50 protein-coding genes and 2 pseudogenes (1 of these 52 only partly in view) are annotated in these 57,069 nt (G+C 61.1%); 26 read left to right on the forward strand and 26 right to left on the reverse strand.

Annotated features, from left to right (window positions below; translation table 11 throughout):
• From RA20_RS09025 to RA20_RS26115, 5 genes are all read left to right on the forward strand, one after another.
• Positions 1-727, forward strand: a 727-nt coding sequence (locus tag RA20_RS09025; protein ID WP_039127119.1) for an ABC transporter substrate-binding protein, incomplete at its 5' end; no start/stop codon positions are given.
• Positions 724-2,688, forward strand: coding sequence for a Fe(3+)-hydroxamate ABC transporter permease FhuB (fhuB, locus tag RA20_RS09030; RefSeq protein ID WP_039127122.1), 1,965 nt, complete (start codon positions 724-726; stop codon positions 2,686-2,688). The genes RA20_RS09025 and fhuB, both read left to right, overlap by 4 nt.
• Positions 2,689-2,772: 84 nt before the next feature.
• Positions 2,773-3,417, forward strand: coding sequence for a TetR/AcrR family transcriptional regulator (locus RA20_RS24595; RefSeq protein ID WP_052248905.1), 645 nt, complete (start codon positions 2,773-2,775; stop codon positions 3,415-3,417).
• A gap of 425 nt (positions 3,418-3,842) precedes the next feature.
• Positions 3,843-4,091, forward strand: a complete 249-nt coding sequence (locus RA20_RS09045) for a formate dehydrogenase accessory sulfurtransferase FdhD (RefSeq protein ID WP_342586147.1) — start codon at positions 3,843-3,845, stop codon at positions 4,089-4,091.
• Complete coding sequence (locus tag RA20_RS26115) at positions 4,075-4,305, forward strand: hypothetical protein (protein ID WP_039127129.1); 231 nt, start codon at positions 4,075-4,077, stop codon at positions 4,303-4,305. The genes RA20_RS09045 and RA20_RS26115 overlap by 17 nt, the downstream gene beginning before the upstream one ends.
• A 91-nt stretch (positions 4,306-4,396) precedes the next feature.
• On the opposite strand, the pseudogene RA20_RS26120 reads toward RA20_RS26115, so the two are convergent.
• A pseudogene (locus RA20_RS26120) lies at positions 4,397-4,525 on the reverse strand (ATP-binding cassette domain-containing protein); the annotation flags it as partial.
• A gap of 252 nt (positions 4,526-4,777) precedes the next feature.
• Positions 4,778-7,570, reverse strand: a complete 2,793-nt coding sequence (locus RA20_RS09055; RefSeq protein ID WP_039127132.1) for a bifunctional aconitate hydratase 2/2-methylisocitrate dehydratase — start codon at positions 7,568-7,570, stop codon at positions 4,778-4,780.
• A gap of 287 nt (positions 7,571-7,857) precedes the next feature.
• On the opposite strand from RA20_RS09055, the gene RA20_RS09060 reads away from it, so the two are divergent.
• Both RA20_RS09060 and RA20_RS09065 read left to right on the forward strand, forming a co-directional pair.
• Positions 7,858-8,052, forward strand: a complete 195-nt coding sequence (locus RA20_RS09060) for a hypothetical protein (RefSeq protein ID WP_039127135.1) — start codon at positions 7,858-7,860, stop codon at positions 8,050-8,052.
• Entirely contained in the window at positions 8,010-8,306 is a 297-nt protein-coding gene (locus RA20_RS09065; RefSeq protein ID WP_152618466.1) for a TonB-dependent receptor, read from the forward strand. Before RA20_RS09060 ends, RA20_RS09065 begins: the two co-directional genes overlap by 43 nt.
• 135 nt (positions 8,307-8,441) lie before the next feature.
• Here the strand turns inward: RA20_RS09065 and RA20_RS09070 are convergent, their stop codons facing one another.
• Together RA20_RS09070 and RA20_RS09075 are read right to left on the reverse strand one after the other, a co-directional pair.
• Positions 8,442-8,702, reverse strand: coding sequence for a hypothetical protein (locus RA20_RS09070; RefSeq protein ID WP_152618467.1), 261 nt, complete (start codon positions 8,700-8,702; stop codon positions 8,442-8,444).
• Positions 8,703-8,772: 70 nt separating this feature from the next.
• Positions 8,773-10,500: a vWA domain-containing protein gene (locus RA20_RS09075; protein WP_082017958.1), complete on the reverse strand. Its 1,728-nt coding sequence runs from the start codon at positions 10,498-10,500 to the stop codon at positions 8,773-8,775.
• A 555-nt stretch (positions 10,501-11,055) separates the two neighbouring features.
• On the opposite strand from RA20_RS09075, the gene RA20_RS09080 reads away from it, so the two are divergent.
• Positions 11,056-12,282, forward strand: a complete 1,227-nt coding sequence (locus RA20_RS09080; protein WP_082017959.1) for a RidA family protein — start codon at positions 11,056-11,058, stop codon at positions 12,280-12,282.
• Between the two features lie 548 nt (positions 12,283-12,830).
• On the opposite strand, the gene RA20_RS09085 is transcribed toward RA20_RS09080, so the two are convergent.
• Genes RA20_RS09085 through RA20_RS09100 form a run of 4 tightly spaced genes read right to left on the reverse strand, consistent with a single transcriptional unit; the run spans position 12,831 to position 19,127 of the window.
• Positions 12,831-14,069, reverse strand: a complete 1,239-nt coding sequence (locus RA20_RS09085) for an NAD(P)/FAD-dependent oxidoreductase (RefSeq protein ID WP_039127149.1) — start codon at positions 14,067-14,069, stop codon at positions 12,831-12,833.
• The gene (locus RA20_RS09090) at positions 14,066-15,088 is read right to left on the reverse strand and encodes an Ldh family oxidoreductase (RefSeq protein WP_039127150.1); all 1,023 of its coding nucleotides are present in this window, start codon (positions 15,086-15,088) and stop codon (positions 14,066-14,068) included. The genes RA20_RS09085 and RA20_RS09090 overlap by 4 nt, the downstream gene beginning before the upstream one ends.
• 56 nt (positions 15,089-15,144) lie before the next feature.
• Positions 15,145-16,671, reverse strand: coding sequence for a trimethylamine methyltransferase family protein (locus RA20_RS09095; RefSeq protein WP_039127153.1), 1,527 nt, complete (start codon positions 16,669-16,671; stop codon positions 15,145-15,147).
• A gap of 26 nt (positions 16,672-16,697) precedes the next feature.
• The gene (locus tag RA20_RS09100) at positions 16,698-19,127 is read right to left on the reverse strand and encodes a GcvT family protein (protein ID WP_039127157.1); all 2,430 of its coding nucleotides are present in this window, start codon (positions 19,125-19,127) and stop codon (positions 16,698-16,700) included.
• Positions 19,128-19,356: 229 nt separating this feature from the next.
• Here RA20_RS09100 and RA20_RS09105 point away from each other — a divergent pair, with 229 nt between their 5' ends.
• Entirely contained in the window at positions 19,357-20,250 is an 894-nt protein-coding gene (locus tag RA20_RS09105) for a LysR substrate-binding domain-containing protein (RefSeq protein ID WP_039127159.1), read from the forward strand.
• A gap of 379 nt (positions 20,251-20,629) precedes the next feature.
• Here RA20_RS09105 and RA20_RS26340 read toward each other — a convergent pair whose 3' ends face one another.
• The 6 genes from RA20_RS26340 to RA20_RS09130 form a co-directional block, all read right to left on the reverse strand.
• Positions 20,630-20,851, reverse strand: a complete 222-nt coding sequence (locus RA20_RS26340) for a hypothetical protein (RefSeq protein WP_052248907.1) — start codon at positions 20,849-20,851, stop codon at positions 20,630-20,632.
• A 60-nt stretch (positions 20,852-20,911) separates the two neighbouring features.
• On the reverse strand, positions 20,912-21,229 hold the full coding sequence (locus tag RA20_RS09110; RefSeq protein ID WP_052248908.1) for a putative sulfate exporter family transporter: 318 nt from the start codon (positions 21,227-21,229) through the stop codon (positions 20,912-20,914).
• Positions 21,230-21,324: 95 nt separating this feature from the next.
• Positions 21,325-21,777, reverse strand: coding sequence for an OsmC family protein (locus RA20_RS09115; protein ID WP_039127161.1), 453 nt, complete (start codon positions 21,775-21,777; stop codon positions 21,325-21,327).
• A 48-nt stretch (positions 21,778-21,825) separates the two neighbouring features.
• On the reverse strand, positions 21,826-22,626 hold the full coding sequence (locus tag RA20_RS09120) for an enoyl-CoA hydratase (protein WP_039127163.1): 801 nt from the start codon (positions 22,624-22,626) through the stop codon (positions 21,826-21,828).
• 4 nt (positions 22,627-22,630) lie between these two features.
• On the reverse strand, positions 22,631-23,797 hold the full coding sequence (locus tag RA20_RS09125; protein WP_152618468.1) for an acyl-CoA dehydrogenase family protein: 1,167 nt from the start codon (positions 23,795-23,797) through the stop codon (positions 22,631-22,633).
• Between the two features lie 148 nt (positions 23,798-23,945).
• Positions 23,946-24,878: a LysR substrate-binding domain-containing protein gene (locus RA20_RS09130; RefSeq protein WP_039127168.1), complete on the reverse strand. Its 933-nt coding sequence runs from the start codon at positions 24,876-24,878 to the stop codon at positions 23,946-23,948.
• 200 nt (positions 24,879-25,078) lie between these two features.
• On the opposite strand from RA20_RS09130, the gene RA20_RS09135 reads away from it, so the two are divergent.
• From RA20_RS09135 to RA20_RS09150, 4 genes are all read left to right on the forward strand, one after another.
• The gene (locus RA20_RS09135; protein WP_082017961.1) at positions 25,079-26,815 is read left to right on the forward strand and encodes a thiamine pyrophosphate-binding protein; all 1,737 of its coding nucleotides are present in this window, start codon (positions 25,079-25,081) and stop codon (positions 26,813-26,815) included.
• Positions 26,815-27,171 carry a 5-hydroxyisourate hydrolase gene (locus tag RA20_RS09140; RefSeq protein ID WP_039127172.1) on the forward strand — a complete coding sequence of 119 codons (357 nt, stop codon included), beginning with the start codon at positions 26,815-26,817 and terminating at the stop codon, positions 27,169-27,171. The genes RA20_RS09135 and RA20_RS09140 overlap by 1 nt, the downstream gene beginning before the upstream one ends.
• A 102-nt stretch (positions 27,172-27,273) precedes the next feature.
• The gene (gene bktB / locus RA20_RS09145; RefSeq protein WP_082017963.1) at positions 27,274-28,473 is read left to right on the forward strand and encodes a beta-ketothiolase BktB; all 1,200 of its coding nucleotides are present in this window, start codon (positions 27,274-27,276) and stop codon (positions 28,471-28,473) included.
• Entirely contained in the window at positions 28,470-29,561 is a 1,092-nt protein-coding gene (locus tag RA20_RS09150) for a 3-hydroxyacyl-CoA dehydrogenase (RefSeq protein ID WP_082017964.1), read from the forward strand. Before bktB ends, RA20_RS09150 begins: the two co-directional genes overlap by 4 nt.
• Before the next feature lie 178 nt (positions 29,562-29,739).
• Here the strand turns inward: RA20_RS09150 and RA20_RS09155 are convergent, their stop codons facing one another.
• The 7 genes from RA20_RS09155 to RA20_RS09185 form a co-directional block, all read right to left on the reverse strand.
• Entirely contained in the window at positions 29,740-30,852 is a 1,113-nt protein-coding gene (locus tag RA20_RS09155) for a dimethylsulfoniopropionate demethylase (RefSeq protein WP_039127178.1), read from the reverse strand.
• 149 nt (positions 30,853-31,001) lie between these two features.
• Positions 31,002-32,210 (reverse strand): alpha-hydroxy acid oxidase, encoded by a 1,209-nt coding sequence (locus RA20_RS09160; RefSeq protein WP_082017965.1) that lies wholly within the window; start codon positions 32,208-32,210, stop codon positions 31,002-31,004.
• A 98-nt stretch (positions 32,211-32,308) separates the two neighbouring features.
• On the reverse strand, positions 32,309-34,378 hold the full coding sequence (locus RA20_RS09165; protein WP_039127181.1) for a dipeptide ABC transporter ATP-binding protein: 2,070 nt from the start codon (positions 34,376-34,378) through the stop codon (positions 32,309-32,311).
• A 1-nt stretch (position 34,379) separates the two neighbouring features.
• Positions 34,380-35,264 carry an ABC transporter permease gene (locus RA20_RS09170; RefSeq protein ID WP_052248910.1) on the reverse strand — a complete coding sequence of 295 codons (885 nt, stop codon included), beginning with the start codon at positions 35,262-35,264 and terminating at the stop codon, positions 34,380-34,382.
• A gap of 4 nt (positions 35,265-35,268) precedes the next feature.
• A complete protein-coding gene (locus RA20_RS09175; protein WP_039127184.1) occupies positions 35,269-36,225 on the reverse strand; it encodes an ABC transporter permease in 957 nt (318 codons plus the stop codon).
• Between the two features lie 72 nt (positions 36,226-36,297).
• Complete coding sequence (locus tag RA20_RS09180; protein WP_039127187.1) at positions 36,298-37,773, reverse strand: ABC transporter substrate-binding protein; 1,476 nt, start codon at positions 37,771-37,773, stop codon at positions 36,298-36,300.
• Positions 37,774-37,944: 171 nt separating this feature from the next.
• On the reverse strand, positions 37,945-38,886 hold the full coding sequence (locus tag RA20_RS09185; RefSeq protein WP_039127189.1) for a LysR substrate-binding domain-containing protein: 942 nt from the start codon (positions 38,884-38,886) through the stop codon (positions 37,945-37,947).
• Between the two features lie 378 nt (positions 38,887-39,264).
• On the opposite strand from RA20_RS09185, the pseudogene RA20_RS26125 reads away from it, so the two are divergent.
• A pseudogene (locus RA20_RS26125) lies at positions 39,265-39,548 on the forward strand (integrase); the annotation flags it as partial.
• 170 nt (positions 39,549-39,718) lie between these two features.
• On the opposite strand, the gene RA20_RS09195 reads toward RA20_RS26125, so the two are convergent.
• The 3 genes from RA20_RS09195 to RA20_RS09205 form a co-directional block, all read right to left on the reverse strand.
• The gene (locus RA20_RS09195) at positions 39,719-41,143 is read right to left on the reverse strand and encodes a nicotinate phosphoribosyltransferase (protein ID WP_052248911.1); all 1,425 of its coding nucleotides are present in this window, start codon (positions 41,141-41,143) and stop codon (positions 39,719-39,721) included.
• A gap of 87 nt (positions 41,144-41,230) precedes the next feature.
• Complete coding sequence (locus RA20_RS09200) at positions 41,231-42,337, reverse strand: NUDIX domain-containing protein (protein ID WP_039127192.1); 1,107 nt, start codon at positions 42,335-42,337, stop codon at positions 41,231-41,233.
• A gap of 364 nt (positions 42,338-42,701) precedes the next feature.
• Positions 42,702-43,730: a LacI family DNA-binding transcriptional regulator gene (locus tag RA20_RS09205; protein ID WP_039127195.1), complete on the reverse strand. Its 1,029-nt coding sequence runs from the start codon at positions 43,728-43,730 to the stop codon at positions 42,702-42,704.
• Positions 43,731-43,861: 131 nt separating this feature from the next.
• Between RA20_RS09205 and RA20_RS09210 the strand changes: the two genes are divergently transcribed.
• From RA20_RS09210 to RA20_RS09260, 11 genes are all read left to right on the forward strand, one after another.
• Positions 43,862-44,047 (forward strand): hypothetical protein, encoded by a 186-nt coding sequence (locus RA20_RS09210; RefSeq protein ID WP_039127198.1) that lies wholly within the window; start codon positions 43,862-43,864, stop codon positions 44,045-44,047.
• Positions 44,048-44,069: 22 nt separating this feature from the next.
• Positions 44,070-45,215, forward strand: a complete 1,146-nt coding sequence (locus tag RA20_RS09215; protein ID WP_039127202.1) for a TRAP transporter substrate-binding protein — start codon at positions 44,070-44,072, stop codon at positions 45,213-45,215.
• Between the two features lie 112 nt (positions 45,216-45,327).
• Positions 45,328-45,840: a TRAP transporter small permease gene (locus tag RA20_RS09220; RefSeq protein ID WP_039127205.1), complete on the forward strand. Its 513-nt coding sequence runs from the start codon at positions 45,328-45,330 to the stop codon at positions 45,838-45,840.
• Positions 45,841-45,853: 13 nt separating this feature from the next.
• Complete coding sequence (locus RA20_RS09225) at positions 45,854-47,182, forward strand: TRAP transporter large permease (RefSeq protein WP_039127207.1); 1,329 nt, start codon at positions 45,854-45,856, stop codon at positions 47,180-47,182.
• Between the two features lie 11 nt (positions 47,183-47,193).
• On the forward strand, positions 47,194-48,501 hold the full coding sequence (gene hisD, locus RA20_RS09230; RefSeq protein ID WP_039127209.1) for a histidinol dehydrogenase: 1,308 nt from the start codon (positions 47,194-47,196) through the stop codon (positions 48,499-48,501).
• Positions 48,494-49,255 carry an SDR family NAD(P)-dependent oxidoreductase gene (locus RA20_RS09235; RefSeq protein WP_039127210.1) on the forward strand — a complete coding sequence of 254 codons (762 nt, stop codon included), beginning with the start codon at positions 48,494-48,496 and terminating at the stop codon, positions 49,253-49,255. The genes hisD and RA20_RS09235 overlap by 8 nt, the downstream gene beginning before the upstream one ends.
• Positions 49,252-50,232: an alcohol dehydrogenase catalytic domain-containing protein gene (locus tag RA20_RS09240; protein WP_039127213.1), complete on the forward strand. Its 981-nt coding sequence runs from the start codon at positions 49,252-49,254 to the stop codon at positions 50,230-50,232. The genes RA20_RS09235 and RA20_RS09240 overlap by 4 nt, the downstream gene beginning before the upstream one ends.
• 29 nt (positions 50,233-50,261) lie before the next feature.
• Positions 50,262-50,672: a universal stress protein gene (locus RA20_RS09245; RefSeq protein WP_039127216.1), complete on the forward strand. Its 411-nt coding sequence runs from the start codon at positions 50,262-50,264 to the stop codon at positions 50,670-50,672.
• Between the two features lie 35 nt (positions 50,673-50,707).
• Complete coding sequence (gene comD, locus RA20_RS09250; protein WP_039127297.1) at positions 50,708-51,214, forward strand: sulfopyruvate decarboxylase subunit alpha; 507 nt, start codon at positions 50,708-50,710, stop codon at positions 51,212-51,214.
• Complete coding sequence (gene comE / locus RA20_RS09255; protein WP_039127219.1) at positions 51,211-51,765, forward strand: sulfopyruvate decarboxylase subunit beta; 555 nt, start codon at positions 51,211-51,213, stop codon at positions 51,763-51,765. The genes comD and comE overlap by 4 nt, the downstream gene beginning before the upstream one ends.
• Positions 51,765-52,871 carry an alpha-hydroxy acid oxidase gene (locus tag RA20_RS09260; RefSeq protein ID WP_039127222.1) on the forward strand — a complete coding sequence of 369 codons (1,107 nt, stop codon included), beginning with the start codon at positions 51,765-51,767 and terminating at the stop codon, positions 52,869-52,871. Before comE ends, RA20_RS09260 begins: the two co-directional genes overlap by 1 nt.
• Positions 52,872-53,205: 334 nt before the next feature.
• Here RA20_RS09260 and RA20_RS09265 read toward each other — a convergent pair whose 3' ends face one another.
• Positions 53,206-54,180, reverse strand: a complete 975-nt coding sequence (locus RA20_RS09265; RefSeq protein WP_241482227.1) for a GlxA family transcriptional regulator — start codon at positions 54,178-54,180, stop codon at positions 53,206-53,208.
• A gap of 165 nt (positions 54,181-54,345) precedes the next feature.
• Here RA20_RS09265 and RA20_RS09270 point away from each other — a divergent pair, with 165 nt between their 5' ends.
• A complete protein-coding gene (locus RA20_RS09270; protein ID WP_039127228.1) occupies positions 54,346-55,509 on the forward strand; it encodes an S-(hydroxymethyl)glutathione dehydrogenase/class III alcohol dehydrogenase in 1,164 nt (387 codons plus the stop codon).
• 446 nt (positions 55,510-55,955) lie between these two features.
• Here RA20_RS09270 and RA20_RS09275 read toward each other — a convergent pair whose 3' ends face one another.
• A protein-coding gene (locus RA20_RS09275; protein WP_039127230.1) for a sulfatase-like hydrolase/transferase crosses the window boundary here: on the reverse strand, positions 55,956-57,069 show its 3' portion. Its footprint extends 449 nt past the window's final position; only the last 1,114 of its 1,563 coding nucleotides appear in the window; the start codon falls outside the window, past its right edge — the gene reads right to left on this strand; the stop codon is at positions 55,956-55,958.

Here is a 57,069-nt window from a genome sequence, read left to right on the forward strand (position 1 = left end):
GCCGGTGGGCATGGCGGATGTTGCCGGGTATGAAAAATGGGTGGTGTCCCCGCCGGTGCCGGACAGCGTCACGGACATCGGCTTGCGCGGCGAGCCGAACCTGGAAGTGATCATCGGGCTCAAGCCGGACCTGATTCTGCTGACGGATGAGGGCATTGGCATGGCCAGGCAGGCAGAGCGCATTGCGCCGGTGGTTCATTTCAATGCCTTTGCCAAGGGGCAGGACAATATCGCTCAGGGCCGCGAAAACTACCTGATGCTGGCCCGGCTGTTTGGCAAGGAAGATACCGCCAGGGCCAATTTGGCGGCGATGGATGCAAGGCTGGCAAAACAGGCGGAGCAGATCAAAACGCATTTCGGAGGAGAGGTGCCGAAGGTCACTCTGGTTCGGTTTGTCGATGCCAAACGCGCGGTGGTTTACGGCAAGAACGGCCCGCCGCATGCGGCGCTGACAGCTTTGGGGCTGAAAAGCGCCATCGAGATTCCCAGCAGCCGCTGGGGGCTGGCCTATAAGCGGATCCGCAAGCTGGCAGAAGCCAGCAGCGGCAAGGTTCTGTATTTCGAGCCCTTCGATCAGAAGGCGGAGCTGTTCGAAACCGCCTTGTGGCAGGCCATGCCGTTTGTGAAGTCGGGCAGCTTCGAAGCACTGCCGCCCTTGTGGAGCTATGGCGGGCCTCTGACTGTCGGGCAGATCGGCGATGCCATCACTGAGGTGCTGCTCAAGTGATCCGGGCACCGGTGCAGACGGCGCTGCCTGCGGCGGCCATGCTGCTGGCAGCAATTGCGCATCTGTGGGCCAACGGCGCAGGGGACGCAGATTGGCTGGCTTTGCTTGCAGGGGCTGCGCCTGGTCTTGAGGAGATCCTGCTGCTGTCTTCGGCGGTGCCGCGGGTCGCGATGGCGCTGCTGGTGGGCGCCGCGATGGGACTGTCCGGCGCGATCCTGCAGGAGGTTACGCAGAACCGCCTGGTGGCACCAACAACGCTGGGCACCGCTTCGGGCGCTTGGCTGGCACTGGTGGCGGCTGCGGCGCTGGCCCCGGCATTCCTTGCGGCGCATATGATGCTGGTTGCCATGAGCGGTGCTTTGGCGGCAAGCGCGCTTGTGCTGCTGGTAGCGGGGCTGCGGAACATGGCCGGCCTGTCGCTGATCATCGCCGGCATGTGCGCCAACCTGCTGTTCGGCGGCATTGGTCTGACGCTGCTGCTGCTGGACATCGAAGGCGCGCAGCAGCTGTTCATCTGGAGCGCGGGCGACCTGACCCAGACCGGTTGGGAGCAGGCCCGCTGGCTGGCGCCGCAGCTTGGGCTGGCTGCGGCGGGTGCATTGCTGTTGGGCCGCGGCATTGCGCTGATGCGGCTGGGAGCAGCGCAGGCGCAGAGCAAGGGATTGTCCGTGGTGCCGCTGATGGCGGCAGCTGTGGTTCTGGCTGTCTGGATGACCGCCGCTTCCATCACCGCAGTTGGCGTGATCGGTTTTGTCGGCGTGCTGGCCCCGAACATCGCCCGTGCTCTGGGGGTGCGCCGGGTGCTGCCGCTGCTGGCTGCCAGTGCTGCCACCGGAGCGCTGAGCCTTCTGGCTGCGGATATTCTGCCGGTTGCCCTCAGCGATTGGAGCAAGGAATTGATCCCAAGCGGGTCGGCCACCGCATTGCTGGGGGCTCCGGCCTTTGTGATCCTGGCCTATGGACAGCGCGGGCGGCTTGTACTGGCTGCGGCGCAGCCGGAAACCCTGCGCCGCGGCACTGGTGCTTTGGTGCCTTTGCTGATTCTGGCGGGACTGGCAGCCGCCTGTCTCGCGGCGTTGTTTGTGAGCCGCAGCATATTTGGCCTTGAACTGGGCACCGGTGACCGGCTGGGGTTTGATTTCCGCTGGCCGCGGGTGGTTCTGGCCATGGCTGCAGGCCTGGCCATGGCGGTGTCCGGCGTGGTTCTGCAGCGGTTGCTCAAAAACCCGCTGGCCAGCCCGGATATCGTCGGAGTGACCTCCGGTTCGGCGCTGGCGGTCGTTTTTGCCGTGATCTTTCTGGGGCTGCCGTTTGAAAGTGCTGCCCTGCCGGCGGCAATAGGCGGCGGCCTGCTGGTAGGGGGCTTGCTGATTGCGTTGAACCGGCCGCCGTTCGGGGCGCCGCAGCTGATGATTTTGCTGGGGATTTCAGTTGGTGCGGCGCTGGATGCAGTGATGCAGTTCGTGCTGGCCAAGGGCGGCGACGAGGGCTATCCGCTGCTGCCCTGGCTGGCGGGCACCACGGCGCGCGCCGATGGCTTTCAGGCGCTGGCATTGCTGGCAATCGCCCTCGCCGGGCTGGCGGCGGCTTTGATGGGATCGCGGGTTTTGAACCTGCTGGTGCTGGGCGAGCCTGCCGCAGAAACCCGCGGCCTGCCGGTGCGTCTGGCGGTTGCGGCATGGCTGACCCTGAGCGCCGGGCTGGCGGCAGCGGTCACCGCCTTTGCCGGACCGATCAGCTTTGTCGGGCTGCTGGCGCCCCATATTGCACGGATGCTGGGGGCGCAGGATGCAGCCCGGCATCTGCTGGTTGCCGGCCTGGCCGGGGCGCTGGTGATGGTGGTCTCGGATCATCTGGGGCGCATTCTTTTGTTCCCGCAGACGCTGCCCGCGGGCGCTGTCGCCACGGTTGCCGGCGGGGGGTACCTGTTCTATCTCCTGGTGCGGCAACGGAAAAAGTAGCCCGAACATGTTTTGATAATCCAGCGGTTTGCCGAAAACTCAGACACAATAGACCTTACGCCGGGACATCCCACGCAGGCCAGTATGACATCCAGAGACACCTTACATCTTTCGCCCCGGAAAACGGCTAAGCAGGAACGCTCGCGCCGCAAGGCAGAACATATCCTGGACACCACTCTGGAGCTGCTGGCCGAAGGCGAGGGTGATCGGATCACAACCAAGATGATCGCCGCGCGCGCAAAGATCAGCGTGGGTAATCTGTATCAGTTCTATCCCAACAAGGAGGCGCTTTACTGGGATCTTTTCCAGCGCTGGATGGAGCAGATTATAGCGGCGCTGGACGGGCTGGAAGAGGAACTGCAGGCCGGCGGCTCGCCGGAGCGGTTTGTTGACGGGATCCTCCGGGTGCTGGGCAGCAACAGGGCCATAAACTCCAAGGGCTACTGGAACCTGCGCGGCCTGATGGAGCGGTCTCCGGAGCTGTCGGCGGAATCCTGGCCTTTCCATCACAAGCTGGTGGCCCGCATAGCAGAGCTGCACACGATGTGCAGCGCTCAGCCCGGCGAGGCGCCGCAGGAGGAATTGAAGCTTCTGCAGAACCAGGTGGTCATGGCCTGCCTCTATGTGCTGTCCGAGACACCGGAGGGGCAGAAACAGGCACAGGTCCTGGGGTGGAGCCGGCAGATCATGCTGTCGGCTTTCAGTGCTGGGGCCGCGGATAAAATTTAAGGCAGCTGGGGCCGCTCAAAAGCGTCGGCCGCCAGCTGATGGGCAGCGGCAATCCGCTGTCAGGCGCCAAAACCCTGTTGAAAGCCAATTGGCCTGCCAGGTTTGTTTGCCCGGGCTTCGCCTAGGGTGATCCCGAGCATGGCTCATCCTTCGAATTTTATGAAAGCGGTGACTTGGAAGGGCAGCCGTGGCCGGGTCGCGCCTGGGTCTATTAGCAAGCACACTGGGTTGGGACTGCAGACCTGGACCGGCTACGATCTGGAGCGCCGCGGCGGCTCAGAGGCGATTTCAACCGATTGTTTCCGGCCGCGGCCCGGTGGTGAATTGGCAATCTTCCGGGGCATTGCCACGGTTGTTCTTGACGCTGTAGGCGCGCTGCAAGCCGCGGTTTTTTCAAGCGGGGCATGGCATTGTGACGGTGTGCGCTGGCACGGGACGGAACCGATCCGGTCACGGGCGCCTTTGTGATGACGTCGCGGACTTCGGTGGAGCTGGTGCAGAATAGCGCGATGGCGGGCTGCCCTATTCTGATCGCGGTGTCTGCACCCACGGCCCATGCCGTGCGGCTGGCCGGAGAAGCGGGTCTGACGCTTGCAGCCTTTGCCAAGGGGCATGGCTGCGAGATATACACGTGGCCGGAGAGGGTAGGAGGCTGCGATGCGGAAACCGTTTGATGACGCTGGGGCGGAGAATGAAACCCCTGCAGCGAATGAGCTTGAGTTCAGCAACCGCGTGGCCGGCAATCTGGAAAACAAGAGCGGGCTGCTGGCTGCAATCCTGGGGGAGGATGAAGAAGAGCCCTGTCAGGACAGCCATGCAGAGAGGAAGGCCGGGCATCCTTCCAACGGTTCCAAGGTGGTTGCTTTTCCGGCCAAGCCCAAAGGGTGAGCGGCGAAGATCTGCCTCCGCCACTATTCCGGGTCAGCCGCAGCAGCTGTTTCTGGACCGGCAGGTCCAGCGCCGAGACGGTGTCATCTGCGATCACCACGTCAGGGTTCATTGCCAGCGACCGGGCAATGCCGATGCGATGGCGCTGGCCGCCGGAAAAGCTGCGCGGGGTGCGGCAGTAGGCTTCGGGCTTTAGACCAACCAGCTCCAGCAGTTCCATCGCCCGCTTCCGGCCGCACACCGGCGCTGCACTGATCACCGGCGAGCGGAGTGCTCTGTCCGAAGATGCTGCTGCAGGGCAGGCAAGGCATGCTGAAGCGGGAAAAAATCTGCCAGCGCAGCGTGTTCGGAGTTTCGGGAAACACCACAGGCCGCGGATTTGATCCGCGGCCTGTGGCTGGTTCGCTGGTCAAACGAACCGTCTGATCGATGAAAGCCCTGACCGGCTTTGCCCGTTTGCAGCAGAAGGTTCTTAGAAGTGAACCGACCGGGCGCCAGCCGGTTTTTCCAGCGGCGGGGCAAATTTGGTCAGGTCAATTCCTTCTACAGCCGTCTTGTACTCCTCCAGGGTAGGTGTGCGCCCAAGGATAGCGGAAAGCACAACGACCGGTGTCGACGCGAGCAGGGACTCGCCTTTCTTCTCGGCGGAGTCTTCCACGACCCGGCCTTGGAACAGGCGCGTGGAGGTGGCCAGGACGGTGTCGCCCTTTTCGGCTTTCTCCTGGTTGCCCATGCAGAGATTGCAGCCCGGGCGCTCCAGATAGAGAATGTTCTCGTATTCGGTGCGCGCCTTGCTCTTCGGCATGAAGTCGTCGAATTCAAAGCCGGAATAGCGCTGCAGGATTTCCCAGTCGCCCTCTTCCTTCATCTCGTCGATGATGTTGTAGGTCGGCGCGGCAACAACCAGCGGTGCGTTGAACTCGACTTTGCCGTTGGCTTTTTCCAGGTTCTTCAGCATCTGGGCCACGATCTTCATGTCGCCCTTGTGCACCATGCAGGAGCCGACAAAGCCCAGGTCCACCTTTTTCTCTGCCTTGTAGAAGGAGATCGGGCGGATGGTGTCATGGGTGTAGCGCTTGGAGACATCAGCGTTGTTGACATCCGGGTCAGCAATCATCGGCTCAACGATCTCGTCCAGGTCGACAACTACTTCGGCGAAATACTTGGCATTTGCATCCGGGGTCAGCGCGGGCTTTTCGCCGGAACGGATTTCGGCAATGCGGGCGTCCGCCTTGTCGATCAGGCCCTGCAGGGTGCCTGCGGTGTTTTCCATGCCCTTGTCGATCATGATCTGGATGCGCGACTTGGCCAGCTCCAGCGAGCCGATCAGGGTCTCATCGTTGGAAATGCAGATGGAGGCCTTGGCCTTCATCTCAGCGGTCCAGTCGGTGAAGGTGAAGGCCTGGTCCGCCAGCAGGGTGCCGATGTGGACCTCGATGATGCGGCCCTGGAACACGTTGTCGCCGTGCTGTTTCAGCATCTGCGCCTGGGTTGCGTGCACCACGTCGCGGAAGTCCATGTGGTCTGCCATGGTGCCCTTGAAGGTCACCTTGACTGATTCCGGAACCGGCATGGTGGCTTCGCCGGTTGCCAGCGCCAGCGCCACGGTGCCGGAGTCGGCGCCGAAGGCCACGCCTTTGGACATGCGGGTGTGGCTGTCGCCGCCGATGATGATGTCCCAGTCATCCACGGTGATGTCGTTCAGCACCTTGTGAATGACGTCGGTCATCGCGTGGTATTCGCCCTTGGGATCGCGGGCAGTGATCAGGCCGAACTTGTTCATGAAGGACATCAGGCGCGGGATGTTGGCCTGGGCCTTCAGGTCCCAAACCGAGGCCGTGTGGCAGCCCGACTGATAGGCGCCGTCAACCGAGGGGGAGATCACGGTGGCGGCCATCGCCTCCAGCTCCTGGCTGGTCATCAGGCCGGTGGTGTCCTGGGAGCCGACGATGTTCACTTTGACGCGGACGTCGGAGCCTGCGTGCAGGGTGACGCCGGGCGTGGTGCCGCGGGCGTTGCGGTTGAAGATTTTTTCAACTGCAGTCAGGCCCTGGCCTTCGTGGCTGATTTCCTTGGCCGGCGCAAAGACGGGCTTCGGCTCAACACCCAGCGTTTCGCTGGCAAAGCTCTGCAGCTTCTTGCCGAAGACCACAGCGTAGGAGCCGCCGGCCTTCATGAATTCAACCTTCTGCGGGGTGAAGGCGGATGCGACGTCAGCCAGTTCCTTGCCGCCGTCTTCGCTGTAGAGCTTCTTGTCCTTGGTGTTGATGGTCAGCACAGTGCCGGTTTCGACCGAGTATTTCTGTTCCAGAACCGGGCTGTCATCGTTGTTGAGGATCGGGTTGCCCTCGCCGTCGACTTTCTTGACCCAGTTCTTCAGGTCGATGCCGATGCCGCCGGTAACACCAACGGTGGTCAGGAAGATCGGCGAGATGCCGTTGGTGCCCGCGACAACCGGGGCGATGTTCACGAAGGGCACATAGGGGCTGGCCTGCTGACCGGTCCACAGCGCCACGTTGTTGACGCCCGACATGCGCGAGGAGCCCACGCCCATGGTGCCTTTCTCGGCCACCAGCATCACCCGCTTGCCGGGGTGCTGCAGTTTCAGCGCCTCGATTTCTTTCTGCGCCTGCTCGGAAATCAGGCATTTGCCGTGCAGCTCGCGGTCCGAGCGCGAGTGCGCCTGGTTGCCAGGGCTGAGAAGGTCAGTGGAGATGTCGCCTTCGGCAGCGACATAGGTGACGACCTGGATTTCTTCGTCAATGTCCGGAAGCTTGGTGAAGAATTCGGCCTTCGCATAGCTTTCCAGCACGTCTTTGGCGATGGCATTGCCGGCCGCAAAGGCCTCGGAAAGGCGGCCGGTGTCGGCTTCATAGAGGAAAACCTGGGTTTTCAGCACTTCGGCAGCAGCACTGGCAGCCGCGCCAGCCTCGCCCAAGGCCAGATCCAGCAGCACTTCGACCGATGGGCCGCCTTTCATGTGCGACAGCAGTTCAAAGGCGAAATCCGGAGAGATCTCAGCAACCTCGGTTTCCCCCAGGATGATTTCCTTCAGGAACTTGGCCTTCACTCCGGCAGCGCTCGTGGTGCCCGGCAGGGTATTGTAAATGAGATGGTTGAGGGAATCTTCGCGATGTTCGTTCCCGGCATCTTTAATTTGCGCGATGAGTGCGCTAACAAGAGCCCCGTCATCGATGGGCTTGGGGTTCAGACCCTGCTCTTTGCGCGTTTCGATCTCATTCAAGTAGTCTGTGTACAGGCTCATGGCTATCCCGGCGAGTAAGCGTTAGATTAAGCTTGAGCCCCAGGCTTCAGAAAGCGTCTGATGGACCCGGGGATGCTCCTTGTATGCCGCGGTATACTATGCTGCCAAAGTTTACAATATGTTCAATCGCGGCATGATGCCCCACTACGGCCCGGCGTGCGTGCCGGAACTGGGGTCCGTGTCCCGTAGTGGCCCCGGTAATTCCCTGCAAAAGCCAGCTCAGCCGGAAAGAGCCTTGTTTCGAGTATCATGATCAAAGCCAAGGAGTCGTCCTGACGGCCCAACTGATGATGCTCGCCCTGATTTTCCGCCTGCCCGAAGAGCTGATCATAGCGCTGGAGCAGAGTTTTCAGGTTGATGCCGGTTCCTTGCTGTCGCTGATCGGGCTGATCTCCCGCAGTCAGGCGGCCGTGGCCGGTCTGCTGGGGCAGGGGGCGGTATGCGGACGATCAGCCGCTGGGGGCTCGGCGGCTTTGAGCTGACTGGCGGAATGCGCTACGAAAGTTTTGCCCTGACGCTGGACAATTTCACCCGCCCGGACGTTGTGCAACTGACCGCAATCCGTGCCGCGGCTCTGCCTGCAGTGAATGTGACCGGCGGAGGTTTCGACTATGACGCAGTGGTGTTCAACCAGGGCGGTGTTTATCATCTGACCCGGGTAATCATTGTCTTTGCAGGCTTTTCGCAAGGGGGACGGCCTAGCGCAAGCGTCCCTATGGCGCTGGAATTGAAGTAACATAATCCTCATTATAAGAATTTTAATAGTGGCCAGAGAACAGTACAGCGCATAATCGGGGCTAGCGCCTGTTTTATGAGGAATTCTTACCCCATTAGCCTAGCAAATAGGAACATCGCCGGGCCGAGGGAGGTTTCAGGTAAGAACGATGCCGTCCTGCAGCGCGGCAATACTCGTGCTTTGGCCCGTCAGCGTATCTCCATTGCCAAAGTCAAAGACCACAGAGGACACCAATCGGTAATCTTCGACACGCGCAGGTGGCTGTTCCTCCTCTGCCTTGATTAGGTCAAAGGGAGCAAAAAGACCTTGGGTATTCCATGTTTCAGCGGTCACTGAGTGAGGCATCATCATCAGCATTGCGCAGCCAGAAACTGCGCTTTTCAATCGTAGCGGCATGCCAGCTCTCCTAAAGGAAATGCAGCCGCAATTCGCGCGTTCAAACAGACTTCCACTGCACACCCCCTATTCAGGGGAGTTCGATTTGCAGTTGGCGAACCTCGCCAGGCACGATGTCGAACGGTTCGATATGCGTCCGCTCACCCTCCACCTGGATCAACAGAGTGTATTTTCCTGCTGAGGCATATCCATGAAGTTTGGAAGATAGCGAGAAGCCTATGTTTTTGGCCAAGCTGCCGTCTTCATTGATCGGATTGAGCCACAAGCCATCAATCTTTCGCCCAGATTTTGAAGTGATCTCGTACTCAAACCGCCCCACATTCAGGTTGAAAGGGCCCTTTGTCGTCCCACCGGCCTTTACTTCTACAGGGAACTCAATTGTGGCCCCACCGAGGAACGATGGGGTGCGAAAATCAATCTCCAGATCGTATCGACCAGGCTTTGCAGCCATCGCAGGGCTTCCTTCCCCCACGGCTGCAGCCGTTTCAACCCCGGTTGAGGCGTCTCTCAACCGATAGAACATATTGCTGCGCCGAATTTCTCCACCGGCAAACAAGACGACATCCGGCTGGACATAACCGGTTCTGAGATCAAACTCATACTCGGTTTCCTTGCCAGCAATAATCTCAATCTCGGCTTCACCTGTCACCGCTTTGTGGGCAACAGTGACCTTGTAGCGGCCTGCAGGCAGCCAGGTTTCCGCATTCGATGCGGCATTCTCGGCAATGACATCCTGCACTTGCCCGTCAATGATGGGAGCAAATCGATAAAGTATCGGATCCGCCGGGATAGATGTGTCATCGGTCGCAAAAGCAAAGAGCCGTGCCGCGCCGCCGTTCAGGTTCAGCGGGCTGATTTGCGCACCATCCTCGCCAATGGCTATCCGGCCTTTGCGCACCAACACGCTGCTTTTGTAGCGGACTTCAACATCATATTCTCCCGGGGCGAGTTGGGGTGCGTCCGGGTAGATATCGCTTAACCCGTCATGCAATACCGTCTCCCCGTCACGAACGATCCACCGAAAGTCACCGGCTGTCGCTTCGCAACTTTCACAAAGTTTGGCAAAGAGTGTCAGGGAAGGCTCCGGTTCTGCTGGCACGGCATCCGGAACAGGTACAGGTTTGGGCGGCACACTCGTGACCACTTCCAGCGTTTGCTTCAAAGCGTCCTGCAACTCATCTGCATTGTTAGCCCGGAAAAACAATCCGCCAGACTCCTCGGCAATACAGGCCAAGGCTTTGGATTCCTCTTCATTCACATCAAACCCGATTACATGAACATCAAAGCCAGGGTTCGAATAGTTATAGGCATACGCCATAGCACATGGGTCACCCTCGCAGGTTTCCAATCCATCGCTGACCAAGACCACTTGAGGGTTAGCAACCTTGCCCTCAAAAGAATTTGCGGCAGTGAAAAGGCTTTGGGTAATTGGTGTTTTACCCCTCGGGGAAATCGACTGCACTTCTTCAATCAGCCGCCGGCGGTTCTCCGTGCCAGGCGTTGAGATCACTTCTATGTCGCGACAATCATTTTTGTTTCTGTGGCCATAAGCGACCAGACCTACAGGAATTTCCTCATCCCAGTCTTGGATGAGATCTGTCATGACCTCTTTAGCGATGGAGATTTTGGCGACGCCGTCAATTTGGCCCCACATTGAATTTGAACCATCAAGCACGAACATGACCTGGCTGTCGGCCCGCGTCGGCGCGGCACTCTGTGCAACAGAATGTGTTGCAATTGTGCTGCTTGCCAAAGTTACAATCCCTGCCGTGACGAAGTTCGATTGAAACACGATCATGCCCCCAAAATACTTAAATAAATCAACAATCTAGATATCTTCAGTTTGAGAGAATTTTCTTTTCCCAGGAGAAAATTAAGAAATTCAATCACGTTCGGGAACCCCCGGTGAAATCACAATTTCGGAACACAGGATTGGATAGCGCACTTTCCGATGACGCGCTCCTATTGCGGCTTTGCAGATTGAGTGTGACTGACCCGCGAATTGAGACTTGGAGCCTAGGGGAGCGGCCCTGTCTCACGCTCGTTGCGTCTGTGGCTTCCCATCGACCCGCAATTCTGGCCCAGCTTGTCAGCACCTCTGGCTTTCCCGGCTAAGCATAAGGCAATTCTGTCCCGTTCTGCGGCCTGTCGTTTAGCGACCTGTCAACGGCTGCTTGGCGCCGCCCTTTGCCTTCTGCATGAGGGAGCGCCTGCAATGTGGTCAGTGACCGCAAAGGGCTCTAAGCGCCAAATTGTAATGCCAGTACATGTGGGGCTCAGAAACCACTGGCCGGATCGCCTGCCTCATGATTAGCTATGCTCTGGCAGACATTTAACAGCCAGGAGGCGCTCCATGACCAGGCGGTACAGCTTTCCCGAGGGGCACTGGGACTGGCCCGTAAAGCTGACTCATCGTCATGCAGTGCGTGCGGGCGATATGGTCTTTACTGGCGGTCAGGTGGATCTGGATTCCCTGGGAACCGTACGCAACATCGGCGATCTGGATGCCCAAGTGCGTAATTCGATGGCCTATACGCAGGATCTGCTGGCTGACCTTGGCGTCGGATTCACCGATCTGGTGCGGCTGGTGGTCTATTACGTTGGCGGCGCGGATGACGAGGCCCGGCTGTTGGACCTGCTGGCCGGCATCATCGGGCCTGAGGTGAAACCGGTTGTCAATCTGATCAGCCTGCCCGAACTCTGCTACCCTGGCATGCTGTGCGAAATCGAAGGTGTCGCCATGCGTGCTCCCGATGGCAGCGCATTGCCCCGCCGCAATTACCATCTCGATGACCTGCCGTTTTTGCCTCAGGCCTTCTCGCATGCGGTGGCATGCGGCGGCATGATCTTTACCGGAGACATGAGCGCCCGCTGCGCTGACGGATCTGTTGCCCATCCCGGAGATATCGTGGCGCAGACCCGGTTGATGATGGAGCGCCTCTCCCGCGCGCTTCAGGCTGCAGGAGCGGAGATGCAGGATGTGGTCAAGGTCAACACATTCTACCTAGGCGACGGCACGGCGGAAGACTGGGAAATCTCTGCCCGCATCCGCGCCGGTTACTTCCGGGACCCCGGTCCGGCGCCCACAGGCATTCCGGTGCCGTCCTTTCCCCATGACGGGCTGACCACCCGCATCGCCGCCACCGCCTGCGCTCCCGGCGCGCGCCGTATCCGGCACGTCTGGCCCGGCGGGCATTGGAACTGGACCGCCGCGCTGCCTTACAAACACGGTGTCGCCTCCGGCCAGCTTATCCATGTGGGCGGCCAGGTGGCGCTGGATGCGCAGGCCAAGGTGCTGGAACCCGGCGACATGGTCGCCCAAACCCGTATCGCCATGGACAATGCGGCCCGCGTGCTGGAGGAATTCGGCGCCGCCCTGGACGATGTGGTCAAGGTCACCACCTTCTATCAGGGCAATGCCTCGGCCGAAGCGCTGCACGAAAACCTGCTGATCCGCTCCAATTCCTACACCGCGCCCGGCCCTGCAACGACCGGTATCCCGGTGCCCAATCTGGTCTACGAAGACATGGTGATCGAGATAGAGGTGATCGCGATGCTCGAGAACCATACGGAAGCTTGATCTCGCGTCACAAGATACAGCCCCATTCTGAACAGCTTTGCATCCAGACCACTCCGCAAACGGTCCGAATTGGTTATGGCCCCTCAATCTCGGCAGCGAGGATTAAAAAGCCGAGCCGCTCAGAGACCGTTGAAATGGAGGCAAGCGAAACTCATTCCCCACTGCAGTTTTCTTTGAACCGGGGCGCGAACGCAAAAAAAACAGGACGAGCCACGTACTGATCGGCGTTTGTTGCCGCCAGTCCACTTCCAGCCCCACATGCAAAGACGAATACCGTGTCAAATGTCCAGCGGGAGCTCAAAACCGTCCTGCGACAGTATGTTCGTTTAAGTGGAAGGAGACATATTCTGAGCGGCAGTTAGATGGCAGGCTTGCTGAGTAGCGCCGTTTCCGGGCCCGCTATTCGAGGTGTTTAGCGTTGTCCAGAAGTCTAAACGTTGCAAGGGATGCCTCTGAAACAACAGTGTTCCGGCGTCTTTCAATTGCCAATCCGGCAAAAAGTTAGCCAGTCCGGGGCGGAGGCCGGCAACTTCCGGATTGTTCGAACCCTAAAACCTGTCCGGGCTGAAGGCACGGATTTCCTCGCTCAGCGGCCGCCCTGCAATGACGTCAGCAATGATCCGTCCGGTGGTGGCTCCCAGCGTCAACCCGAGCTGACCATGACCAGTAGCAAGAGACACATTGGCCAGATTGACAGTTCTCCCGATTATTGGACGGGTGTCAGGGGTGAAGGGGCGGCGGCCCATGCGGCGGCTGTGATGGCGATCCTGCAGCCCTGGCAGAACGCGATGTGCGCGTTTGACCAGAACATCGGCCCGGCGCCATTTCGGGGCGGCGGCGAGGCTTGCAAACTCCACTGTCCCGGCAACCGCCAGCTCATTTTCATAAGGCGTGACGCCGAAACCGCCCGCCGGGTAGAAAACCGTGTGTTTCAGATCCAAGCCAGGATCCTGCAGGCCGGTCGAATACCCCATGACGCCTTCCAAACGAAGCTTGATTCCCAGATTTTTAGCGAGAGGTTTCGAGTGGGTGCCTGCCGCAATCACCACTTCATCGGCGGGCAGCAGCTGGCCATCAGCGGTTTCGACACCGGTCACCCGCGCACCGTCGCGCTGAAAACCTTTGCACGCGAGTGGCAAAACCGTGCCCCCGCGTTGCACAAAGGCTTGCATCAGCTTTTTCACCAGCCGTTTGGGGTCGCTGACAAAGCTCCAATCTCGCAGAACCGCAGCGAATTTGAAATCGGTGGCAATGGCCGGTTCCATCTCATGGGCTTCCCGCCCGGAAATGTCGTCGATTGTGCAGCCGAGTTCACGCGCCAGATCAAAGGCGGCGCCCATGACCGCTTTGTCGCGCTCATCATCAAACAGCTTGATCACCGGGCGCTCCACCAACAGCTCCGGGGTTTCGATGTCTGCAAGCTGTGCTTTGAAGTCGGCGGTGGCGGCGAAGGTCAGCCGTGCCAGATCGGCAGCAATCGCCCGCATCCGGGAAGGCATTGAGTTGGCAGTGAAGCGGGCAAACCAGGGCAGCAGCCCCAGCGCAGACGCCGGACGCAGTGACAAGGGTGCCTCAGGGTCCAGCAGCCAGCCCGGCACTTTCATCAGCATGCCCGGCTGCGACAGCGGCACGATCTCTCCCACTGCAATGCAACCGCAAGAGGCCCAGCTGGCGCCTTCGCCTATCGGGCCGGGTTCCAGCACGGTGACGCTGTGGCCCTCGGCCTGCAGCGCCAGCGCACAGGAGATGCCGACAACACCGCCACCCGCAATCACGACCCGTTTCATGCAGGCTGAGCCAGCTGGTTCAGCTGCGCGAGCAGCTCGGTGCTGACCTCAACGCCGCCGGCTTCTGCCGACGCGCGTTTCTTCAGCCGCCCGTCGCCGGGCACCCGGGCGGCGCCATTGCCCTCGATCTCGGCGCAAATGCGGGTGATGTAGTCGCCAAAGGCAGCATTCCCGAAGCGGCTTGGGTCAATGGCAATCAGGGTGGCGCCACCCTTGATGTTGAGGGCACCGAAGGACTCCCGCTCCTGATTGTCGACGGACAGGGTGCCGCCGGCCAGCGCCGCGCCCAGCACCTCGATCATAAAGGCAATCGCGGCGCCCTTGTGCTCGCCGAAGGGCAGCAGGCTGCGGGTTTCCAGAATGGCGTTCGGATCAGTGCTGGCATTGCCCTCGGGGTCCAGGCCGGCCGGGCGCGGCAAATCGTGGCCTTCAGCTGCCGCCATGCGGATATCCATCAGCGCCACCATCGAGGCCGCCTGGTCCCAGACCACAGGTTCAGCGCCCTCGCGCGGGCAGGCAAAGGACATCGGGTTGGTGCCGAACACCGGCTTGACGCCGCCCTGAGGCACCACCATCGACAGCGAGTTGATCACTGCCAGCGCCACCAGCCCCGCCTCGGCCAGCGGCTCGGTGTCAAAGCGCAGGCCGCCCAGGTGGTGGCAATTGGAACAGGTGAAGGCGGCAATGCCGTTCTCGCGAGCCAGGGCAATCAGCTCATCGCGCGCGGCGGCAGCAGCGATCTGGTAGTAACCGTTGTCCGCATCGCCGCGCAGCACGCCCGGTGCGATCTTTTCAACCGACGGCGCTGCGGCGCCATTGGCATAGCCCGAGGTAAAGCTTTGCGCATAGACCGGCAGCATCCGCAGCCCGTGGCTGCGCGGGCCGTCGCGTTCCGAGCAGGTGACGATATCGGCTATTACATCGCTGCCCGCCTCATCCATACCCGCGGCCACAAGGACAGACTTGGCCAAAGCCCGAACCTCGGCGAGTGAGAGCATTTTTGTCGAAGATGCGGTCATGGGCTCAAATCCTGTCCTTGTGTCGGGTCAAAGGGGCGCCTTGGCGCCCGCTCGTGTCAGGCTTGGTACAGCGCGCGCTTTTTGGCAACAAATTCATCCAGCTTGCCGCGCTGATCCTCCGGCATCGGCGGCTGAACGTAGCTGTCCAGCATCCGCCGCGCCTCTTCGCGGCCCACCAGTTCCGCAGTCTTGGCGCCTTCGGCCTCCCACTGCTCAAAGCTGTCGTTGTTCTGCAGCGGGTTCATATGCATCGGGTTTTCGCGGGTATGATCAGTGCCGAGGAAATGGCCGCCGGGGCCGATCGCCGCGATATCGCCCAAGAGCGCATCCAGGTTTTCTTCCTGCAAGCCGCTGAAGAACCGGTGGAAGTTCTCGAGCTGCAGCGTGTCCTGCACCCATTTCGAGTAGCTGACCCCCAGCGCGCCTTCCAGAAAACCGGCCGAATGCACGATGTAGTTCGCCCCGCCCAGCAGCACCGGCCACATGGTGTTGGCGGTGTCGAACCCGGCCTGCATGTCCGGCGATTTCGAGCCGGTCCACATAGTGCAGGTCCGCCAGGGCACGCCGTAAAACCGCGCCATCTGTCCCACCAGCAGATTCATCAGCCCCGGCTCGGGCGAACCCATCATCGGGGCGCCGGTCTTCATCGAAACGCCCATGATCGCCACCCCCAGGACCATCGGCGCGCCGCGGCGGATGATCTGGCTGTAGGCCATGCCTGCGAGGCTCTCGGCGATCAGCAGCGCTACACCGCCCTGCGGGCTGGCAGGGGCCGAGGCGCCTGCCAGTACAAAAGGCGACAGCAGGCAGGGCTGGTTGGCCGACGCATAGACCCGCAAGGACTGCAGCATGGTCTCGTCCCAGACCAGCGGCGTGTTGCAGTTCAAAAGTGCCGCCAGCACCACGTTGCTGTCGACAAACTCCTCGCCGAAAACGATGCGGACCATCTCCACCGTGTCGCGCGCCGCCTGCTCCGACAAAACCGAGCCCTTGATCGGCTTGTCGGTCAGCGTCAGCGCCGCATGGACCAGTTCCAGATGGCGCTCCGGCACCGGCACGTCCTGCGGCTCCACCGGCAGGATGCCCGGCACCATCATCGACTGGCTCATCTGGCTCAGCTTGAAGAAGTTATGCGCATCCTCCAGCACCGAGGGGCGGCGGACGCCGTCCAGGTCATAGACAAAGGGCGCACCATAGGCGTTGGCAAAGACCGAGTGCCGTTTGCCCACCCGCAGCGAGCGTTCAGGGTTGCGGGCGGCATAGCCCCATTCCGAGGGCACCGAGGAGATCAGATCCATCAGCATATCGCGGCCGATGCGCACCCGCTCGCCCTGCACATCGGCGCCAGCGCGTTTCCAGTCCGCCAGCGCCACCGGGTCCCGGAATTCTATGCCGGTGGTCTCCAGGATCGTCATCGCCGCATTGTGGATCTTCTCCACCCCTTCCGGACCCAAGAGGTCAATGGGGCCTACCCGGCGGTTCAGCGCGGGCAGATAGACCGGGGCCGGGTTGGTGCGGGCTTTGACGCGCGCAGCCCGTCCGCCCCGGGCGCCGCGCGGCGCCCGTGTGTTCAGTTCCGTCATGTCATGCTCCTGTGGCTAGGCCGGGCTCAGGCCCGGGCCCGTGCGCTGGTTGGGTCGACCGCGCAGATGCCGATCACCTCAGCTTCGCGCATCTCGTTGTGGACCATCACCTGCAGGCGCGTGCCCTCAGCGGTGAGCTCCTGCGGCACCAGCGCCATCGCGATGTCGTGGTTGCAGTAGTAGGAGAACCCGCCCGACGTCACGCGGCCGACAAGCGTGCCATCCCTGTAGACGCTCTCATCCGCCAGCACCGAAGTGTCGCAGAACGGCAGCTTCAGGGTAACCAGCGTGTTGTAACCGCCCGCCTCCTTCTGCCGGACCAGCGCATCGCGGCCGATGAACTCACGTCCTTCCAGCGCCACAAAGCGGTCCAGCCCAGCCTCAAACGGCGTCATGTCCTTGCAGATCTCCCGGTTGATCGCGCGGTAGGATTTCTCCAGCCGCATCGATTCCAGCGCCTCCAGACCAAAAGGTTTCACACCCGCCTTCAGCAGCTGATCGACCAGATGCCGGTTGTATCCGACCGGGTGATGCAGCTCCCAGCCCAGCTCGCCGGTGTAGCTGACGCGCAGCAGGTGGACGCCCTTGGCATAGCCCACCTCGCCCATTTGGGCGCTGAGCCAGGGGAAGGCTTCGTTTGACAGGTCGTTGTCGGTCAGCTGCTGCAGAATCTCACGCGATTTCGGCCCCGCCAGAGCAATCACGCCCACCTGTTCCGAATTATCTTCCAGGATCACCGAGCCATCATCCGGCAGCAGGCGCGACAGGTAATCCCAGTTGTAGACTTGCCCGTTCGGGGTCGAGACCAGGTAGAAGTCGTTCTCGCCATAACGGACGATGGTGTATTCGCCCTCCATGCCGCCCTGCGGGTTCAGCGCCACCGCCAGGGTCATGCGGCCGACCTTGGGCAGCTTGTTGGCCATGATTCCGTCCAGCCACTTGGCGGCACCCGGGCCGCGCACGGTGAACTTGGTCATCGGCGACATCTCGATAAAGCCGGCCTCCTCGCGGGTCACCCGCACCTCTTCCTGCACCAGCTCCATGTGGCTGGTGCGGCGGAAGCTGTGCTCAGGGATGGCCTCAGCGGGCGACTTGGCGAACCAGCGCGGGAACTCATAGCCGTTGAATGTGGTCCAGACCGCGCCCTGCGCCGTCAGCAGATCGTAGGACGGCATCGTCTTCATCGGCCGCGCCGAGGGGAAATCCTCGCCGGGAACATGCGCATCCATATGGGTGCCCCAGGTCTCGCGCACCTTGTCCATAGTCCAGCGCTTGGAGGCATAGTCGCCAAAGCGGCGCGGGTCGATTTCGGACATGTCGATGCCGGGATGGCCGTCAACGATCCAGCGTGCCAGCCGCTCGCCCATGGTGCCGCCCCACAGGATGCCGCCGGGCACGCCCTCGGCCAGCCACAGGTTGTCGTGCCCCGGCGCCGGGCCGCACAGCGGCAGCTCGTCCGGGGTCATCTGGAACGGACCGCGGGTGTTGGCCTTGATGCCGACCTCGCCCAGGGCCGGCACCCGCTCCAGCGCGCGCTCCCACTGGGTTTCCACCGCCTCGAAATCCTCGGGCAGCAGGTCGGCGCCGAAATCGGCCGGCACCTTGTCCTCGGCAAAGAGCTTGAGGTCCTTTTCGAACTCGTAAGGGCCGAATTGGAAGCCGCCCACATCCTCGCGCAGATAGGCGCCGTAATCCTCGTCGCGCAGGATCGGGAACTCCGGCAGGCCTTCGGCGCGGCGCTCTTTCAGCAGCGGCACGGTCTCAGTCGTCCAGTACTGATGCACGATCGGGATGCAAGGCAGGTCCAGGCCGACCCGGCGGGCGTTTTCACGGGCATAGTTGCCGGTGGCAAAGATCAGATGCTCGCAGGTGATCTCGCCCTTGCTGGTGGTCACCTTCCAATGGCCGTTGTCCAGCTTCTCATAGGCCTGCGCCTCGGTGTTCTGATAGACGGTTGCACCCTGATCGCGGGCCAGCTTGGCCAGCCCCATGGTGATGTCGGCCGGGTTCACGTAACCGTCCTGGTCATGCAGGATGCCGCCGCGGATGGTCTCGCTCTGCGCCAGCAGCGGGTGGATCTCCTTGATCTCCTCCGGCGTCACCAGGCGGCAAGGCACGCCTGCGGCCTCAGCAATCGAGATATAGGACTGGAACTCGTCCCAGCGTTTCTGGGTGTTGGCGACCCGCAGCTGGCCGACCTGCCGCAGGCCCACGGAGCTGCCCAGTTTCTTCTCCACCTCGCCATAGATGCGGATGGTTTCCATCGTCATCTTTGAGATGTTGTGCGAGCGCACGAATGTCACCAGCAGCCCCGCGGCGTGCCAGGTCGACCCGGAGGTCAGCGTGGTACGCTCCAGCATCACCGCATCGGTGCAGCCGTGCTGGGTCAGCCCGTAAAGGATCGAGGCTCCGACACAGCCGCCGCCGACGACCACCACTTTTGCATGCGACTTCATAGACCAACTCCTGTTTGCGGGTGTCCGGCAGCCTCGGCTGCTGCGGCAGAATTCCTGAATGCCTCCCCTGCCCGGCACGGATCCAAAGCCGGGGAGTGATGCTGCATTTTGGCGTCATTCGCGCATCCAGCAATTGCAAAAATTTTCATCTTGGCTTAGCTGAATTTGCCCAAAGGCTCGAAAAGAGACATGCTGCAATCAACATTTCCGGACCAAGGATAAAGCCGCCTTGCCCAACCGTCCCTATGACCTGCCCCGGATGAGCTCCCTCGTCAGCTTCGAAGCCGCCGCCCGAAACTCTAGCTTCAAGCTTGCGGCCACAGAGCTGAACGTTACCCCCGCTGCGGTCAGCCACCAGATCAAGGCGCTCGAGCGGGAGCTGCAGTGCAGCCTGTTCAACCGCTTTCACCGCGGCGTCGAGTTGACGGAAAGCGGCGCCTATCTGCTGGTCGCTTTGCAAAGGGGATTTGAGGGGATCAACGACGCATTTGAGCAGCTGCGGGCCCAGCACGGGCGCAGCTCGGTGACCATCCGCTCCAGCACCGCTGTGAGCTCGCTGTGGCTGACGCCGCGGCTGGCGCATTTCTGGAAAAGCTACGAGCATATCTCGGTGGCACAGATCGTCAGCGATACGGAAAAGGCCGCCGGCGATTGCGATCTCAGCCTGCATTATGCGGATATGTCCCGGGACAGCGGCCATTGCAGAGCGTTGTTCAGGGACCGGATCATGGCACTGTGCAGCCCGCGGTTTGCCTCCCGGCACCGGATTTCCAGCGTCGCAGACATCGCAGAGGTTCCGCTGATCCATCTCGACTCGCTGGAAACCGGCGGCACCGACTGGCAGGTGTGGGCGCAAGCCTTGGGCTATTCAGGGCCGCTGAAGTCCGCCCATCGCGTCAACAATTATGTCATCGCACTGCAAGCCGCACAGGACGACATGGGGGCCGTGCTCGGCTGGGAGGGATTGACTGCAGATCTGGTCGCATCCGGCAAGCTGGTCAGACTTCTGCCTGACACAATTTCGGCGCCTCTGGAATTCTATGTCAAACTGCACAACCGGTCATCTGACCGGGCGCAGCTGGTTTTTGACTGGCTGGCTGGAGGACATCAGGAGATGCGCTAGTTCCGTAACGATACTTCCATGTCGCAGTTGTGTCGTCGAGCGCGCCCTATCACCATTTTCCGGCACCTATTATCAACCACATCTCAGTTAGTATGAGCGGGCTGAAAGCTGGCTATTCAGGTGCATATGATGCCGTCGGTAGATTGAAGTGTGCTGTGAAAAGTTGGGAGATGATTTCTGACAAAACTAGCCTAAGTAAAAGCGCAATCCGCCGGTGAGCAGCCCCTTTGCTGCCGTCGGCCATCAATTAGCTCTTCACTTGTCCAGCTCGGCGCAAAACGGGACGAAGCTGACCTTCGCCGCACGTGCAACCAGGACGTTCCCACATGTCCGCAATGTGCAGTTGCCTGGCTTTGCAAAGCAGGACTGACCGACAGGCCTAGTCGGTCTGACCGGCCATTTCCCGACCTTCGAAAAGCATCTTCATCGCCGCATTGCAGCCCATCGAAGCTGTCGTGCGTGCATGCTGCAGTAATTCCGTCAGATAAAAGGCCCCGGCGCCGACCACCTGCGCCACACCATGAAAGGGGCCGCCGATAAATGGCCCTGCTGCTATTTCATTCAGTGCCGACACATTGGTCAGCAACGTATAAGCGATCATTACTATGTTGGACGGATTGTGACGCTCAGCACTGTGAAGATCAGATTGCGGTCGGATTGTTCATTCTTCGGCGGAAACGCCGCAAATTGCCACTGAACCGCCAGTGAGTGTTCCGAAGCGCCAGCCGCGACCCAGCAGCGCCACCCCGATCCGCAAAACGGTACGGGAGGCCAGCTCACCGCCAGCGACGCAGACATTACCTGGCTCCGCAACCAGGAAATGCAGTGCAATACCCAGAAGCAAAGCCATCAGCATAGCAGGTGCGCCACAATGTTCGGCCAGGAATTGTGCGGTCAGGGCAATCAGCGCTGAGACCAGCAGCCCTTTCCCATAAACCCCAATCAAATTTCGCGCCTTGAAGATCGCCTGCTGTGCCATTGCAACCTCATGAAAATGCGTCTCTTCCTATCCTGGCAGGACGGGCAGAGACGCCGTACGCAGCGGAAGGGGCAGCGGCAGAAGCAAAGCCTGGGTCAGACCACCGGCGTGATCGTCATCTTTGCACTGATCGAGTTGGCAACGAAGCAGTAGCGATGCGCGCGCTCGTGCATCTCCTCCACCTTGGCAGGGGTGACGTCAAAGCCGGTATCAAAAGTGACCCGCGGCGACAGTTTCAGCTCGGTCACCGCCATCATGCCCTTTTCGGTTTTGCCCAGGGCAGCTTCAGCGTGATCGGCATAGGTGGCAACCGGCCAGCCGGCCTTGGCTGCCAGCGCCAGGAACGTCATCATGTGGCAGCTCGACAGCGAGGCGGCCAGCGCTTGCTCGGGATTGGTGGAGTCCGGATCACCGCCCCAGTCCGGCGCTGCATCTCCCGGCAGCGTGAATTGCGAATTGTAAAGGATCTCATGGGCCTTATCGACCTGCCCCTCGATCAAATGGGGAGTGTTGCGGAACCAGGACACGTCAACAGAGAGTTCAGACATCAGCCTCACCTCTTAGCATTAATCAGATTGCGGTTTTTGCTTGAGGGCTCAGGGCGCCGGCCACTCTGGAGCACGCTTTTCGATAAAGGCCTGTATGCCTTCCTTGGCATCGTCGATCATCATGTTTTCGACCATCACGCCAGTGGCATAATCATAAGCCTTTTCCAGGCTCATCTGGGCCTGGGCGTAAAACGCCTCCTTGCCGATCTTCAGTGTGCGCCCCGATTTGCCGGCGATCAGAGCGGCAAGCTTTCCGGCTTCTGCCTGCAACTGCTCCATCGGTACGATATCGCTGATCAGGCCCCAATTGAGGGCGGTTTCCGCATCGGTCATCTGCCCGGTGAGCAGCATTTTCATGGCCTGTTTGCGCCCGACATTGCGCGACAGCGCCACCATTGGGGTGGAGCAAAACAGGCCGATATTCACCCCCGGCGTGGCAAATCGGGTGCCTTCTGCGGCAATCGCCAGATCACAGCTGGCCACCAGCTGGCACCCGGCCGCTGTCGCAGTGCCATGCACCGCAGCAATCACCGGCTTGGGGCATGTCACAATGGCCTGCATCGTGGCCGAGCAAGTTTCCATGGTCACGCGGTAAAACGCCCGCCCCCCGTCCGCGTTTTCGCGCGCTGCGGTCATCTCCTTGAGGTCATGGCCCGCGCAGAAGGCAGGGCCATTGGCGGCCAGCACGATCACCTTGATGTCTGCGCGCGCCCCCCAGTCTTCAAACGCATTTTGCAGCGCGTGCAGCATGTCCAGCGACAGGCTGTTGCGGGCCGCCGGACGGTTCAGAATTAAAGTGGCAATGCCGTCTGCAGCGGAAACCTGCAAAATCCGGGGATCAGAGGTCATGGGGTCAGTCCTTCAACAGGTCGCGGGCAATCACGAGTTTCATGATTTCATTGGTGCCGGCGTAGATCCGTTCAATACGGTTGTCGCGGTACATGCGTTCCAGCGGGTATTCGGTCATCATGCCGTAGCCGCCAAAAAGCTGCAGGCAGCGGTCGATGACTTTGGCCTGCAGGTCGGTCAGCCAGTACTTTGCCATCGAGACCTTTTCGGTGGTCAGGCGGCCTTCGATATGCTCGCTGATGCAATGGTCCAGGAAAACCTTTGCGATGGTGAATTCCGAGGCGCATTCCGCCAGTACGAACTGAGTGTTCTGGAAGTCGGCGATTTTCCTGCCGAACGCCTTGCGCTCGTTGACATAGTCCAGTGTCAGCCTCAGGGCGCGTTCCATGCGGGCCACCGCATAGACACCGATCAGCAGGCGTTCCTGGGGCAGCTGTTCCATCATCTGATAGAACCCCCTGCCCTCTTCCGGACCGATCAGCGCCGAGGCAGGCACCTGCATGCCGTCAAAGAACAGCTCGGACGTGTCGTTGGACTTCATCCCCAGCTTGTCGAGGTTGCGTCCCCGGCGGAAGCCATCAACCTTATCAGTCTCAACCGCAAACAGCGAGATGCCCCGCCCGCCTGCCGCGGGATCGGTCTTGGCGGCAACTATAACCAGATTGGCCAGCTGGCCGTTGGTGATAAAAGTCTTGGAGCCCGAAATCGAATAGTGATTGCCGTCCTTGCGGGCCACTGTCTTGATGTTCTGCAGGTCCGAGCCTGCACCCGGTTCGGTCATCGCAATGGCGCCGATCAGCTCACCCGAGACCATGCGCGGCAGGATCGAGCGTTTCTGATCCGCGGACCCGTAGTGGATGATGTAGGGGATCACGATGGAGTTGTGCAGCCCGCCGCCCCAGCCGTCGATACCGGCCAGGTTGCCCTGATAGGCAATCACCGCGTCATAAGCAAAGCTGGCACCGGGACCGCCGAATTCCTCGGGCACTTCCGCGCCCAGCAAGCCCATCTCGCCGGCCTTTTCCCAAAGGGAGCGCGGGAAGCTGCCCTGTTTCTCCCATTCCTCGTAATGAGGGGCGCATTCCTTTTCGTAAAACTGCGCACAGGCGTCCGACAGCATCTGAAGCTCATCGTCCATCCAGGGTGAAGCTGGTACTTGAAGGTTCGCCATTTCCGCCTGCCAATCTGCAAGACAGCCGCTGGGGCTGTCGTGGATACTGGCTGAACCCTAGGCAGATGGACCGGGGCAAACTAATTTTTTGTGGCGATTGATGTGATCTGTTTTTGTTATGACAAACCACCTGCCGCAGGCTGGCAGCTCACTGGGAGCTGATGACTTCGCCCTTCCAGTTGCCATTACGCACCTCGGCCGCCAGAACCTCGCGCACAACGTCATATACGGCCTGTGACACGGGCGTCAGCGGCCGGATTTTTGGGATTGCCAGAGAAACATTCCGGGACAGGTTCGGATTGATGATCCGGCGGGCATCAACCTCCCCGGCTGACAGTAGGTCAGCCATGGAAGGCCAGTTCAGCACCGTCGCTCCGACCCCGGCCAGCACCATGCCGCGGATCGTCAGAAGCGACTGCTGCTCATACCGCACCCGCAGCTGGCGGCCGGTCTCCATCATCGCCTCCTCCAGCGCCCGCCGCACGTGAACTTGCCGGTTCGGCATCACCAGATCAAAGCCCGAGAGTTCGGCCAGCGGTATGTCTGAACTGTCCGGCTCGCTGTGCCGGCGCTTGCTGAACAGAAACAGTTCCTCCCGCACGACGGGCTCGAACTCGACGTCCTGCAGGCGGCCAATGCTGGGGAGAATACCAAAATCGACCTTGCCGGCCTCGATTACCTGCCCGGCTTCAAACCCAAGGCCGTCCAGAATAGAAACATTAATGCCGGGATACTGCTGTTCCACCGCCTGAATAATCGTGGCCGCCAGCATGCCCGCAATCCCCACCGGCAGCGCAATAGCAATGTCACCCGCAAGCTTTCCGGCGGCGCTGCTGGCATCGTTTTTAGCCAGTTCGACCTGCTCCAGTATCGATTTGGCATGGCTGTAAAAACGTCGGCCGGCCTCGGTTACCTTGGTGCCGCTCGGCCCGCGCATCAAAAGGCCCACCCCGACTTCCGCCTCCAGGTCGACAATCTGACGGCTGAGGGCCGGCTGGGCGATAAACAGCTCCCGCGAGGCTGAAATGAAGCCGCCGTTTTCAACAATCGAGCAGAAATAGCGCAGCTGGATGAGCTTCATGGGCGGTCTCCGGGTCGGTCTAAGCCTGATCAAAGGCGGGATGCGGTTCCGTCATATCAAACCGCTATTACAACAATCACTCAATAGAATTTGTGCAGCCCGGCTCCCAAACGCAAAACTCACGCCAACCGCAGACAGCCCGGCCTGTGCAAGACGGCCGCTGCTCTGCGCATTTGAGGGATTGAAACCGGAGGTTCATCATGAGCACGGAAGCCAAACGCATGATCCGCGGAGGCGCGCTGCTGGCGCGCGCCTTCAAGGAAAAAGGGATCGACCACGCCTTTACCCTGGCCGGGGGCTTCTGCAATCCGGCGCTGGAAGGCTTCATGGAATGCCAGATGCCGGTGATCAACTGCCCGCATGAACAGATTGCGGGCCATCTGGCCGACGGCCACGCCCGCATCACCCGCAAGCCCACGCTCTGCCTGGTCGGCCCCGAAGGCTTTGCCAATGCGGTTCCGGCGATGCTGGAAGCCTGGGGCGAGCGATCGCCGGTGATCTTCGTGACCGGCTCCTCGACCCTCAAGCGCCAGGGTTCAGGCGGCTTCAAGGAAATCGACGATGTGGCCATCGCTGCGCCGCTGACCAAATACTCCGAACAGATCGTTGACGGCAGCCGCATCAGCGAGTTTGTGGACCGCGCCTGGAAGGCCGCCACCACAGGCTACCCCGGCCCGGTGCATCTGGCGCTGCCGGTGGACATCATGTTTTCCTCCTTCCCGGAGGACGCAGGCCAGCAGGAGCGCCCCTTTGACCGCACCGCGCAGCCTCTGCCGCGCGCATGGCCTGACCCGGACGCGCTGGCGCCGTTGCTGGAAGCCATCAAGAACGCCGAACGCCCGGTGGTGATCGCAGGCCACGGTGTGTGGTGGTCCAAGACCGAAGACAAACTGGCCGCGGCCTGCAACAAGCTGCGTGTGCCGGTCTATAACGTGCCCTACCACACCAAGAACCTGGGCGAAGAAAGCGAATGCTACATCGGCCTGGCGGACTTCCACCAGTTCCACCCCTCCAAACCGGCGATCCATGAAGCAGACGTCGTGGTCATGGTCGGCTGCCGCCTGGACAACCAGATGAACTTCGGCAATCCGCCCTTCATTCTCGAAGGCACCAAGCTGATCTGCGTGAACGGCAGCCACGAGGAGCTGGAATACAATCACGGTGCCGATATGCCGCTGCTCTCGGACCCGGGCGCATTCCTGGACGCCATGGGTGCGCTGGAAAACAGCTGGGACGGCTGGTTCAACCTGCAGGTCCGGCGCCGCACCGAATGGGTGCAGGAATGGAGCGCGCATCTGGAAGACGAAGACGCCAAGCATCAGGCCGGAGACTGCAAGATGCACCCACTGCAGCTGGGCGTCGACGTTCAGGCCGAGATGAAAGACGGCGACTGGCTGGTCTTTGACGGCGGCAACACCCACTTCTGGAACGAGATTGCCACCAACATCGCCGCCAAGCGCGGGCTGAAACTGGGCGGCATCATGCATCCGGGCAACTACAGTCTGCTGGGTGTCGGCGTCTCCTTCGGCCTGTCGGCCAAGAACGTGCATCCCGACAAGACCGTGGTTGTGGTCTCCGGCGACGGCGCATTCCTGTCGGGCGGCCTCTCGGTCGAGGCCTGCTTCCAGGAAAACCTGCCGATTGTCGTTGTGATCGACAACAACGGCGGCCTGGACTGCATCAGCCAGCAGCAGGAAAAACTGTTCAGCAACGGCCAGCACTATGCCACCGACTTCCGCGACATCCCCTTCCACACCCTGTTTGAGGGCATGGGCGGCCACGGCGAAGTGGTAACAAAGCGAGCAGACCTGTCCGGTGCGATCCAGCGCGCGATTGCCAGCGGCAAGACTGCCTGCGTCAACGTCAAATGCCGCGGCGTGATCAGCCCGATCGTGGCAGCGACCGCCGACAAGCGCGACAAGGCGTCGATCGAATAATGGCGACGGTTTCCTCGCATACTTTGAACGGCGTTGATGGCACCCACGCGGGCGGCATCAACGTCTCCCTCTACCAGCTGTCCGGCAGCGGCATCCGCAGTGTCATCTTTGACACCGAAACCGATTCCGGCGGCCGCCTGCGGGAGGACATCGACCCCAGCAGGATCGATACTCAGGCGACCTATGAGCTGGTTTTTGAAACCGGCCCCTATTGGGTGGCAAAGAACGGGGCGCCGCTGGCGGGGCGCCACATCCGGCAGATTGTTCTGAGGTTTGAGATGCCGAAGCCCGAAGGGCTTTACCACATGCCGGTGATCCTCGGGCCGAACACCTACTCGACCTGGGCTTCCAGCTAACATTCACTGCGACGCCTGCAGCTTGCCTGCCGGCGCTGCTTTCTCAGGAGCCGCACCGCCTTGCACGCAGCCTTGGCCTCTGCGGTTTTGCAGGAAAACAACATGACACAGAAACCTTCCCCCATGAACATCGCTATCCTGTCGGGTGTGCGCACCGCTATCGGCGGCTTTGGAGGCGCGTTGTCGGGCATCGCGCCCTGCGAGCTGGCCACCAAGGTTGCGGCTGAAGCGATCTCACGCGCAAACATTGCACCTGAACAGGTTGAAACCAGCGTGTTCGGCAATGTGATCCATACCGAGCCGCGCGACATGTACATCAGCCGCGTTGCCGCAATCGGCGCAGGCGTGCCCGAGACCGCGCCGGCCCTGACCTTGAACCGCCTCTGCGGCAGCGGCCTGCAGGCGGTGGTGACTGCGGCCGAGCAAATCGCCCTGGGCAACGCAAGCATCGCGCTGGCAGGCGGGGCCGAGAGCATGAGCCGCGCAGGCCATATGATGAGCGCCTCCCGGTTCGGTGCGAAAATGGGCGATGTCACCGCCGTCGACATGATGACCGGGGCACTGACCGATCCATTCGGCAACGGCCATATGGGTATCACAGCGGAAAACATCGCCGAGCGCCTGGAGATCAGCCGCGAAACCCAGGACGAACTGGCCGTCGAAAGCCACCACCGCGCATCCACTGCGATTGAGGCAGGCTACTTCAAAGAGCAGATCCTGCCGGTTGAGCTGAAGTCGCGCAAAGGCGTGATCCTGTTTGACACCGACGAGCACGTGCGCTGGGACGTGAAACCCGAAGACATGTCCAAACTGCGCCCGGCCTTCAAAAAGGACGGCGGCGTGACTGCGGGCAATGCCTCGGGTATCAATGACGGCGCCGCTGCACTGGTTCTGGCAATGGCAGATGCCACCGATGCAGCGCCGCTGGCGGTGATCCGTGCAGCCTCCGTGGGCGGTGTCGCGCCTGAGGTCATGGGGCTTGGCCCGATCCCGGCCACAAACAAGGCGCTGGAAATCGCAGGCCTCACCATTGCGGACCTCTCGGTCATTGAAAGCAACGAAGCCTTCGCCGCGCAGGCCTGCGGCGTTGCCCAGGAGCTGGGCTTTCCGGCAGAGATCACCAACCCCAACGGCGGCGCAATTGCGCTTGGCCACCCGGTTGGCGCTTCCGGTGCCGTCATCCTGATCAAGCTGATCTATGAGCTGCGCCGCACCGGCGGCCGCTATGGCCTGGCCACCATGTGCATTGGCGGCGGCCAGGGCATTGCCGTGATTGTTGAAAACCCCGAGGCGGCAAAATGACCATGAAGACAATCGGAGTACTGGGCGCAGGCACCATGGGCAGCGGCATTGCGCTGTCGGCGGTGATGGGCGGCTATCAGGCGGTTCTGTCGGACAATTCCGGCGCCGCCCTGGACCGGGCGCAGACCAAACTGGCCAAATACCTGGCCCGGCAGGTCGAAAAGGAACGGATCACCCAAGCCGAGGCCGAGGCCGCCTCTGCCCGCCTGGCCACCGTCAAAACGATGGACGGGCTGGCCGAGGCCGATCTGGTGATTGAGGCGGTGTTCGAAGATCTCGCCGTCAAACGCGGCGCCTTTACCCAGCTGGAGGCCATTGTCCGGAACGATACGGTGCTGGCCACCAACACCAGCGCATTGAAAGTCGGCGACATCGCCGAGGCCCTGACGCACAAGGGCCGGTTCTGCGGCATGCATTATTTCAGCCCTGCCGAGATCAATCCGGTGGTCGAATTGATCCGCGGCGCGGAAACCTCAGACGCTGCGATCGACGCCGTGCTGCCGTTCCTGGCTCAGACCCGCAAGATCGCGATCCGCTGCAAAGACCAAAGCGGCTTTGCCCTGAACCGCTTCTTCTGCCCCTACACCAACGAGGCGGTGCGCTGCCTGGAAGAGGGCATGGGCAGCACTGCCCAGATCGACGCGGTGGTGAAATCGGCGCTTGGCGTGGCCATCGGCCCCTTTGCGGTGATGAATATCGTCAAGCCCTTCATCAATCTCAGCGCAGTGCAGACCCTATCGCACCTGGGGGCCTTCTATGCCCCGGCTGTTCTGTTTCAGCAGGTTGGCACCGCCAAGCAGGACTGGGAGATCGACGCTGAATTCACCCCGCTGGCTCCGGCGCAGGCGGCAGCAGTGTCCGGCCGTATCCGCGGTGCAATCTTTTATGCGGTGCTGGACGAGATCTCCGAGGGCGTAGCCTCGCCTGAGGACATCGACGCAGGCGCGCAAAAGGCTTTTACCTTTGCCAAAGGCCCGGCGGCAATGATGCGCGAGCTGGGTTTTGAGGAGACCACGCGCCTGCTGAAGGGCGTGAGCCCCAATGGCACGGCGCGGCTTCAGGACGCTCTGGGCGCTCTCCTGGGATAGAGCCACCGCCCCCCTCTCCCCCGACTTTCAGGCGCCTTCGGGCGCCTGTTTTTTTGCCGGCGGTGACTGGCCAACACATGACGGCCGCCCCAGCAAAGCACAAAGGATGACAGCGCGCCGGGCAGACCACGGCGCGCCGTCTAGATGTTCTGCTGCAAGAAGAGCCGCATGCTATGGTTTATTCAATCGGCAGCTTGGCAATCCTGCCCGGGCGCTCAAGCTCATCCGGTGTCAGCACTGTCAGCTCCTGGCCGATATCCCAGAAACCGCGGTCGATCAGCGACAGACCAACATTTGCCTCTAAACGCGGCGACCACACGCCCGAGGTGATCTGCCCCACCTGGCGGTCCCCCACCATCACCGGCCAGGGTTTGGAGCAGGTCGGCACCCTGCCGCCGCCAAAGACGATACCGCGGATTTCGCGGGAGACACCTTCCTCCGCGATCCGCTGCAAAGCCGCCAGGCCGATGCAATCCACTGAGCCGTCCAGCTTGATGAACTTGGCCATGTCGTATTCCAGCGGGTTGTTCTCGCGGGTCATCTCGTTGCCGTAAGAGAACAAACCGCCTTCGATACGTTCAATCAGGTTGGGGCAGCCGGGTGTAATACTGAAGGCCTGGCCTGCTTCCCAAAGCGTGTCCCATAGGTCGTGGCCCAGCGAGCTGTCGTCCAGGTAGATCTCAAATCCGCCCTGGCGGGAATACCCCGAACGCGCAATCACCTGGCTGGTGCCGCGGAAATCAAAGCGCTTGTATTTAAAGAAGCCGATGCTGCGGATCTCCTCGCCAAAGACTGAAGCCATCAGGTCTTCGGCCTTGGGCCCCTGCACCGCCAGCGGCGACACGTCGGGCTCGTCAATCTGCACGTCAAAGCCTTTGGCCTCGGCCAGGCCAAGCGCATAGAGCAGCACGTCGCTGTCGGCGATGGACAGCCAGAAGCGGTCATCTGCGATCTTCAGCATGACGGGGTCATTGATCAGCCCGCCATCGCGGTCGACGATCGGGATGTAGTAGCAATCGCCGATCTTGGCGGTTGAAATCCTGCGCGGGGTCATCCACTGCACCAAACGCTCGGCATCCGGGCCGGCAATCTGCACCTGGCGCTGGCAGGAGACGTCCCAGAGCTGCACATGTTCCCGCAGATGCCAGTAATCTTCTTCGATAGAAGGCTGAAACGCCTTGGGCAGCAGCATGTGATTGACAACCGAGAACCCGCGCACGCCGGCCTGTTCGACACGGTCGGTGTAAGGGGTGCGGCGGATGCGCCGGGACATGTTCAAACCATCAGCCATTTTGGGTTTCCTCGTACTTAGCTGAACCCCCGGCCGCAGCAGGCCGGGAGAGGAGTTTCAATTCTGTGGTGAACGGACAAAGGCCTGGATGGGGAACCGGCGCGTCCGGATTTGCGGTTCGGGAAAGGGGCATCATTGCGGCACCTGCCTCAGCAGTCATTGGCAGCCGCGGCTGCCAATGCGGGAATGGGATCGGGCCAGGCATCGGTATGGCGGTGCGCAAGCATTGCGGCGGATACCTTGCCAATATCGTTCTGCCCGGTTTGGGCCAGCACTATGCTCGTTTCCTCAGTCAGCAACCGGACCAGAGCGTTGACGCCCCGGGCGCCTTCGGCACCGGCGGCATGCAGGAAAGGGCGGCCCAGCATGACGAAATCCGCACCCAGCGCCAGCGCCTTGATGATGTCTTCGCCGTTGCGCACTCCGCTGTCGAAGATCAGCGGATAATCCGCGCCGACCGCGCTGCGGATGCGGGGCAGGATGTCGATGGCGGCAGGCGCGCTGTCCAGCTGGCGGCCGCCATGGTTGGACACATAGATCGCATCGGCACCCGCCTGTTTGATCCGCTGGGCATCGGCGGCAGAGGTTACGCCCTTGATGATCAGCTTGCCCTTCCAGATCCCGCGCAGCCGGTCGAGGAAACCCCAGTCGGCCCCCGCCCGGCTGGCCCCGCGGTCGAAGCGGGAGCCGCCGCCTGCGGTTTTGAAGTTCTTCGGCTCCGGCGCGCCTGCCTGCAGCGAAGCCCATGCCCAGCGGGGGTGGGTGGCAAAATCCCAGAACTGCCGGGGACCTATGCGGAAAGGCATCTGAAAGCCGTTGCGCAGATCGCGCACCCGGCGCGAGACCTGCGGCACATCCACCGTCAGCAGAAGGTTCTGGTATCCGGCCTTGCGGGCACGCTCGACCATTTCCAGCGCCTGCTCAACCGGGCCGCCGACGTAAAGCTGGAACCAGGCGTTGTCCCCGGCCCACTCCCGCATCTCCTCGATAGAGCTGGAGGCGGCGGTAGACAGGCAAACCGGAATATTGAAACCGCGCGCGGCGCGGGCAAAAGCCAGATCGGCGTTGGGCCAGGCCAGGTTGCACATGCCCATCGGCGCAATGCCGAACGGACGGTCAAAGGCTTGCTCCAGAAAGCTGGTTGAGAGATTGCGCTCGGCAACATCCGCCATCACCCGCGGCTGCAGCGTGATCTCGTCAAACCGCGCGCAGTTGCGCGCACAGGCCACCTCGCGGCCCGCCGCACCTTCAATGAAATCATGCACCAGCTTGGGCTGGCGGCGCTTGGCCAGCCTCATTGCATCCTCGGTCGAGAAGATGCGGCTGCCTTTGCTGGATAGATCGTCTGCCGGACTCATGCGGAGCCTCCGGGGATTGGGCGCACCTCTCCCGTCCGGAGCAGGGAGGCACTCCGGTCAGGTTCGGCTGTTGGCGTTTTCAGGGCGCAGGCCGCGGCCTAGGCACTCAGGGTTTCTTTCGGGGTTTCATCGCTTCGGGCTTCATCAACTTGCAGCCGGTTCAGTTCTTCCAGGCTGATGTGGCACCGCACGGCGTGCCCATTGGGCTGCTGCTGCCAGGGCGGGCTGTCAGTGTCGCAAATGGCGCCTAGCTTGCGCGGGCAGCGCCGCTGGAACGGGCAGCCCTGTGCAGGCGGCGCCAGTTCAATCACGTCATCCGCGGTCAGCTTGGGGGCATAGTCGGGGTCAGGTTCCAGAACCGCCCCCAGCAGCACCTCGGTGTAAGGGTGGGATGGAAGCGCGTAAACATCCTCAGATGGCCCGATTTCGCAAAGACGCCCTTGATACAGTACCGCAACCCGGTCTGACAGGGCACGCACCACCGCAAGATCGTGAGACACGAACACATAAGTTGTGCCCTGCTCCTGCTTCAGCTCGTTCAGAAGATCCAGCACTGCTGCCTGAACCGACACATCCAGCGCCGATGTCACCTCGTCGCACAGCACAAGTTCCGGCTCTGCTGCAAAGGCGCGCGCCACGGCGACACGCTGCTTCTCGCCGCCCGACAGCTGGCTCGGCAGACGGGTCATGTAGTGCGCCCCCAGACGAACCCGCTCCAAGAGCTCGGCACTGCGGTCGTGCAGCGCTTGGCCCTTCAGACCGAAATAGAGCTTCAGCGGCTGTTCCAGGATCTCGGCGATGGTGTGGCGCGGGTTCATACTGTCGTCCGGGTTCTGGAAGATCAGCTGAATGCGGCGCAGGTGATCATTGCTGCGCCTTTCCACTTCCTGCGGCAGATGCCCGCCGTCGCCAAAAGTGATCTCGCCGCCCGCCGGCGGCAGCAGGCCTGCGATGGACTTCAGTATGGTGGATTTCCCACTGCCGGATTCCCCGACCAGCCCCAGCGTCTCGCCGCGCTTCATCGCAACCGAGATACCGTCCACAGTGACCGGGCGGGTGTCCTCTTTGCCCAGCAGCTTTTCAATCAGCCCCTGTTTGGCATAGCTGATCGAAACCTTATCAAGCGCCAGAGCCGCCGGTGCATTTGGATCGGATCGTTCCGGATCGGCTCCTGTTGAGGTCATCGGCAGCTGGTTCGCCTGTTCAGCATGGTGGCAGCGCGACATCGCTCCGCCGGGGCCGGCAGCCAGCGGCGGGCGGCTGCTGCGGCAAAGACCGCTGGCAATTCCGCAGCGGTCTACAAAGGCACAGCCTGCCCCTGCTTTGCCCGGAGCCGGCGGGCGGCCGTCCAAAGCAGTGGGCAGATGCGGGTCGCTCAGCTTGGGGATCGAGGCCAGCAGGCCGCGGGCATAGGGGTGCGTCGGAGCGGTCAGCACCTGCTTTGCGGTGCTCTCCAGCACCACTTCGCCAGCATACATCACCACAACCCGGTCGCAGACACGGGCAATCGCGCCCAGATCATGGCTGACATAGACCATGGCCATGCCGGTTTCCGCTGCCAGATCCCGCAGGAGTTCCAGAATATGGGCCTGAGTGGTCACATCCAGGCCGGTAGTCGGCTCGTCAAGCAGCAGCGCATCCGGCTCACCTGCCAGTGCCATCGCAATGGCAACCCGCTGCTGCTGGCCCCCGGACAGTTCATGCGGGAATCGTGCGTAAATCGCCTCAGGATCCGGCAGCCGGACCTGACCCAGCAGCTCCAGCACCCGGGCCCGGTACTGCGCCTGATCCAGCTTGCTGTGCAGCCTCAAGGCCTCAGTCAGCTGCGCACCGATCCGCAAGGTCGGGGTCAGCGACTGGCCCGAGTTCTGCGGCACCAGGCCCAGCTTGCCGCCGCGGATATGCTCCAGCGACTTGCGGCTCTGGCTGAACATGTCGTCGCCGTTGAAGTGGCTGGACCCGTTCAGAACCCGCAGGCCGCGTTTCAGATAGCCCATGGCGGCCAGCGCCAAGGTGCTTTTGCCGGATCCGCTTTCACCCACCAGCCCGACACTTTCGCCAGGGCGTACAGAAAGGTCGATATTTCTGAGAACCGGCAGTGTGGAACCGGACAGGCCGGTGAAGCCGATGGAGATATCCTGGATATCGATGATAGGAGCAGCAGTCATGTTACACCGGAGCCTTCTGTGCGCGGTCGATGCCCAGGGCCTTGGCCAATGCATCCGCCGTCAAATTGATCCCAATGATGAGAGAGGACAGCGCGATCACCGGGCCCAGTACGCCCCAGGGGGCAAAGGACATGTAGCCGCGGGCATCCGAAATCATCAGCCCCCAGTCCGGCGCCGGCGGCGAGACACCGAAGCCCAGGAAGGACAGCGAGGAGAACGCCAGCAGCATCCAGCTCCAGCGCATCGCGCCTTCGACCATCAGCGTATCCAGCACATTGGGCAGCAGCTCGCGGCGCATGATGGTCAGCCGCTTGTGACCGCGCGCACGGGCTGCCGAGACGAAGTCGCGGGCTACCACGTCATGGGTTGCAGCGCGGGCGATGCGGATCACCGGGATACCGTAAAAGAACGCCAGCGTCGGGATCAGAACCTCGATACCTGTGCCGAAGGTCACGATCAGCACCAGCATCTTGAGGATCCAGGGCAGCGATAGGAAAGCATCCACAAAGCGCATCAGTACCTCATCCACCCGGCCGCCGATCAGGCCGAAGAAGATGCCGACCATGCCGCCCCAGAACACGGCGACCGGGGTGGCGATGCCAGTGACCAGGATCGCCTCGCGCCCGCCCTGGATGGTGCGGCTGAACACATCGCGGCCCAGGTGATCAGTGCCGAGCCAATGGCTGGCGTCCGGCCCGGCCAGCATCATGGCTGCATTCATTTCCTTGTAGTCATAGGGCGACAGGTACGGGCTGATCAGTGCCATGATCAGATGGGCCGCAACCAGCCCCAGCCCTAAGGCGCCGGAGGGGCGCGAGATCACATCTCCCAGCACACCGGTAAAGCGGCTGAGCGCGGTGTTTTGCGGAACAGCGGTCGTACTCACGGGCTTACTTCCTTGTATAGAGGGTGCGCAGGCGGGGGTTGGCGATCATTGTCAGCATGTCGGCTGTCAGGTTCACGAAGACGTAGACAGTGGCAACAATCAGGGCGAGCGCCTGCACCACCGGCAGGTCCCGGTCAGAGATCGCATCGATCATCATCCGTCCCAGGCCCGGGTAGTTGAACACCACTTCGATCACCACCACGCCGCCCAGCAGCCAGGCAATGGTCAGCGCCACCACATTGATGGCGGGCAGCAGCGCATTGGGCAGCGCGTGGCGGAACACCATCTGCCAGTATGGCACGCCTTTCAGGGTGGCCATCTGGATATAGTCGCCGTTCATCACCTCGATCACCGATGAGCGCACCATGCGCAGAATATGCGCCGTCATCACCATCGACAGGACAATCACCGGCAGGATGATTTCCGGGAAGAACTCAGCCACAGGCGCATCAGCGGAGGTCAGGACAATCCCGGGCAGCCAGCCCAGCCAGACGGAGAACAGCAGGATCAGGACCGTCGCCGAGACAAACTCCGGGATGGTCATTGCAAAAATTGCTGCGGTCGAGACGATCAGGTCTGCCGGGCGATCCCGCCACAAACCTGCAATGACGCCCAGAACAATTGCCAGCGGCACACCGGTCAGCAGCGCACAGGCAGCCAGCAGCAGCGAATTGCCCAGCCGCGCCCCGACCAGGGAGCCGATGCTGTCCTCGCCATTGGCCGACATCCCCAGATTGCCCTGCAGAGCATTTGCAGCCCACTCAAGATAACGTTCAGCGGCCGGGCGGTTCAGCCCCAGTTCTTCACGGCAGTTTTCCAGAATCTTGCCTTGCGCCTCGCGCTCCAGGAAGGCGGTACAGGCATCGCCGGGCAGGAATTCGACACCGGCAAAGATGATAAGCGAGACAAGCGCCACGGTGATGAGACCCAGAAAGAGCCGCCGGATAAACATGCGCAACATGGGAGTGATACCTTGCATTCAGGGAGGCGCCCCGCCGATCCACATGCGGGGCGCGAAGGTACGGCCTGCAGATCAGTCAACGGTGATCAGATGCCAGCGGACAGCATCGTTTTTTACGTTGTCCAGGTTGGAAACACGGGAAGAAACGCCAACCAGACGGGTCACGTGATAGGGGATCAGCGTGCCTGCGTTCTCCCATAGGTGCTCCTGAGCGCCGACATAGATTTCGCGGCGTTTGCCGAAATCCAGTTCCCGGCGGGCGTCGGCCAGCATCTGGTCGAACTCCGCATCCTTGAAGTAGGATTCATTCCATTTTGCAGTGCTCAGGTAGATCTCATGCAGCGCCTGATCCGCAGGGCGCTCGTTCCAGCGGGTCGCGGCGATGTCCTTCTTCATCCAGACCTGGCTCCAATAGCCATCGGTCGGAGTCTGCACCACGTTGACGCGGATCCCGGCTTCAGCAGCCTGCCCCTGATAGGCAACAGCCAATGTCGGCCAGGTTGGCTCCAGCGTTGCCACATGCACGTCAATTTCGATGCCATCGGCATAGCCGGCCTCGGCCAGCAGCGCCTTGGCGCCTTCGATGTCCTGCTCACAGCTGAGCTCCGCGCGGTACTGGTCGTTCGGCTCCACCGGGTTGTCGCAGGCAACAACACCGCCGCCGCCCAGAACCAGGTCAATCAGCCCCTGCCGGTCTGCTGCCATCCGCATGGCCTTGCGCACCCGCGGATCGCTGAACGGTTCGACATCGGTGCGGAACACCAGCCCCTGCCAGTTGCCGGTGGGGATTTCCTGCACAGCAAACCGGCCGCTGCCTTCCAGCATGACGCGCTGCTGGGCAGTGATGCCGCGCTCCATATCCAGCTGACCGCTCATCAGTGCCTGCAAACGGGCCTGCGCATCGGGAATGCCGATGATTTCCATCCGGGCAACGCCAGGCTCGCCTTCCCAGTAATCGGTATTGGCGGCCAGAACAGTTGTGCCCTCGGGCTCGAATTTCTCCAGTTTGAAGGGGCCTGTGCCGATGCCCGTGGTGCCGATGGTGCCGCCAGTCCCTTCCGCAATCATCCGCAAACGGTAGTCCATCAGCTGCAGCGGCATATCGGCAAACGGCGTGTCCAGCGTGATCTTGACGGTCATGCCGTCGAGCTGCTCAACCGACTTGATCATTTTGACCGCAGACCGCGCCGGGGAATCCATTTCGGGGTCCAGCACGCGCTGCAAAGAATAGACAACATCGCCAGCGTCAAAAGAACTGCCATCATGGAACGTCACGCCTTCACGCAGTTTGAACGTCCATTCGGTGGCGTCTTCATTGGCGCTCCAGCTGACAGCCAGATCGGGCTGCGGCGTGCCGTCCAGGCCGGGACGCACCAGGCGGCTCATCAGCTTCTCTGTAAGCTGGAAAACCCGCCCCTTGGCAATCGGATCAAGGCTGGACTGCTTGCCAAATCCCAGTTCATGCGCCTGGCGGAACGTCCCGCTCGGCTCTGCATGTGCCATGCCTGCTGCTGCAACGAGAGCGGCAGCTCCCAGAAGATGTCTCATTTGCGATCCTCCCTAGAATGACGGCACGGTGATGTGCTCTGTCGTTAACTGGGCACGAGGATCAGTGATGCGGCGGCTGTATCACAAACGAATAGTTGCGCCCTCATGGATGAAGAAAATTTAATCCATTGAGGGCAATCTTCCTGCGCCAGCGCTTTTGCACCCGCTGTTTCAAACCGGGCGCTGAGAAGGCAGTCTTTTGATTTTTCCGGCTTTTTGGAGATAGTCTTCAGCTTCTGCATTCAGCCAGCTGCAGACCTGAGCAATCTCCGGCTGAGAGCGGGCGCCGGGCCGCGACAGCAGATAGAACGACCGCTGGGGGGAGACTTCCAGCTCAAACGGGCACACCAGCTGGCCGGACGCTATTTCGGGCTGGTGCAGCGGAAACTGCCCCAATGCCACCCCGAGCCCCTCCGTCACTGCCTGGATCACCACGTTGGTGTCCATGATGGTGGACTCATCGTGGAACCGCAGATCGCCACAGCCGGCCTGCTTCAGCCAGGCGCGCCAGGCATCGTCTTCGTACTGGTGGATAATGGGAAAGCGTGCCAGGTCGCGCGGATCCTCAAGCCCCCCCATCTTTTTCCAAAGCGCCGGGCTGATGACCGGGCAGTACTGGATGTCCATCAGACGTGTGGCTTCCAGGCCGGACCAGGTTCCGTAGCCCCAATCAACGGCGATATCTGTTGTCATTTGCGCCCGCCCGGCAATCCGGGGGCCATGCACAAGCTTGAGGTCTATATCGGGATTGTCCGCCCGGAACCTTGCCAATCTCGGGATCATCCAACGCGCGCCGAATACTGGTCCAACTGCCAGCGTCACCCGCTGCCCTCTGGGAGTGATCATGCGCTCCAGTTCGCGGGTGATATCATCAAAACTCCGGGTCAAAGCGATGGAGAGCGACCTGCCTTCATCCGTCAAGTCGACAGCCCGGGTCCGACGGATAAACAACTGGCAGTTCAGCTCCTTTTCCAGCCGCCGGATCTGATTGCTGACGGTCGTTGCGCTGACACAAAGCTCATCCGCTGCGTCTTTGAAACTGAGGCGCCTGGCTGCTGCTTCAAAGGTTCGAAGCGCAGACAGCGGTAAATTGCTCCGTTTGATCTCGTCCACAGTTGCCACTCCGGCAGTTACGAATGTTAGTGACTTACAAGCAACTAATACTTGATTGTCAAAAGTTTGATGAGATTTCGCTACCCTGAACCTCAGTCTTTCACCGTGTTTCTTTGTTCCGCAATCAACAGGCAAAGCGGGTTGTCATTCGGTTTGGAAAAGTAGAAGACTCGTCTCGGAGCCTTCGAAGGTCTGCTTTAACCACGTTTGCTCTATTGTACTGCACACGCAGCGAATGACCGTTCTGCCGTCCTCTCTGTATGTGAGGTGCTCGCGGCTCCGAGGTAAGCGGATGGCCGCTTCGGGCTGCTAGTGCCCGACTGCGCCCGCAGCAATCCCACCTAGCGCTCATGACAGCTGAAGGAACCTCTTTTGATCGAACCCGAATACCTCTGGCCGGGGCGGTTTCACGAACGGTTGCATATTTCAACGCGCCAGTACGCACGTCAGGTCGGCGAATGGGTCAAGTTCATCGGCCTGGATCCGGCTTTCTACGGAACACATTCGATGAGGCGGACCAAAGATGCGTACATCTACCGAAAACCGGCAATCTGGGCGCGGTCCAGCTTCTGCTTGGGCACACCAAGATGGACGGCACAGTTAGGTATCTCGGGGTTGAGCTCGAGGATGCCCTAGCAATCTCCGAAGCCATTGAAATCTAGTTGCAAAGGGCCGCACCCTCAATCGGCATTCGCCATGAGCGCCAACGCCGCAATGCGGCTTCTCAAAAGCAAACTTTCACAATGAGGACAGCATCCAAACAGATTTGAGGGTTATTGAGGAAAAGGCCGAGGCCGCCCTGCAGAACAAGGCGGCCCTGGCACCCGCGCAATTACGCGACCAGGCCAACGCGTTTTCGAATGGCGTCAAAACTCTGGCGGGTGACGATCTCGCCGTCCCGGAACACCGGCTTCAGCGCGTCGTGGCCAGATGGAATGTTGCCGCATGGGCGTGTCACGAACCTGCCCGCATCCGTTTCCATCACGCCGAGGCGCCCTTTTTTCGAGGTTTTGCTGCCCGCGGCTGTGACCGGGTCTTTGAAGACGTCGCGCCACACCCCGTTCACGCGGATGGCCGAGGTTTTCATCGAGTATGAGAACGTATCCCGGTCCAGTTTCTGCAGCAGGCCTGCGCCCATGCCAAAGGCGATGTTGCCAATGGCAAGGCCGCGCTCGATCATCCGGTCCATGATCCGGACAATAGAGGACCTGTTTACCCCGTCGCCTTGGATCACCCGCACCTGGCCGGGCAGAATACGGAAACCGTTCGGGGTCAGGGAATAGCCGAACCTCTCCATCAGCGCCTCGATCACATCGGGCACGATCTGCAACGGGTCGCCGCTGTCAGGGCGTATGACGAGCACCCCGTCACGGGCCAATACCGTATCGCGCAGCTCAGTGCCCCAATACTCCCGCACCGCCCGCATCAGATCGTAGCTGTCCGAAACACAGGCGATGATCCCCTGGGGATTGTCCGCAAGGAACTGCCGCATGAAGTCCAGCTCTCCATCCGCACCGAAAGAGGTCACGGTGCTGTGCTCTGTCGCGGGGATTGAGAAACCGGCCATGCCGGCTCCGTAGACACTGCGGGCGAGTACAAGGCCGCCCACGGTGTCGGTGCCCATCGAATTCACCAAATGCGCAGCTCCGCCGACTGCAGCACTTTCAGCGCTGGTGGCGCCGCGCGCACCGAAGTCGTGCAATTTGAAGGCGAGGCCTTCATCGCTGCCATCGGTGCGGATCAGGCGGTCCCGGATTTGCCGCACAACGTAGTTGGAAATGGTCGCGACGGTGCTGGGATACCAGACACCCCGAAGCAACCGGGTCTCCAGGAAGCCGGGCAAGGCCCAGCACTTGGGATCGGTATTCACGATCCTGACCTGCGGGATCGAGGCCGGGGCAATCGTGCCCTCTGCCAGCGCATCAATCTGCACCGGCAAATGCCCGTCGTGCGCGTCGATGATGTGCTGGAACATTTCGGCGTAGAGCGAAAGGCCGTGGGCTTGGATAAAGGGGGCGGCCTCGTCCAGCATGGCCTGGGTGACGACGCACCCTTCCAGCTTCACCAGTTCAGCCTGAAGGCCGAAAAACAGGACCTCGTCGATCTCACCATTGGGGCGGCGAGGCTCGATATAGGCAAAGACTTGTTCGGTGCCTTCGGGAAATTGCTTGGGGTGGCTGTATTTGTAGCTGTCCGTGTCGAGCAGGAAATTGCCCGCGGCAACACTGTTTGCAAAATTTGATGTTTGCATCATCATGGCTCCAGTCCTCCTTGGATTGGATATGTGAAGCCGTACCGGACCTCCCGGCAGGCTGGGGATCATGGCCCCGGGGGGCCGATGAAATCAGTGCATGCGGCTCATCAGAACCGAAGAATAGGCAAAGGGCACATTGGGCACCAAAGCCTGGATGATGTCGAAATGATCTTCGAACATCACATCCGGGGTCAGTTGATTGACCGGCATCCAGAAGGCGCGCTTGGCATCATCGGCGCCTTTGACCTTTTCCTGCGCCTTGCCATCAATCAGCTCGAACTTGAACGCCTCGGTGCGCACCCAGCCGCGTTCGGAACGATCCGGGTGGTCGAACACCTGCCGCGCGGCAATCCGGCCTTCCAGCAGCTTGCGCGGAATGTTCAGGCGGGTTTCCTCGATCAGCTCGCGGATTGCCGCCTCTTGCGCGGTTTCCTTCTGGAGGTGCCCGCCAGGCAAGGCATACAGCCCTTGCCCCGGCGCCTTGGCCCGTTCGACCAGCAGGATATGCCCGTTCTGAACCACAACCGCATCGGCACAGTCCGCAGGGATTTCATATCCGAACGCGGCAACTGCCTTGCGATAGTTTTCGCGATAAGCCTGATTATACGCCGCCTCTGCGCGGATTTGAGCCACGGCGCCTGTGTTCTGCTCCATCCATGAAACAACCTGATCGGTTTCAACCGCACCGAAGGTGTCACGCAATTTCGCAACGGGAGCTGTATTCAGGAACAGCCCGGCGCGCATGTCGGTGGCATTCAAAACAGTGGATCCGTTGCGTTCCGCCTCTACTGAGACAGCTTCGAGCTCCGGGAACCAGCGCAGGTAGCGGCTGCTTTCATCCTTGTCATGCCCGACCAGCACAATCCGGGCATCCGCCCGCGCAATCCCTTGGGTGCGCAGGTGCAGATCAATCGCCGTGCGCACATTGCCTGCCCAGGTCTTGTCGTCGTACAGAGTGTCGATCAGCGGCAGGCACGTGATTTCCGCAGTGCCGCCAGCAGATTTCATTGCTGCAGTGATGAAATCCGCCCGTTCCGTCCATTTGAACGCATTTTTCTCTGATCTCGGCCGGAATGCCGACCCGATCAGCGTCAACGTTTGATCTGAGATTTGTGAAGCATGTTCGAACAGCTTACGGTGCCCTTTGTGAAAAGGCTGAAACCGTCCAATGATCACTGAAAGCGTGACCTGTGTCATAGCGCGACCTCCGCGATATCAATGTGTATGCAAGACCTCCTTGCATACTCAATTGGATATGTTGCTCAGATCGGGTTGTCAACTATAGGTGGCGCGCTCGCGCACCCACAGCCTGCTTCCATGTCCGGCCCCTTGCGGCCATTCGCTACCATCTAGCCACCGCGTTGCAACACTCATGACAGCTGTCATTGGCAACCTGATGCGGCATCCACTTACAGCTGCCTCCCATAACAGGACCGCCGTGAATTTCGACTGCTGATCAGCCAAACCTCCGCATCCGTCTTTCGCAGGTTAGCTCCTTTCTTAGGGTCATCCTGTTTCAGTGCGTGCTCTATTTGCCAGGAGCGTTCCAAACAGTCTTTGGCTATTTTTGGCCAGGCGGCCCCGCCAGGGAATTGCGGTTCACAAGCCTTGTATTGATACAGATAGACCGGCCTTCTGAATTGCCTTCAACCATGGCCGTCAGTTCGCGCGCAGCTTTGCGCCCCATTTCCCGGTGAGGGACATGAACAGTGGTCAAGGCCGGGCTGACGATCTCAGCCAGCTCAATGTCATCAAAGCCCGTTACCGAGACGTGCTCAGGCACACTTATACCCAGCCTTCCCGCCTCACGCAGAGCTCCGGCGGCAAGCACATCATTGCCGCACATAACCACTGTCGGCCTCGGAGAAAGGGCCATAAGCTGCTGAAAAGCCTCGGCGCCCTTTTCAATCTCATAGTCCGTTTCAATCAGCGTCAGGGAACCGGGCTCCAGGCCGTTCCCGGCCATGGTCTGCCTGACGCCATCAACGCGGCTTTGCGCCCGGTCGTTGCCCAATGTCCGGCCTGATATCATCGCAATCCGATGATGGCCGGCTGAAATGACGGTCTGCGCCAGCTCCCCCATGGCACCGGTATTGTCGAAACCGACAGACGGCCGCAGCGCTTTTGGATCGTAAGACCAGGCTACCAGCGAGGGAACCTGATGGCGTTCAAGATAGGAATAGATTTCCGGGTCGCGTGCGTGCCCGATCAGCAGCAGCCCGTCTGCGCCGCGCGCCACCAAAGTGCGGATCTGTTCCCGCTCCACTTCGGGATCATAGGCCGAGCTGGATACCAAAAGCGTGTATCCGCTTTCGCGCAGCTGGTCCTGAAACTCCTGCAGCCCGCGGGCAAAGATTGCGTTGTCCATCGTCGGAATGATGGCACCGATCGTGTAGCTGCGTTTTGCCGCCATCACCCGCGCTGCGAAATTCGGCGTGTAGCCCAGTGATTCGACCGCCTGCATGACCCGCTGACGGGTGGCTTCGATTACGCGGTCGGGCGAATTCAGGCAGCGTGAAACGGTTGCGGTCGAAACTCCCGCTGCTTTTGCGACATCGTTAAGTGTCGGAGCCGAACGGTTTTTTCCCATATGCTGCCTGCCCTGTCCTTGACTGCTTTCATAGCACAAAATCCCGGGGATGCCATCCGTCGATGTAAGCGCTTGCATTATCAATGTAAGCGCTTACAAATGGGTTCGGGATAAGAATCCGGAGTTCCAATATGTTCCTTTGGGCTGCTGCTGCCGTCTTTGCCGTGTTTTTTGCCAATGTCGCATTGGGGGCCTTTGGCGGCGGCGGGTTTCTGGGGGACGTCGGGGAAATGCTGGTTCTGTTTACCGCTTCGATCCTGTTCGTGGCGGGCATTCTCAAACGCGAAGCTGACCATAAGAACAACAACGGCAGCTGAAGGATTACCAGGGAGGAAGACAATGACGACTGCTAAGGATGGCCTCAAATCTGCTGAGCGCCGGAACTTTCTGAAACTGGCCTCAACCGGCTCATTCACCGCGGCGCTGGTGGCCGGCGCGGGCGGGATGCTGTGGTCATCCGAGGCCGCTGCGCAGACAGCCAAGGAAGAGAAAGAACGCGAACGCGCGGCTGAGCATATCATGACCGTTGCCACCGCCTATGTGCTTGGCGCGTCGCGCAGCTATCCGATCATGCAGCTGGATCTGAAGGAGAACATCCAAAACGCCACAAACGGCAAAGTATACGTCAAGCTGGCCCCAGGCGGGCAGCTGGGCGCAGGCGGCGCATTGGTGCAGAAGGTGCAGGGCGGCACCATTCAGGCGGCACAGCATTCGCTGTCGAATTTCGCACCCTTTGCCTCGACCGTCGACCTGATCAACATGCCCTATCTCTGCGGCTCCAACCAGCGGTTCACCAATCTGGTGAACTCGGACTTCTGGAAATCCGAAGTGCACCCCAAAGTGGAGGCAAACGGGTTCAAGGCGCTGTTCTATGTGAACATCGACCCGCGTGTGGTGGCGGTGCGCAAGGGCGGCAATGCGGTGACCTCGCCGGGCGACATGGCTGGCGTGAAATTCCGCGTGCCGGGCTCCAAGATGCTCCAGCAGTATTACCGCATGGTCGGTGCCAATCCGACACCCGTGGCCTGGGGCGAGACCCCCTCAGCCATCAAACAGGGCGTGGCGGATGCGCTCGATCCCTCTGTCGGCGCATTGTATGTTTTTGGTTTCAAGGACATCCTCAGCCACGTGACCTTCACCCAAGCCGTGCCGGACAGCCAGGTTTATTCCTGCAATCTGGAATGGTTCAATTCACTGCCTGCCGATGTGCAGGACGGAGTCATGTGGGGATCTGAACTGACCGCACACCAGAACCTGGCCAAAGTCCCATCTGCCCGCGCCTATGCGATGGCGGAGCTGGCCAAGGCCGGTGTCCAGTTCCACGCTCTCAGCGGTGACCAGCTGGGCGAGTGGCAGGAAGCCGGCGGCTATCAGCGCAGCGAGTGGGACAGCTTCAAGACCGAGCTTGCAGGGTCGATGGACAATTTTGCCAAGCTGGAAGAAGCGGCAGGCACGCAAGGAAAATACTACGTCCACGACGCCTGAGCAGCACCGGGCTGCGGCGCCTTGAAGCGGCGCCCGCCCCTTCATTCAACAGCCGCCTTTGCACAGCCCGCCGGGCTGGCTGCGGGGGTGCGCGTGACCGCCGGGAACCGCTATGAACCTTCTGCGAACCATCGACAAGAATGCAGAGCGCTGGCTGCTTCTGGTGTTCTACACGATGCTGGTCATCACAATGGCAATTGAAGTGATACGGCGCGAGCTGTTTGCCTTCTCCTCGATCTGGGGCGAGGAGATCGTCCGCTATTCCTTTATCTACCTCGCCTGGATCGGCGCCGCAGCAGCGGTCAAGGAACGCGCCCATATCCGCATCGACGTGATCCTGCACTACCTGGGCCCGCGCCCCAAAGCGCTGATCTACATCTTCGGCGACCTGGTTATGTTCATCGTGGCTCTGGTGGCGCTCTACTGGTCCTTTGAAACCGTGCTGGTCTCGGCCAAATTCGGTTCCGTCAGCCACGGGCTGCGGATCTCGATGGTCTGGTTCCTGATGGCGGTGCCCGCGGGCTTTGCCCTGATGATCTGGCGTCTTTTTCAGTCCTTCCTGCGCGACTACCGCAGCCTTCGCGACGGCACCCCCGTCTTTGAAGGCGACAAGCTGTTTGATTAAAGGGCCTTAAGCGATGCTGTGGAATTCACTTAATCAAACGGTTGAGCTTGGCTGGGATTTCTACGTTCCGGTGATCATGTTCGTGGTCCTCATCGCACTGGCGGTGCCGGTGTGGGCCGCCATCGGTGCGGCAGCCATCACCATGCTGGTGATGTCCGGCGACCTGCCGCTGAGCGCCATCGGTGAAAGTCTGTTTACCGGTATTGACGCGTTTGCCCTGACGGCGGTGCCCCTGTTTATCCTGACGGGCGATGTGCTGGTGCGTACCGGGCTCAGCAAGAAGTTTCTGGATGTGGCCGAGGCGCTGACCTGCTGGACACGCGGCGGGTTCGGGTCTGCCACGGTGCTGGTCTGCGGCATGTTCGCGGCGATCTCCGGCTCTGACGCCGCCGGGGCAGCCGCGGTTGGGCGTATGACCATCAACCGGCTGGTCGAAAGCGGCTATCCGCGCCCCTATGCCTGCGCGCTGGTGGCAGCGGGCGCCTGTACCGGAATCCTGATCCCGCCCTCCATCGCCTATATCATCATTGGCCTCGTGCTGGGCATTTCCGCCTCCACCCTGTTCCTGGCGGCGCTGATCCCGGGACTGGCGATCCTGGTGTCGATCCTGGTCACCAATATCATCATGAACCGGCTTTATACCTATGAGACCGGCGGCAACATGGGGCTGGGCGAATGGCTGGCCAACCTGGGCCATGCGCTGAAATCCGGCTGGTATGCCTTCATCGTGCCGGGGATCATTTTCTACGGCATCTTCTCCGGCCGCCTGACCCCGACCGAGGCCGGTGCAACGGCGGTTGTTGTCACGATCCTGATGGGATTCATCCTGGGCACGCTGAAGCTGTCGGACTTTCCGGCCATGCTGGTCAGCTCTGCCAAGGTGAACGGTGTGATCCTGCCGATCATCGCCTTCTCCGCTCCGCTGGCCGAGGCGCTGGCCATCATGGGCGTGCCGCAGGGGTTTGTGACTGCGGTGACAGGGCTGACCGATGATCCCTCGCTGCTGATCCTGCTGATGATCTGCATACTGATCGCCGCGGGCTGCGTGATGGAAACCACGCCAAACATCGTGATCCTGGCGCCGATCCTGAAGCCCCTGGCGGACAACATCGGCATGAACGAGATCCAGTTCTGCATCATGATGATCACCGCATTGGGTGTGGGCTTCATCACCCCGCCGCTTGGCCTCAACCTCTTTGTTGTCTCGGGCATTACCGGCGAGTCCATCCTCAAAATCGCTGCCCGCGCTGTGCCCTTTGTTCTGACCATGCTGATTGTGGTTCTGCTGATCGCCTACTTCCCGCCGATCTCGACCACGCTGCTTCCTGATATCTACAAGTAGGACCCCCTGGAATGACCCGTGAATACCTGAAAAAGGCTGCCCTGACTCCGAAATCAGACGCCTCTGAGACGCACAAGATCGTACAAGAAATCCTGGACGACATTGAGGCCGGCGGCGACGCCAAGGCGCTGGAATATGCCGCCAAATTCGATCAGTACGAGGGCAATGTGCTGCTGACGCCGGAAGAGATCGAGGCGGCCTGCGCCTTGGTGCCGGAAAAACTCAAGGCCGACATCCGCTTCTCCCACGACAATGTGCGCCGCTTCGCCGAGCTGCAGAAAAGCACGGTGCATGACGTGGAAACCGAAATTTCCCCCGGTTTCATCACCGGCCAGAAGGCGATCCCGGTGGATGCGGCAGGCTGTTACGTGCCCGGCGGCCGCTACAGCCATATCGCCAGCGCCATAATGACCGTGACCACCGCCAAGGTGGCGGGCTGCAAGCACATCACGGCCTGCTCGCCGCCGCGCCCCGGCGTAGGAGTCGCCCCTGCCATCATCTACGCCGCCCATATCTGCGGCGCCGACAAAATCATGGCGATGGGCGGCGTGCAGGGGGTTGCGGCAATGACCTTTGGCCTGTTTGGCCTGCCCAAGGCCAATATTCTGGTCGGTCCCGGCAACCAGTTCGTGGCAGAGGCCAAACGCATCCTCTTTGGCCGCGTCGGCATCGACATGATCGCAGGCCCCACCGACAGCCTGATCCTGGCCGATGGCACGGCAGACGCGCATATCGTTGCCACCGATCTGGTCAGCCAGGCAGAGCATGGCTACAACTCTCCGGTCTGGCTGGTCACGGATGACCGCGCTCTGGCGGAAGAGGTCATGCGGCTGGTGCCTGCCTGTATCGACGATCTGCCGGAAGTGAACCGCGAAAACGCCACCGCCGCCTGGCGCGACTATGCCGAGGTGATCCTGTGCGCGGACCGCGAGGAGATGGCGGCCTGTTCCGATGAATACGCGCCCGAGCATCTGACGGTGCAGGCAGAAGATCTGGACTGGTGGCTGGAGCGGCTCACCTGCTACGGCTCTCTGTTCCTGGGCGAGGAGACCACGGTGTCCTACGGCGACAAGGCCGCTGGCACCAACCACGTGCTGCCGACCTCGCGCGCGGCCAGCTACACCGGCGGCCTCAGCGTCCACAAGTACATGAAAATCGTCACCTGGCAGCGCGCCACCCGCGAAGGCTCCAAGCCTGTGGCAGAGGCCACTGCGCGGATTGCCCGGCTGGAGGGCATGGAAGGCCATGCCCGTGCGGCCGACGTTCGGCTGGCCAAGTATTTCCCGGATGAAACCTTTGACCTGACCGCCAATGGCTGACCCGCGCGCCCTGTTCGACCTGTCAGGTAAGACCGCCTGTGTCACCGGTGCCAGTTCCGGCCTGGGGCGGCGGGCAGCTGTGGCCCTTGCAGCCGCCGGAGCAAATGTGGTGGCGGTGGCCCGGCGCGCAGGGGCTTTGAAAAGCCTCTGCGCAGAAATTGGGCCCGCCGCCGCCCATGTGGCTGCCGATGTTGCGGACAGAGGCAGGCTGAACGCATTGCGGGATGCGGTCACGGCCCCTTTCGGTGCGCCGGAAATTCTTGTGCATGCTGCCGGCGTCAACACCCGGCAGGCCGCGGATGATGTGACGATTGCAGAATGGGACCAAACGCTGGCGCTGAACCTTTCCGCGCCCTTTTTCCTCAGCCAGGCGCTGGTGCCTGCGATGAAGGACCGGGGCTGGGGCCGGATCGTCAATTTTGCCTCGCTGCAGACCACCCGCGCCTTTCCCGGCGGCATCGCCTATGGCGCCAGCAAGGCAGGCATCGGCCAGCTGACCCGCGCCATGGCAGAAGCCTGGTCGCCGCATGGCATCACGGCCAACGCGATCGGGCCGGGCTTTTTCCCAACCGAACTCACGCAAGCGGTGTTCAGCGATGACGCCCGCGCCGCGCGCAACGCCGCCCAAACCTGCATTGGCCGCAACGGGCGGCTCGAGGATATTGACGGGCCGCTGCTGTTTCTATGCTCCGAGGCATCCGCATATGTCACCGGGCAGGTCCTGATGGTTGACGGGGGGTTCACGGCGAAATGAAGGCTCTGGTCTACGAAGGGGTTGAAGAGCTGGGGTTCCGCGACGTGCCGATGGCCGCAGGACAGCCGGGCGAGCACCTGATCCGTATCCATGCCTCAGGCATCTGCGGGTCCGACATGCACGCGTACCTCGGCCATGACAACCGCCGGCCCGCTCCGCTGATCCTCGGTCATGAAGCCGCCGGGGTGATAGAAGAGGGCCGGCAGGCCGGGCGCAGGGTCACGATCAATCCGCTTGTCACCTGCGGCAGCTGCGCGGCCTGCGCCAGCGGGCGCGAAAACCTCTGCGCCAGCCGCCAGATCATCTCAATGCCGCCCCGCGAGGGGGCTTTTGCCCAATTCGTGGCAATGCCGGAACGCAATCTGGTGACCGTGCCGGACGAAGTGCCCTTTGCAAAGGCCGCGCTGGCGGAACCGCTGGCGGTCAGCTGGCACGCCGCCCGGCTGGCGCTCGAGGCGCTGCATCCGGCGATGGAGCGCCGCGCATTGGTGATCGGCGGCGGGGCAATCGGTTTGGCCGCAGCACTGGCGCTGCAGGCGATGGGAGTTGAGGATGTGGCCATCCAGGAACCCAACGCCGCACGGCGGGCCTTCCTGACAGAGCGCTGCGGCCAAAAAGCGGCCGCAGAATTCCCAGGCATGGCGCCGCTTGTGGTGGACGCCGTGGGATATGCAGCCACCCGCGCTGCGGCCTCTGCTGCGGCCGCCCCAGGCGGGGTGATTGCGCATGTGGGGCTGGGCGAGGATGCAGGCGGGCTGGATGTGCGCCGCATGACGCTGCAGGAAATCACCTTCATCGGCACCTACACATACACTGCCCAGGATTTCCGCGACACCGCCCAGGCCATATTTGACGGCCGCCTCGGTCCGCTGGACTGGCCTGAGATGCGGCCGCTGTCGGAAGGCGCTGCCGCCTTCCGTGATTTGCGCCAAGGATCTGTTGCAGCCCCCAAGATCATCCTTGCCCCCTGGGCCTGAACCGCCTGCCCATCAAACGGAGAGAACCCATGTATGACAACATCCTGGTTCCCATGGCCCTGGACCACGGGATTTCCGGAACAACGCTGAAAGCTGCGGCCACCCTGTGCAACCCGGGCGGGCAGATCACTGCTTTGCATGTCTATGAAGCGCCGCAAGGGTCCGTCAGTTCCTATCTGGACGAGGATGCCGTGCGCGAGGGGCTGGAGACGGCCCGCAAGCAGCTGGCCAAGAAGACCGCAGACTATGGCGGCGTCTCCACAGAAATCGTCAAGGGCCGGTCCTACCGTGCCATCGTCGAATACGCCGGGCAGCACGGAGTGGACTGTATTGTTGTCGGCTCTCACAAACCGGGTCTCAGCGACTTCTTTCTGGGATCGACCGCAGCCCGCGTCGTCCGCCACGCGCCCTGTGCTGTGCATGTCTGCCGTACAGCCTGACCTTTTTCAGATACCCTAAGCAAAGGCTACCAATGATGAGTATTGACCAAAGGATCGCCGACGATCTGGCCGCGAATGGCGTCTCCTTCGTCACCACCGTGCCCTGCAAGCAGCTGGCCGGGGTGATCGAGGAGATCGACCGCCGCGGCGACATCTTTCACATCCCCTCCAACAAGGAGGATGAAGGCATGGGGCTGTGCGCCGGAGCCTGGATGGGCGGCAAGCGGCCCGCCATCATCATGCAGAACACTGCCATCGGGGTGACGATCAACACGCTGGCGACGCTGATCCAATACTACAGGATGCCGCTGCCCATGATCATCTCCTACCGCGGCGAACTGCGTGAGCCGGTCGCCTGCCAAGTGGAGATGGCGGTGCATACCAAGGCGCTGCTGGCCCAGCTCAACATCCCCACCTACCACTTCCACTGGCAGAAAGATGTCGAGGAACTGGACAACATCCTGAAATACACCTTCATGTGCAACAAACCCGTTGCCATCCTGACCGACGCCAATTTCTGGGGAGGCTATGGCGACCAATGATCCGTTCCGAAATCCTGAAAGAAATCGCCCCGGTCCTGCGCAACGAACTGGTGGTCTGCAACATTGGCATTCCCAGCCAGGAGCTGCACGCCATCGATGACCAGCCCACCAATTTTTACATGCTGGGCACTATGGGTCTTGCGTCCTCCATCGGGCTGGGCCTTGCGCTGGCGCAGCCGAAACCTGTGATCGTGATCGACGGCGACGGTTCGATCCTCACCAACCTCGGCACCCTGCCCACCATCGGCAACAACGCGCCCGGCAACTACATCCTGATGATCATCGACAACGGCTCCTACGGCTCCACTGGCGACCAGCCGACCTATACCAGCCAGCGCACCGATCTGGCGGGCATGGCCCGCGCCGCCGGCTGCGCCCGGGTGGTCGAGGTGCAGGACAAGGACACCGGCCCGGCGCTCGAAGAGGCGCTGGCCAGCAGCGAGGCCACGGTGCTGGTGGTCAAATGCGACAGCGGCAACGCCAAGATGCCGGTGATCACCATGGACCCGGTGGTGATCCGCGACCGGTTCATGAAGGCCGTGGCCGGCTGATGGGCGCAGGCGCCATCCATTCGGCCGAGGACGCCCGCCGCCTGGCCCGGCGGCGGCTGCCCTGGATGGTGTTTGACTACATCGACGGCGCAGCCGGGCGGGAGACCGGAGCGGCGCGCAACCGCGCTGCTCTGGATGCAGTCACTTTGCGCCCCCGCATCCTGCGCGATGTCAGTCAGCGATCCCTGTCAGCGCAGGTTTTCGGTGCCGAGGCTGACCGCCCGTTTGGCATTGCGCCCATGGGCATGTGCAACTTGGCCGCCCCTGGTGCCGACCTGATGCTGGCGCGGCTGGCGGCGCGCTACCGTGTGCCCCATGGCGTCTCCACCGTTGCTTCCACACCGCTGGAAACAATCCTGGAAGCGGCACAGGGATATGCCTGGTTCCAGCTCTATTTCAGCGGTGACGGCAGCGGCGCTTTCAAACTCGCCAACCGTGCCAAAGCCGCCGGTTATCAAACGCTTGTACTGACAGTGGATGTCCCCGAAGTCGGCCGGCGGCCGCGCGAACTGCGCCATGGTTTCACAATGCCCTTCCGTATCGGCCCGAGGCAGTTTTTCGACTTTGCCATGCACCCGCGCTGGTCCCTGAGAACGCTCTTCGCAGGCCGGCCGGAGATGGCGAACTTTGAAATGGAGGGGTATGATTTCGACCGCACCGAAAGCCGGGCCCGGGCCACATGGGACACATTGGCCCGGCTGCGGGATCTCTGGCCTGGAAAACTGGTAGTGAAAGGGGTGCTGGACACCGAAGATGCCCGCGCGCTGATGTCTGCAGGCGTTGATGCCATTCAAGTCTCAAGCCACGGTGCGCGGCAGCTGGAGGCAGCGCCCGCTCCGATAGAAATGCTCGCAAAAATCCGCGCTGGCTTGGGATCGGAATTTCCCCTCTTCTACGACAGCGGAATCTGTTCAGGAGAAGACGTTCTTAGGGCGCTTTCACAAGGGGCTGACTTCGTCTTCATTGGAAGGATACTGCAGTTTGCCATCGCAGCTGCCGGAGAGGCGGGGCTGGAAAAAATGTGGGATGTCCTAAGTCAGGAGCTGAGTATTGCCATGGCTCAAACCGGACAGATTATGCCGAATAGTGACAACTCGCACTGGTAACTCAAGCGCGGCATTGTGAAGGGCATTGTGCACCTGCAGTGCAGTGCTGATTGTCTTGCGCTTCGCACAAGCCGGCAAGATTTCATCGATTTCTATGAAATCCGAAATGTCTTGCATCAGAGCCCCTGATTGCAACTCTTGCGATTGGGAATACCTGCTTGCTTGGATTCAAAAACTTTTCTCGCAAGAACAGCGCACATTCTTTTCCCGCCCAGTCACCTCGGGCGGCGCTCACGGCCCTTTGCAGTCATCCATCGGACTTCCGCATGGGACAGCCGCCAGAGCTGGCCGCTGCTCACTGCGCCCGCGAGCGAAGCACCAGCTGCGCTGCCCCTCAGTTCGCCGCCATCCCTGCCGTTTTGAACCGCGCCCTGTAGTCCCTCGGCGACAGCGAGAAGCGTCGGCGGAACACCTTGCGCATCTGCTCGTCTGAGCTGAACCCTGATCTGAAGGCCACAGTTTTCATCGGCAAATCAGAATCTAGGAGCAGCGTCTTGGCCCGGTCGCAACGCAGACCTTCGAGATAGGCCATCGGCGTCACTCCAAACGCGGCAGTAAAGGCGCGCGTGAAGCTGCGGACACTCATCCTGGCCTGCGCAGCCATATCGTCCAGCGTCATCGGCTGATCAAACCGCAGGCTCAGCCAGGTCTGGATATCGCGCATGCCCGAAGGGCCGCTCATCTGGCCCGTCAGCATCGTGCTGAACTGGGATTGCCCGCCCGGCCGCTTGAGATACATGACCATGTCGCGCGCCACCCGCAGCGCAATATCACGCCCGAAATCCTGCTCCACAAAGGCCAGCGCAAGGTCTATTGCAGCCGTGACCCCTGCCGACGTCCACAACATTCCGTCCTGTACAAAGATTGCATCGGCATCGACATCGGCCTTAGGAAAAAGTGCTTGCAGGCGAGCCGCATAGTTCCAGTGCGTTGCGGTTTTGCGCCCATCCAGAAGCCCGGCGGCGGCAAGGATGAAACTCCCTGTGCAAAGGGCTGCAAAGCGCTCGGCTTCAAAGGCCCGCCGCCTGCACCAATCCACCAGCGCAGCCTCCCGTGCCAGGACAAGCTCGATATCCTGAGCGCCGACAACGAACACAGTGTCCAGCGGCGCGGCTTCCGGCAAGGCTGTATTGGCATCCAGAGACATCAGCGTGTCCGAACGCACCGAGCCTGGTTCGGGGGCGGCAATGGTCACGTCATACCCACCGTTCAATCCGGCACCCTGCAGATGCTTGCCAGCGTAATTTAGCACCGCAAGCACGCCAACAGCCTCAAGCGCTTTGAAACCCGGATAAATCACCAGCGCCACGGAACGGCTGTTCTCTGGCAAAGGGTCTGCACTCTGGGTCATGCGTCTGTCCTTTTGGGCCGGTTTGACGTGCTGATTGGCCAAATGTGCCCGGTCTGAAGCCTTCGGCGCGATGATGTTATGAAATAACATCTCATCCAATTAAATAGAAGAGGGAGCACTGCCATGAAGACCCGTGCAGCCATTGCCTGGGAACCCAACCGGCCCTTGGAGATCGAGGAAATCGATCTGGAAGGCCCCAAGGAAGGGGAAGTCCTGGTTCGCATCGTGACTACCAGCCTGTGCCACACCGATATGTTCACCTTGTCGGGCCGCGATCCCGAGGGGCTGTTTCCCGCGGTTCTAGGCCATGAAGGCGTGGGTGTCGTCGAGGAAGTCGGCCGCGGCGTGACTTCCGTGGTGCCTGGCGACCATGTGATCCCTCTCTACACTCCCGAGGATCCCGACTGTCCGTTTATTATGTCCGGCAAGACCAACCTCTGCCAGACGATCCGCAAGACCCAGGGCCAGGGGCTGATGCCCGACGGAACCTCGCGGTTCTCTTACAAAGGCAAGATGATCCATCACTACATGGGCACGTCGACCTTCAGCGAATACACCGTCCTGCCCGAGATCGCGGTAGCTAAAATCTCGAAGGAAGCGCCGCTGTCCAAGGCGAGCGTCATGGGCTGTGCCGTCCCCACCGGCATCGGCGCTGTGCGCAATACGGCAAAGGTCGAGCCGGGTTCGACCGTGGCGATCTTTGGCCTCGGCGCGGTGGGCATGGCCGCGATCCAAGGCGCCAAAATGGTTGGCGCGAGCCGTATCATCGGCATCGACACCAACCCGAACAAGTTCCCGCTTGCCCAAAATCTTGGCGCGACCGAGTGCATCAACCCCGCTGATTTCCCGCAGCCGATCCAGGATGTCATTGTCGAGATGACCAATGGCGGCGTCGACTATTCCTTTGAATGCATTGGCAACGTCGATGTGATGCGCGCGGCACTAGAGTGCTGCCATAAGGGCTGGGGCGAATGCACGGTGATCGGCGTGGCTGGCGCAGGTGAGGAAATTGCCACGCGTCCTTTCCAGCTGGTCACCGGCCGTGTCTGGCGCGGCTCCGCTTTCGGCGGCGTGCTGGGCCGCAGCGAACTGCCAGGCATGGTGGATGAATGGCTGCGCGGCGACTTCGACGTCGACCCCTATATCACCCACAATATGACGCACGGCCAGATCAACACTGCCTTTGACCTGCTGCACACGGGTAAGTCGATCCGGTCAGTCATCCATTTCCAGCCGAATGACACGATGCTTGTGAACGATCTTCCCGGCGTCATCGTCCCGGTCTGACCAACTAGACTCCGCAGCCTCGCGGCTGCGGACTGCTGCTTGGTGGACGCCTTGCATAACGAGCCCTCTTTCAGTTCAGCACTCGTTTCCAGGCAGTTTTGATTTTGGCGCTGGCTTTCCTATTTTCGGTTCGAATGCGTCAGCTTGGAGCGGAAACCGGTCATTCGCTGCGGCCTCGATTTACATGCTGTTTTGAGAAAAAGCCGACATAGGCCTCGCTCTGTGAATTAGCGCTGCCGCATGTTGCCAAAGCACTCCCGGCTTAGGGGCAGGCCCCAATGATTTCGGTTGATCGTCCTGACTCTCCGGTCGAGAATCGAGCGGTGGCATGGCTGATCTCATTAGGCTGAGCGATGCGCAGATGGAGCCTTACTTCCCAAAGCCTCAGGGCAATCTTCCGATCATAGGCCGTCCCATCGGTTCAAGCTTAGCTGATACAAGCGATTTCACATTGCCTTCAGTCGCAACCGTTCAAATTGCTCCTCGGGACTGTCTGCCTCTTTCATCAGAGTAATCATCCGGGTTTTGAGACGCTCCTCGGTATCCGTGTCGGCCAGGGGGCGGGCCTGTGCCGGATCGCTCTCAGTATCCCAAAGCATCGTGTCGAATTGCTTGTCGCGTGCCACCCAGGTGACATTTTCGATCTTCATCGTTTTCGCCCCCTTCTGAAATGAAAAGGGTTCGGCAGTCTGCAGATCGGCGAAATCCTCAACTGCGAAATGGGCGCGCATATGCGTGGGCATCAGGGTGTATTGATAGAGCGGCTTGTTGTCCGCGTTTTGCGGTGCCCGCATATAAACATAGCGGCCGTCTGTGATGTTCACGTGAGCCCCATGCATGCCGAAAATCGCGGCGTCCCGGACCGGGGTATCATTTTTGATCACCCCGGCCAGATCCTTGCCGATCATGTCCTTGGTCGGCTGCTGCCCAAAGAAGTTCAGCAGGGTAGGCGCAAGATCGATCGAGGGCTGCACCAGCGCCTGGCGCCGTTCGCCCGCAGCCTTGACGCGCGGATCCCAGATGAAGAACGGCGTGTGGGCAATTTCCTGATACATCGGCATCGACATCTTGCCCCACCAGTCGTGCTCGCCCAGCAGGAAGCCATGGTCGGTCCAGACGATCAGCATGGTGTCGTCCCACAGCCCTTTGTCGTCCATCATGTCCATGACTTTGCCCAGATACTCGTCGCACATGCTGACAAGGGCAGCGTATTCGACACGGAGATGCTTGTTCTCTTCGGGATGATCCGTTGTGCGCGCATACATCGGCCAGTCAAAGAACGGGCCGTCGTAATTGTCGTAATGCTCCTTATACAGCTCCTTGTAGCGGTCGAGCGTATAGAAGGGCTCATGCGGATCGAAGGTTTCGATATGCAGCATCCAGTTGTCCTGCGCTGCGTTCCGTTCAATGAAGTCGAGCCCCGCCTTGAAGGTCCGCGCCTGCGGCTGGTTTTCCTCGACATTCATAAAGCCGCGGTTGACCCAGTCCTGGCGGGTCAGATAGCGTAGCCGGTCCATTGCCTTGTCGCTTTCCTCAGGGAAGACCTTGCGGTAGGCCTCA

It is taken from the genome of Leisingera sp. ANG-Vp, assembly GCF_000813725.1.
Taxonomy (GTDB): Bacteria; Pseudomonadota; Alphaproteobacteria; order Rhodobacterales; family Rhodobacteraceae; genus Leisingera.

What these genes read in the sequence shown, in the direction of transcription:
- RA20_RS09195 (WP_052248911.1), bottom strand. Translation starts at nt 41,143, where the DNA reads ATGATGATGCAAACATCAAATTTTGCAAACAGTGTTGCCGCGGGCAAT.
- RA20_RS09210 (WP_039127198.1), top strand. Translation starts at nt 43,862, where the DNA reads ATGTTCCTTTGGGCTGCTGCTGCCGTCTTTGCCGTGTTTTTTGCCAAT.
- RA20_RS09150 (WP_082017964.1), top strand. Translation starts at nt 28,470, where the DNA reads ATGACCATGAAGACAATCGGAGTACTGGGCGCAGGCACCATGGGCAGC.
- RA20_RS09215 (WP_039127202.1), top strand. Translation starts at nt 44,070, where the DNA reads ATGACGACTGCTAAGGATGGCCTCAAATCTGCTGAGCGCCGGAACTTT.
- RA20_RS09070 (WP_152618467.1), bottom strand. Translation starts at nt 8,702, where the DNA reads ATGCCGCTACGATTGAAAAGCGCAGTTTCTGGCTGCGCAATGCTGATG.
- RA20_RS26115 (WP_039127129.1), top strand. Translation starts at nt 4,075, where the DNA reads ATGCGGAAACCGTTTGATGACGCTGGGGCGGAGAATGAAACCCCTGCA.
- RA20_RS09260 (WP_039127222.1), top strand. Translation starts at nt 51,765, where the DNA reads ATGGGCGCAGGCGCCATCCATTCGGCCGAGGACGCCCGCCGCCTGGCC.
- RA20_RS09240 (WP_039127213.1), top strand. Translation starts at nt 49,252, where the DNA reads ATGAAGGCTCTGGTCTACGAAGGGGTTGAAGAGCTGGGGTTCCGCGAC.
- RA20_RS09110 (WP_052248908.1), bottom strand. Translation starts at nt 21,229, where the DNA reads ATGGCACAGCAGGCGATCTTCAAGGCGCGAAATTTGATTGGGGTTTAT.
- RA20_RS09160 (WP_082017965.1), bottom strand. Translation starts at nt 32,210, where the DNA reads ATGAGTCCGGCAGACGATCTATCCAGCAAAGGCAGCCGCATCTTCTCG.
- RA20_RS09080 (WP_082017959.1), top strand. Translation starts at nt 11,056, where the DNA reads ATGACCAGGCGGTACAGCTTTCCCGAGGGGCACTGGGACTGGCCCGTA.
- RA20_RS26340 (WP_052248907.1), bottom strand. Translation starts at nt 20,851, where the DNA reads ATGATCGCTTATACGTTGCTGACCAATGTGTCGGCACTGAATGAAATA.
- comD (WP_039127297.1), top strand. Translation starts at nt 50,708, where the DNA reads ATGAGTATTGACCAAAGGATCGCCGACGATCTGGCCGCGAATGGCGTC.
- RA20_RS09175 (WP_039127184.1), bottom strand. Translation starts at nt 36,225, where the DNA reads ATGTTGCGCATGTTTATCCGGCGGCTCTTTCTGGGTCTCATCACCGTG.
- RA20_RS09075 (WP_082017958.1), bottom strand. Translation starts at nt 10,500, where the DNA reads ATGATCGTGTTTCAATCGAACTTCGTCACGGCAGGGATTGTAACTTTG.
- RA20_RS09205 (WP_039127195.1), bottom strand. Translation starts at nt 43,730, where the DNA reads ATGGGAAAAAACCGTTCGGCTCCGACACTTAACGATGTCGCAAAAGCA.
- RA20_RS09140 (WP_039127172.1), top strand. Translation starts at nt 26,815, where the DNA reads ATGGCGACGGTTTCCTCGCATACTTTGAACGGCGTTGATGGCACCCAC.
- RA20_RS09120 (WP_039127163.1), bottom strand. Translation starts at nt 22,626, where the DNA reads ATGACCTCTGATCCCCGGATTTTGCAGGTTTCCGCTGCAGACGGCATT.
- RA20_RS09155 (WP_039127178.1), bottom strand. Translation starts at nt 30,852, where the DNA reads ATGGCTGATGGTTTGAACATGTCCCGGCGCATCCGCCGCACCCCTTAC.
- RA20_RS09115 (WP_039127161.1), bottom strand. Translation starts at nt 21,777, where the DNA reads ATGTCTGAACTCTCTGTTGACGTGTCCTGGTTCCGCAACACTCCCCAT.
- RA20_RS09085 (WP_039127149.1), bottom strand. Translation starts at nt 14,069, where the DNA reads ATGAAACGGGTCGTGATTGCGGGTGGCGGTGTTGTCGGCATCTCCTGT.
- RA20_RS09130 (WP_039127168.1), bottom strand. Translation starts at nt 24,878, where the DNA reads ATGAAGCTCATCCAGCTGCGCTATTTCTGCTCGATTGTTGAAAACGGC.
- RA20_RS09270 (WP_039127228.1), top strand. Translation starts at nt 54,346, where the DNA reads ATGAAGACCCGTGCAGCCATTGCCTGGGAACCCAACCGGCCCTTGGAG.
- RA20_RS09165 (WP_039127181.1), bottom strand. Translation starts at nt 34,378, where the DNA reads ATGACTGCTGCTCCTATCATCGATATCCAGGATATCTCCATCGGCTTC.
- RA20_RS09065 (WP_152618466.1), top strand. Translation starts at nt 8,010, where the DNA reads ATGCGGACGATCAGCCGCTGGGGGCTCGGCGGCTTTGAGCTGACTGGC.
- comE (WP_039127219.1), top strand. Translation starts at nt 51,211, where the DNA reads ATGATCCGTTCCGAAATCCTGAAAGAAATCGCCCCGGTCCTGCGCAAC.
- RA20_RS09135 (WP_082017961.1), top strand. Translation starts at nt 25,079, where the DNA reads ATGAGCACGGAAGCCAAACGCATGATCCGCGGAGGCGCGCTGCTGGCG.
- RA20_RS09100 (WP_039127157.1), bottom strand. Translation starts at nt 19,127, where the DNA reads ATGAAGTCGCATGCAAAAGTGGTGGTCGTCGGCGGCGGCTGTGTCGGA.
- hisD (WP_039127209.1), top strand. Translation starts at nt 47,194, where the DNA reads ATGACCCGTGAATACCTGAAAAAGGCTGCCCTGACTCCGAAATCAGAC.
- RA20_RS09235 (WP_039127210.1), top strand. Translation starts at nt 48,494, where the DNA reads ATGGCTGACCCGCGCGCCCTGTTCGACCTGTCAGGTAAGACCGCCTGT.
- RA20_RS09060 (WP_039127135.1), top strand. Translation starts at nt 7,858, where the DNA reads ATGATGCTCGCCCTGATTTTCCGCCTGCCCGAAGAGCTGATCATAGCG.
- RA20_RS09125 (WP_152618468.1), bottom strand. Translation starts at nt 23,797, where the DNA reads ATGGCGAACCTTCAAGTACCAGCTTCACCCTGGATGGACGATGAGCTT.
- RA20_RS09095 (WP_039127153.1), bottom strand. Translation starts at nt 16,671, where the DNA reads ATGACGGAACTGAACACACGGGCGCCGCGCGGCGCCCGGGGCGGACGG.
- RA20_RS09200 (WP_039127192.1), bottom strand. Translation starts at nt 42,337, where the DNA reads ATGACACAGGTCACGCTTTCAGTGATCATTGGACGGTTTCAGCCTTTT.
- RA20_RS09180 (WP_039127187.1), bottom strand. Translation starts at nt 37,773, where the DNA reads ATGAGACATCTTCTGGGAGCTGCCGCTCTCGTTGCAGCAGCAGGCATG.
- RA20_RS09245 (WP_039127216.1), top strand. Translation starts at nt 50,262, where the DNA reads ATGTATGACAACATCCTGGTTCCCATGGCCCTGGACCACGGGATTTCC.
- RA20_RS09220 (WP_039127205.1), top strand. Translation starts at nt 45,328, where the DNA reads ATGAACCTTCTGCGAACCATCGACAAGAATGCAGAGCGCTGGCTGCTT.
- RA20_RS09090 (WP_039127150.1), bottom strand. Translation starts at nt 15,088, where the DNA reads ATGACCGCATCTTCGACAAAAATGCTCTCACTCGCCGAGGTTCGGGCT.
- RA20_RS09055 (WP_039127132.1), bottom strand. Translation starts at nt 7,570, where the DNA reads ATGAGCCTGTACACAGACTACTTGAATGAGATCGAAACGCGCAAAGAG.
- bktB (WP_082017963.1), top strand. Translation starts at nt 27,274, where the DNA reads ATGACACAGAAACCTTCCCCCATGAACATCGCTATCCTGTCGGGTGTG.
- RA20_RS09225 (WP_039127207.1), top strand. Translation starts at nt 45,854, where the DNA reads ATGCTGTGGAATTCACTTAATCAAACGGTTGAGCTTGGCTGGGATTTC.
- RA20_RS24595 (WP_052248905.1), top strand. Translation starts at nt 2,773, where the DNA reads ATGACATCCAGAGACACCTTACATCTTTCGCCCCGGAAAACGGCTAAG.